Source organism: Commensalibacter intestini A911 (assembly GCF_000231445.1).
Classification (GTDB): domain Bacteria; phylum Pseudomonadota; class Alphaproteobacteria; order Acetobacterales; family Acetobacteraceae; genus Commensalibacter; species Commensalibacter intestini.
The window spans coordinates 115,343-173,013 of sequence record NZ_AGFR01000009.1 but is presented as its reverse complement, the minus strand read 5'-3'; the positions used below and the strand labels follow the sequence as shown (position 1 = coordinate 173,013).

At 37.1% G+C, this 57,671-nt stretch carries 55 protein-coding genes (2 of these 55 running past the window's edge); 35 read left to right on the top strand and 20 right to left on the bottom strand.

Features of this window, described 5'->3' with window-relative positions; genetic code table 11:
- Window positions 1-115, bottom strand: partial view of a hypothetical protein gene (locus CIN_RS07975; protein ID WP_008854569.1) — the beginning only. Its footprint begins 674 nt before the window's first position; 115 of the gene's 789 nt are visible here — the first part of the coding sequence; its start codon is at window positions 113-115; the stop codon falls past the left edge of the window.
- 171 nt (window positions 116-286) lie between these two features.
- Between CIN_RS07975 and CIN_RS07970 the strand changes: the two genes are divergently transcribed.
- A complete protein-coding gene (locus CIN_RS07970; protein ID WP_139016987.1) occupies window positions 287-1,555 on the top strand; it encodes a hypothetical protein in 1,269 nt (422 codons plus the stop codon).
- A gap of 96 nt (window positions 1,556-1,651) precedes the next feature.
- On the opposite strand, the gene CIN_RS07965 is transcribed toward CIN_RS07970, so the two are convergent.
- The 3 genes from CIN_RS07965 to hdeA all read right to left on the bottom strand — a co-directional run bounded on the left by CIN_RS07965 (window position 1,652) and on the right by hdeA (window position 5,090).
- Complete coding sequence (locus tag CIN_RS07965; RefSeq protein WP_008854567.1) at window positions 1,652-2,929, bottom strand: MFS transporter; 1,278 nt, start codon at window positions 2,927-2,929, stop codon at window positions 1,652-1,654.
- A 297-nt stretch (window positions 2,930-3,226) separates the two neighbouring features.
- Window positions 3,227-4,603, bottom strand: coding sequence for a D-arabinitol 4-dehydrogenase (gene dalD, locus CIN_RS07960; protein WP_040364207.1), 1,377 nt, complete (start codon window positions 4,601-4,603; stop codon window positions 3,227-3,229).
- Window positions 4,604-4,769: 166 nt separating this feature from the next.
- Window positions 4,770-5,090 (bottom strand): acid-activated periplasmic chaperone HdeA, encoded by a 321-nt coding sequence (gene hdeA / locus CIN_RS07955; RefSeq protein WP_040364206.1) that lies wholly within the window; start codon window positions 5,088-5,090, stop codon window positions 4,770-4,772.
- 199 nt (window positions 5,091-5,289) lie between these two features.
- Here hdeA and CIN_RS07950 point away from each other — a divergent pair, with 199 nt between their 5' ends.
- Together CIN_RS07950 and CIN_RS12155 are read left to right on the top strand one after the other, a co-directional pair.
- Entirely contained in the window at window positions 5,290-6,192 is a 903-nt protein-coding gene (locus tag CIN_RS07950; protein ID WP_008854564.1) for a glycosyltransferase family 2 protein, read from the top strand.
- Between the two features lie 12 nt (window positions 6,193-6,204).
- The gene (locus CIN_RS12155) at window positions 6,205-6,453 is read left to right on the top strand and encodes a putative hemolysin (protein ID WP_008854563.1); all 249 of its coding nucleotides are present in this window, start codon (window positions 6,205-6,207) and stop codon (window positions 6,451-6,453) included.
- A 21-nt stretch (window positions 6,454-6,474) separates the two neighbouring features.
- Here the strand turns inward: CIN_RS12155 and cueO are convergent, their stop codons facing one another.
- Window positions 6,475-8,052 carry a multicopper oxidase CueO gene (gene cueO / locus CIN_RS07940; RefSeq protein WP_008854562.1) on the bottom strand — a complete coding sequence of 526 codons (1,578 nt, stop codon included), beginning with the start codon at window positions 8,050-8,052 and terminating at the stop codon, window positions 6,475-6,477.
- Between the two features lie 26 nt (window positions 8,053-8,078).
- Complete coding sequence (locus CIN_RS07935) at window positions 8,079-10,004, bottom strand: alpha/beta hydrolase family protein (RefSeq protein WP_008854561.1); 1,926 nt, start codon at window positions 10,002-10,004, stop codon at window positions 8,079-8,081.
- Between the two features lie 133 nt (window positions 10,005-10,137).
- On the opposite strand from CIN_RS07935, the gene CIN_RS07930 reads away from it, so the two are divergent.
- Window positions 10,138-10,788, top strand: coding sequence for a DedA family protein (locus tag CIN_RS07930; RefSeq protein ID WP_008854560.1), 651 nt, complete (start codon window positions 10,138-10,140; stop codon window positions 10,786-10,788).
- Here CIN_RS07930 and trmB read toward each other — a convergent pair.
- From trmB to CIN_RS07900, 6 genes are all read right to left on the bottom strand, one after another.
- Complete coding sequence (gene trmB / locus CIN_RS07925) at window positions 10,785-11,531, bottom strand: tRNA (guanine(46)-N(7))-methyltransferase TrmB (protein WP_008854559.1); 747 nt, start codon at window positions 11,529-11,531, stop codon at window positions 10,785-10,787. The genes CIN_RS07930 and trmB overlap by 4 nt on opposite strands.
- Window positions 11,532-11,550: 19 nt before the next feature.
- The gene (gene metK / locus CIN_RS07920; RefSeq protein WP_008854558.1) at window positions 11,551-12,738 is read right to left on the bottom strand and encodes a methionine adenosyltransferase; all 1,188 of its coding nucleotides are present in this window, start codon (window positions 12,736-12,738) and stop codon (window positions 11,551-11,553) included.
- Window positions 12,739-12,840: 102 nt separating this feature from the next.
- The gene (gene dapB / locus CIN_RS07915; RefSeq protein WP_008854557.1) at window positions 12,841-13,638 is read right to left on the bottom strand and encodes a 4-hydroxy-tetrahydrodipicolinate reductase; all 798 of its coding nucleotides are present in this window, start codon (window positions 13,636-13,638) and stop codon (window positions 12,841-12,843) included.
- A gap of 28 nt (window positions 13,639-13,666) precedes the next feature.
- A complete protein-coding gene (gene dnaJ, locus CIN_RS07910) occupies window positions 13,667-14,779 on the bottom strand; it encodes a molecular chaperone DnaJ (RefSeq protein WP_008854556.1) in 1,113 nt (370 codons plus the stop codon).
- Window positions 14,780-14,909: 130 nt separating this feature from the next.
- Window positions 14,910-16,826, bottom strand: a complete 1,917-nt coding sequence (gene dnaK / locus CIN_RS07905; RefSeq protein ID WP_008854555.1) for a molecular chaperone DnaK — start codon at window positions 16,824-16,826, stop codon at window positions 14,910-14,912.
- 221 nt (window positions 16,827-17,047) lie between these two features.
- On the bottom strand, window positions 17,048-17,650 hold the full coding sequence (locus CIN_RS07900) for a nucleotide exchange factor GrpE (protein ID WP_008854554.1): 603 nt from the start codon (window positions 17,648-17,650) through the stop codon (window positions 17,048-17,050).
- A gap of 278 nt (window positions 17,651-17,928) precedes the next feature.
- On the opposite strand from CIN_RS07900, the gene CIN_RS07895 reads away from it, so the two are divergent.
- From CIN_RS07895 to CIN_RS07810, 18 genes are all read left to right on the top strand, one after another.
- Window positions 17,929-18,642 carry a response regulator transcription factor gene (locus tag CIN_RS07895; RefSeq protein ID WP_008854553.1) on the top strand — a complete coding sequence of 238 codons (714 nt, stop codon included), beginning with the start codon at window positions 17,929-17,931 and terminating at the stop codon, window positions 18,640-18,642.
- A gap of 114 nt (window positions 18,643-18,756) precedes the next feature.
- Window positions 18,757-20,484 carry a stimulus-sensing domain-containing protein gene (locus tag CIN_RS07890; protein ID WP_008854552.1) on the top strand — a complete coding sequence of 576 codons (1,728 nt, stop codon included), beginning with the start codon at window positions 18,757-18,759 and terminating at the stop codon, window positions 20,482-20,484.
- A 313-nt stretch (window positions 20,485-20,797) separates the two neighbouring features.
- The gene (locus tag CIN_RS07880; RefSeq protein ID WP_008854551.1) at window positions 20,798-21,637 is read left to right on the top strand and encodes an OmpW/AlkL family protein; all 840 of its coding nucleotides are present in this window, start codon (window positions 20,798-20,800) and stop codon (window positions 21,635-21,637) included.
- Window positions 21,638-21,655: 18 nt separating this feature from the next.
- Window positions 21,656-23,020, top strand: coding sequence for an oxygen-independent coproporphyrinogen III oxidase (hemN, locus tag CIN_RS07875; RefSeq protein ID WP_008854550.1), 1,365 nt, complete (start codon window positions 21,656-21,658; stop codon window positions 23,018-23,020).
- 16 nt (window positions 23,021-23,036) lie between these two features.
- Entirely contained in the window at window positions 23,037-23,690 is a 654-nt protein-coding gene (locus CIN_RS07870; protein WP_008854549.1) for a hypothetical protein, read from the top strand.
- Between the two features lie 105 nt (window positions 23,691-23,795).
- A complete protein-coding gene (locus CIN_RS07865; protein ID WP_008854548.1) occupies window positions 23,796-25,439 on the top strand; it encodes an electron transfer flavoprotein-ubiquinone oxidoreductase in 1,644 nt (547 codons plus the stop codon).
- A 36-nt stretch (window positions 25,440-25,475) separates the two neighbouring features.
- Window positions 25,476-26,225: an electron transfer flavoprotein subunit beta/FixA family protein gene (locus CIN_RS07860; protein WP_040364204.1), complete on the top strand. Its 750-nt coding sequence runs from the start codon at window positions 25,476-25,478 to the stop codon at window positions 26,223-26,225.
- A gap of 2 nt (window positions 26,226-26,227) precedes the next feature.
- Entirely contained in the window at window positions 26,228-27,175 is a 948-nt protein-coding gene (locus tag CIN_RS07855) for an electron transfer flavoprotein subunit alpha/FixB family protein (protein WP_008854546.1), read from the top strand.
- A 78-nt stretch (window positions 27,176-27,253) separates the two neighbouring features.
- Window positions 27,254-27,391 carry a hypothetical protein gene (locus tag CIN_RS11930; protein WP_008854545.1) on the top strand — a complete coding sequence of 46 codons (138 nt, stop codon included), beginning with the start codon at window positions 27,254-27,256 and terminating at the stop codon, window positions 27,389-27,391.
- Between the two features lie 74 nt (window positions 27,392-27,465).
- On the top strand, window positions 27,466-28,317 hold the full coding sequence (locus tag CIN_RS07850) for a metal ABC transporter solute-binding protein, Zn/Mn family (protein WP_040364289.1): 852 nt from the start codon (window positions 27,466-27,468) through the stop codon (window positions 28,315-28,317).
- Window positions 28,314-29,069 (top strand): metal ABC transporter ATP-binding protein, encoded by a 756-nt coding sequence (locus CIN_RS07845; protein ID WP_008854543.1) that lies wholly within the window; start codon window positions 28,314-28,316, stop codon window positions 29,067-29,069. Before CIN_RS07850 ends, CIN_RS07845 begins: the two co-directional genes overlap by 4 nt.
- A 28-nt stretch (window positions 29,070-29,097) precedes the next feature.
- On the top strand, window positions 29,098-29,901 hold the full coding sequence (locus CIN_RS07840; RefSeq protein ID WP_040364203.1) for a metal ABC transporter permease: 804 nt from the start codon (window positions 29,098-29,100) through the stop codon (window positions 29,899-29,901).
- Between the two features lie 201 nt (window positions 29,902-30,102).
- Entirely contained in the window at window positions 30,103-30,957 is an 855-nt protein-coding gene (locus tag CIN_RS11525) for a type VI secretion system amidase effector protein Tae4 (RefSeq protein WP_139016986.1), read from the top strand.
- Between the two features lie 10 nt (window positions 30,958-30,967).
- Window positions 30,968-31,432, top strand: coding sequence for a T6SS amidase immunity protein Tai4 family protein (locus CIN_RS07830; protein WP_050798395.1), 465 nt, complete (start codon window positions 30,968-30,970; stop codon window positions 31,430-31,432).
- A 160-nt stretch (window positions 31,433-31,592) separates the two neighbouring features.
- Window positions 31,593-32,540, top strand: a complete 948-nt coding sequence (gene rapZ / locus CIN_RS07825) for an RNase adapter RapZ (protein WP_008854539.1) — start codon at window positions 31,593-31,595, stop codon at window positions 32,538-32,540.
- Between the two features lie 42 nt (window positions 32,541-32,582).
- Entirely contained in the window at window positions 32,583-34,157 is a 1,575-nt protein-coding gene (gene purH, locus CIN_RS07820; RefSeq protein WP_008854538.1) for a bifunctional phosphoribosylaminoimidazolecarboxamide formyltransferase/IMP cyclohydrolase, read from the top strand.
- 19 nt (window positions 34,158-34,176) lie between these two features.
- Window positions 34,177-34,722, top strand: coding sequence for a hypothetical protein (locus CIN_RS07815; RefSeq protein WP_008854537.1), 546 nt, complete (start codon window positions 34,177-34,179; stop codon window positions 34,720-34,722).
- Between the two features lie 44 nt (window positions 34,723-34,766).
- The gene (locus tag CIN_RS07810) at window positions 34,767-35,456 is read left to right on the top strand and encodes a hypothetical protein (RefSeq protein ID WP_008854536.1); all 690 of its coding nucleotides are present in this window, start codon (window positions 34,767-34,769) and stop codon (window positions 35,454-35,456) included.
- Between the two features lie 121 nt (window positions 35,457-35,577).
- On the opposite strand, the gene CIN_RS07805 is transcribed toward CIN_RS07810, so the two are convergent.
- From CIN_RS07805 to CIN_RS07780, 6 genes are all read right to left on the bottom strand, one after another.
- Window positions 35,578-37,083 (bottom strand): replicative DNA helicase, encoded by a 1,506-nt coding sequence (locus CIN_RS07805; protein ID WP_008854535.1) that lies wholly within the window; start codon window positions 37,081-37,083, stop codon window positions 35,578-35,580.
- A 24-nt stretch (window positions 37,084-37,107) separates the two neighbouring features.
- The gene (locus tag CIN_RS07800; protein ID WP_008854534.1) at window positions 37,108-38,295 is read right to left on the bottom strand and encodes an AGE family epimerase/isomerase; all 1,188 of its coding nucleotides are present in this window, start codon (window positions 38,293-38,295) and stop codon (window positions 37,108-37,110) included.
- A gap of 32 nt (window positions 38,296-38,327) precedes the next feature.
- Entirely contained in the window at window positions 38,328-39,773 is a 1,446-nt protein-coding gene (gene hldE / locus CIN_RS07795; protein ID WP_008854533.1) for a bifunctional D-glycero-beta-D-manno-heptose-7-phosphate kinase/D-glycero-beta-D-manno-heptose 1-phosphate adenylyltransferase HldE, read from the bottom strand.
- 27 nt (window positions 39,774-39,800) lie between these two features.
- Entirely contained in the window at window positions 39,801-40,451 is a 651-nt protein-coding gene (gene gmk / locus CIN_RS07790; protein ID WP_040364202.1) for a guanylate kinase, read from the bottom strand.
- A 147-nt stretch (window positions 40,452-40,598) separates the two neighbouring features.
- The gene (locus tag CIN_RS07785; RefSeq protein ID WP_211475716.1) at window positions 40,599-41,708 is read right to left on the bottom strand and encodes an S-(hydroxymethyl)glutathione dehydrogenase/class III alcohol dehydrogenase; all 1,110 of its coding nucleotides are present in this window, start codon (window positions 41,706-41,708) and stop codon (window positions 40,599-40,601) included.
- Between the two features lie 29 nt (window positions 41,709-41,737).
- The gene (locus tag CIN_RS07780) at window positions 41,738-42,934 is read right to left on the bottom strand and encodes an MFS transporter (RefSeq protein ID WP_008854530.1); all 1,197 of its coding nucleotides are present in this window, start codon (window positions 42,932-42,934) and stop codon (window positions 41,738-41,740) included.
- 157 nt (window positions 42,935-43,091) lie between these two features.
- Here CIN_RS07780 and CIN_RS07775 point away from each other — a divergent pair, with 157 nt between their 5' ends.
- From CIN_RS07775 to CIN_RS07765, 3 genes are read left to right on the top strand one after another with little or no spacing between them, the layout of a single operon-like run.
- The gene (locus tag CIN_RS07775; RefSeq protein WP_139016985.1) at window positions 43,092-44,084 is read left to right on the top strand and encodes a linear amide C-N hydrolase; all 993 of its coding nucleotides are present in this window, start codon (window positions 43,092-43,094) and stop codon (window positions 44,082-44,084) included.
- 22 nt (window positions 44,085-44,106) lie between these two features.
- Window positions 44,107-44,916, top strand: a complete 810-nt coding sequence (locus CIN_RS07770; protein WP_008854528.1) for an SDR family NAD(P)-dependent oxidoreductase — start codon at window positions 44,107-44,109, stop codon at window positions 44,914-44,916.
- A 60-nt stretch (window positions 44,917-44,976) separates the two neighbouring features.
- Window positions 44,977-46,332, top strand: coding sequence for an MATE family efflux transporter (locus CIN_RS07765; RefSeq protein ID WP_245527831.1), 1,356 nt, complete (start codon window positions 44,977-44,979; stop codon window positions 46,330-46,332).
- Window positions 46,333-46,354: 22 nt separating this feature from the next.
- Here the strand turns inward: CIN_RS07765 and CIN_RS07760 are convergent, their stop codons facing one another.
- Entirely contained in the window at window positions 46,355-47,845 is a 1,491-nt protein-coding gene (locus CIN_RS07760; protein ID WP_040364201.1) for a peptide MFS transporter, read from the bottom strand.
- 157 nt (window positions 47,846-48,002) lie between these two features.
- Here CIN_RS07760 and CIN_RS07755 point away from each other — a divergent pair, with 157 nt between their 5' ends.
- The 8 genes from CIN_RS07755 to CIN_RS07720 all read left to right on the top strand — a co-directional run bounded on the left by CIN_RS07755 (window position 48,003) and on the right by CIN_RS07720 (window position 54,030).
- Window positions 48,003-48,773 carry a hypothetical protein gene (locus CIN_RS07755; protein WP_008854525.1) on the top strand — a complete coding sequence of 257 codons (771 nt, stop codon included), beginning with the start codon at window positions 48,003-48,005 and terminating at the stop codon, window positions 48,771-48,773.
- 290 nt (window positions 48,774-49,063) lie between these two features.
- Window positions 49,064-49,381 (top strand): AtpZ/AtpI family protein, encoded by a 318-nt coding sequence (locus CIN_RS11825; RefSeq protein ID WP_008854524.1) that lies wholly within the window; start codon window positions 49,064-49,066, stop codon window positions 49,379-49,381.
- A 43-nt stretch (window positions 49,382-49,424) separates the two neighbouring features.
- A complete protein-coding gene (locus CIN_RS07745; RefSeq protein ID WP_040364200.1) occupies window positions 49,425-50,174 on the top strand; it encodes a F0F1 ATP synthase subunit A in 750 nt (249 codons plus the stop codon).
- A gap of 49 nt (window positions 50,175-50,223) precedes the next feature.
- On the top strand, window positions 50,224-50,448 hold the full coding sequence (locus tag CIN_RS07740) for an ATP synthase subunit C family protein (RefSeq protein ID WP_008854522.1): 225 nt from the start codon (window positions 50,224-50,226) through the stop codon (window positions 50,446-50,448).
- 13 nt (window positions 50,449-50,461) lie between these two features.
- Entirely contained in the window at window positions 50,462-51,058 is a 597-nt protein-coding gene (locus CIN_RS07735) for a F0F1 ATP synthase subunit B family protein (RefSeq protein ID WP_050798394.1), read from the top strand.
- A 14-nt stretch (window positions 51,059-51,072) separates the two neighbouring features.
- On the top strand, window positions 51,073-51,579 hold the full coding sequence (atpF, locus tag CIN_RS07730) for a F0F1 ATP synthase subunit B (RefSeq protein WP_008854520.1): 507 nt from the start codon (window positions 51,073-51,075) through the stop codon (window positions 51,577-51,579).
- 24 nt (window positions 51,580-51,603) lie between these two features.
- Window positions 51,604-52,329 (top strand): glycosyltransferase family 2 protein, encoded by a 726-nt coding sequence (locus CIN_RS07725; protein WP_008854519.1) that lies wholly within the window; start codon window positions 51,604-51,606, stop codon window positions 52,327-52,329.
- An 18-nt stretch (window positions 52,330-52,347) separates the two neighbouring features.
- On the top strand, window positions 52,348-54,030 hold the full coding sequence (locus CIN_RS07720) for an ArnT family glycosyltransferase (RefSeq protein WP_008854518.1): 1,683 nt from the start codon (window positions 52,348-52,350) through the stop codon (window positions 54,028-54,030).
- Window positions 54,031-54,119: 89 nt separating this feature from the next.
- Here CIN_RS07720 and CIN_RS12215 read toward each other — a convergent pair whose 3' ends face one another.
- The gene (locus CIN_RS12215) at window positions 54,120-54,407 is read right to left on the bottom strand and encodes a YggT family protein (RefSeq protein ID WP_050798393.1); all 288 of its coding nucleotides are present in this window, start codon (window positions 54,405-54,407) and stop codon (window positions 54,120-54,122) included.
- Window positions 54,408-54,854: 447 nt separating this feature from the next.
- Between CIN_RS12215 and CIN_RS07710 the strand changes: the two genes are divergently transcribed.
- Entirely contained in the window at window positions 54,855-56,024 is a 1,170-nt protein-coding gene (locus tag CIN_RS07710) for an efflux RND transporter periplasmic adaptor subunit (RefSeq protein WP_050798392.1), read from the top strand.
- A 23-nt stretch (window positions 56,025-56,047) separates the two neighbouring features.
- Window positions 56,048-57,671, top strand: partial view of an efflux RND transporter permease subunit gene (locus CIN_RS07705; RefSeq protein WP_040364199.1) — the 5' portion only. 1,556 nt of this gene lie beyond the right edge of the window; the window shows 1,624 of its 3,180 coding nt (coding positions 1-1,624); it begins with the start codon at window positions 56,048-56,050; the stop codon falls past the right edge of the window.

The following is a 57,671-nucleotide window of genomic DNA, read 5'->3' as shown; positions in this document are numbered from 1 at the left end:
AAGAGTCATACTTATCTTGTTTAATAAAAAGAGGATCATTATCCTTTGCATGAGCAGTCAATGAAATAGTAGTCATTGTTATTATCGAAGCTAAACATAACGCATATTTATTCATGAATATTCTCCTTGAAATCACTTTATTATCTGTTTACAGGGGAAAAAAATAAAAAGACAAGATATTTTATAGTAAATTAATAGAAAAAATTATTTTCAGTATAATTTTACTCATACCATGATAAACAAAACACTATTTTTAAATGTTTTTTTATATTTTGAAATAAGGTTAATGATGTTTTTTATAAAAAATAAATATTTTCAAAATTTGGGACTAATTATTTTCTTTATAGGAATGGAATGTTTCCGTGCGCCTGATATTTTGAAATATGGACGTTTTTGGGAAGATGAGTCAGCATTATTTCAATATGCTTGGACGCATTCTTTTATAGAAACAGTTTGTTATGTTTATGGTGGTTATCTTAATTTAGCAGCGAACATTTCTATATGGGCAGCAAAAACATTAGTTCCTTTAGAATATGCTCCTTATGTAACAACGGGTACAGGGTTATTATTTTTTATTTTACCACTATTTTTATTATTAACAGCACAAGATAAATGGTTACAGCAATTTAGAACACGGTTATTTGCAACATTGTTAATTTTATTAGTTCCAGAACATATGGAGCTTTCTTTAGAAAGCTTACATATTCAATTTTGGTTAATATTTTCAACTTTGATTATTATCTTGTTAGAGTCTACGCCATATCAACGTTATCTAAAAGATGGAATTCTTTTACTTTGTGCTTTATCCAGTATGATTGCGATTTTGCTTATTCCTATCTTAGGAATAAGATATTTAATGGATCGTAATCGTTTTCGTTTAGAACAGCTTTGTCTATTGATGATTGGTGGGTTCATACAATTTTTTATATGTTATAATCCATATCAGGCGCGTAGTTTCCATTTTTCATTTGTTGATTATTTAACTGTTTTTTTTACACGTAACTTTATTTCTCCTTTTATCGGTGTAAATATTTATTCATTTGCGTATTTAGAGAGTATTTATAATTTACGAGAAAATAGTTTAATACCTATCATTCCATGTATAGGAGCTATTTTATTTTTTATATTTATGATTTATTGTATTTATAAATATCCTAAAATACGTATTGATATAGGGATATTGTTGCTTGCACTAATAGAAATGCAGTTTATTAGTATATATGGTGCAATTGGTCCAGTAAATTGGTTCTATCATTTATCATGGAACCAACGATATGTTTTCTTAACACAAATTATTATTGTTTTAATACTACTTTATTTATCGGCGAATTTGCCTATAAAGGGTCAGTATTTTTGTTATGTAGTGATTTTATGGATTAGTTGTGTTGGTGTATTTAATTTTTATGAAATTAAGCAAACGGCCCCATTTGCTTTAACATGGAAGCAACAAGTTACATTATGGAGATCTAATCCTAACGTTTCTTTTGTTGCGTGGCCGGGTCACAATGTTTGGATGTTTAAACTTGTTAAAAAATTACAATATAATTCTAAATAATAATACTTTTTTATATGAATATTAAAAACCCCCAGTAAAGGGGGTTTTTAAATAAGGCATTTAACTTTTTGAAGAGGCTAGTTTGTAACTAACCTTTTATGCAGTTTTCAGTTTTCTTTGCATTTTTGGTTGATTAACTTTGATGAAGTAAGTTAAAATACCTGCAAAAACGTACAAGCCAGAATAAACCCATACAATGCCTTCAATCCCTAAAGGACGAATAACGATAGAAATAACAGCAGCAGCAACACATTGACTGAGTGAAGCAGCTAAGTTGTAGATAGAGATAGCAGCACCTTGATGGTTTGGTTCAAGCGTTGTACAAACAGCAGTTAATGGAACAAAGGCAGCAACGGTAATACCTAATAATAAGGCAGGAACCATAGCCATCCAATAATTATGTCCAAAATATAGCGGGATATAGTAAAAGGATAAGCAAGAAATAATACCACAGAAACAGCCAACCCAACGAACTTGTCTTAACCATCCAATATAGTCACCCATAATTCCCCAGAAAACGTTGGTGAAAATGGTAATGGTTAAAAATACAGCCCAAATTTGTTGCCACTCAGCGTTTGAAAAACCAAAACCTGGAAGGTTATGGTTAGGATCGCCTTCAAGATATAATGGCATGAAAATAGCAACACCGAATAAAGGAACTGTATTAATAACGCGAATTAAACCTGTCATAAAAATATATTTATTTTTATATAACATAGTTACGGTTAAGGAGAGTTCTGCTAGTTTTTCTTTGAAAGGTAATCTTGCTTTTGCTTCATCAATTTTAACATGGCGTAGAGCAAATAACCCTAAGAAACCACCAAATGCAACCCAGGCTAAAGATAACCATAAGGTTCCATCCATGCCGATTAAGACGTTTGTTTCACTTGGCAACCAACCACCGATTGTTCCAAGACCTACAGAGTAAGCAGCCCAGAACCATCCCATTGTTGTGGAGATTTTGTTTTCAGGAACATTGTGAATAATTAAAACGATAAAAGAATAGATAAATAAAGGATATCCAAATCCACGTATACCGTAGAATAAAAGCATGAACCAATAATTTCCTAGCCCCAAGCCTAAAGTCATAAATAAAATATGCATCACGATCCAAATCATTAGACCGAGTAACATAGATCTTTGTGGCTTCATAATTTCTGCAATGACACCAGACCCCCATGCGGCTAGGGCTGCGGTTAAACCATATACAGTAAAGACGTTTGAGGCTTGCTCAGGAGAGAATCCAAGATTGGTAATATATTTTGATAGGAAAGCAACTTCAAAGCCGTCACCGGCCATAAAAATAGCAATCGCAATATATCCCCAAATTAATGGAACAGGCATAAAACCAAATAACAGTTTTTTTGAACTCATGGGTAATATCCTTAGATAGTTTATATAAAAATTAGCCTGAGGGAGGCTAACCTATTAAAAAATCTAAAAGGTGTAATTCTTCACTATTATTCATAACATCTTTTATATTTTTTAATATTCCACTATTCACAATTAGTTGATATGTGCGCATTATAAAAGGATTTTCTGCAACCTCACAATATTGTTACTAGGTTTTTTCGTACCATTTTTGTATTATTTATTGCTTTTAAATAAAAAGGCAGTGTCTATAACATAGACACTGCCTTTTTTAATTATAATATTTATGAAGTTATAATATTATTTTTTTGCTGTTGCGCGCCATTTTTTAACGTCGTCAACGGCTTTGCGAATTAAAGCAACAAAGTTAGCTTTTCCAGCCAGTTTACCGAATAAAGCTTTGTCACCAGCAAAGGTTGCAACAGGATCTGCACTGTTAAAGACCGCATGCATTGCATCAGCGTTTAAGATACCGTCTTGATATTCATAAGGAAGTTTACCTTGATGCCATTCTTCCATGAATACAAAGAATAATGCAGGTAATACAGCGGTTGCTTTTGGTTCAACACCACGATCATAACATTCAATTAATGTTGGTGTAATAAATCCTGGGATTTTTGATAAACCATCAGCAGCAACACGTTGATTTGTATCTTGGATGCTTGGGTTACTGAAACGTTCTAAAACAACGTCTCTGTAATCGTTAAGGTCTAAAGGACATGGGGTTAAACATGGAATAACATCTTCGGTTACATAGTTCCATGCCATTTGTTTAATGTCTGGTGTTAATGTGCCTTCATGGATGTAAGATAACCCGATTAATGTGCCTGCCCAAGCAATACAGCTGTGACTTGCATTTAAAATACGGATTTTTGCTTCTTCATATGGTTGAACATCTTTAACCATCTCAGCACCAACTTTTTCAAGCGCTGGACGTCCATCAATAAAGTTATCTTCAATAACCCATTGAATAAAAGCTTCACCCATAACAGGAGCTTTATCGTCTGTACCTGTTTCTTTTTTAACACGAGGTGCTAAATCAGCAGCAGGACGAGGAACAATACGATCCACCATGTCGTTTGGAGAAGTAGTATTTTTCTTAACCCATTCGCTCAACTCTGTGTCTTTGCAAAGTTCAAGGAATTGAAGGAATCCGTGACGGAAACGATCACCATTGTGACGTAAGTTATCACAGCTTAATAGGGTAACAGGTTTACCGTTTTGTTTAATACGTTCTTTTAAAATAGCTCTAACTGCACCATAAATTGTGCAAATAGTACCTTTAAGTTCTGTTTGAATATCAGCACTATTTGGATCCAAATTATGGCTTGTATCTAAATAATATCCACCTTCAGTAACGGTAAAAGCAATAATTTTTGTTTCTTCTTTTGAGCCTTGTTCAATAAGGGAAGTCATATTTGCATCCCAAGGAAGAACTTTTGCAATAGAAGTGATTTTTTCGTAGGTACGAACACCCTTAGGGGTAACAGTTTCTAATGTATATTCGTTATTTTGTTCTGAAAGAGCAGTAAGAAGGGGCACTACATCGTTACGAATACCGCCAATAGCGATTTTCCACTTTTCAGCAGAAGCTTCTTGTAACAAACGATGTAAATACCAAGCTTGGTGAGCACGATGAAAAGATCCAGCGCCAATATGCATCCATATATTTGTCATATTCTTTACTCTTCAATAAAATTAAATTGTAGAGTCACTATATGACATTTTCGTGATATCAAATAACATTATTTTTACTTATCACAATTTTGTGATAAGTAAAAAAGATACAGAAATAATATGTCGGGTGAGCTAGATAAGTATATAATTTTACGTTTTACGTATATTATTTTTTATCTGTTAAGTTTGTTTTTACTTTATTTACAAAGTTGTCTTTCGGGCTTTTTTTGCATTCTTGTACTAAAACAGGAACCACTTGAGCGATTCCTTGAACATCTAATGTTGGATCAACGACTTTATCTTTCTTTGTAATGCCTTCTGCAAAACCAACAGCTGTTGGTTGGAAGTTTTCATCTAACATTAAGAAATCTTGGCATGTCCATTGGTTAATAGGCTTTTGTGCTTGCGTTTTTTCAGCAGCATTTGCAGCAGCCATTGTTGAAATGGAGAACAGACATGCGCTAAAAAGTAACATAGCTTTTTTCATTATAGAGATATCCTTTGAGTAAATTAATATTTCGAATATTTGTGAAGAATTACATCAATATCTAGTAGTTTATTTATACTTAGGAAATCATTTTGAGATTAAAAGAGTTTTGAGTAATTTTTTTAGAATTTTTATTAAATAGTAATTCTATGATATGATTGACTAATTTTAATAAAAATTAATTTACAAAGTATAAATAATGAAACTTGGTATTGCCATTACAACTTTTAATAGAGCAGAGCATTTATTAAAACAGATCAACTTTATTCGTCAGTTCTCTTTGGGAGAGTATGAGCTTGTAGTGTGTGATGATGGATCAACAGATAATACAGTTGAAATGTTAGAGCAAGCGGATGTTTCGTATATTTCCAGTGGAAACAAAGGAATTGCCTGGAATAAAAATAGAGGCTTATATTACTTAGCAAATTATACATCTTGTGATGTATTTTTATTGCTTGATGATGATATTTTACCTTGTATGTATGGTTGGGACGTGGAGTGGTGTAAAGGGGCACAACTTCATGGTCATATTAATTATGTTTCTGATTTTGTAAAATCAAAAGTAGTGTTTGGGCGATGTACAGCGCATAATCCAGGATTGTGTCCTGTTGTGCAAGGAACTGCTCTTGCCATTAGTAGAGAAGCTTTTCAATTTATTGGGTATATGGATAGTCGTTTTGGTCGTTATGGTCATGAGCATACTGAATATACTAATCGTTATGTAAAAGCAGGATTTGGAGGAATTATTCGTAATGATAGTACAAATCTTTATGCAATCATGGATAGTGGGTTAGAGTTAAATCATCTTCCTTCGAGTGGAAGTTTAAAAGAAGCTAAAAAGAATGAGCATTTATTATCCAAATTAAGTAAAGAGCCTTTATATCGGAATCCTTGGTTTAATGATCAAGAAAAACAAGACTTTTTAAAAGAATTTGAAGGAATAAGTGATATTATCACTATTCCAGAGTGGGAGATTTTAAAAGATTTTGATATTGATTTTTATTTAAAAACTTATCCTGATGTAAAGGTATCAGGAATTGATCCTGTGACTCATTATTATTTATATGGACGTCATGAAAATAGAAAATGTAAACGAGATTAGGCAAGGTATAAAATGAAATATCAAACCTCTATTTCTTTATTGATTGGCTTATTTATTATGACAGCCTGTCAAGATTCATCGCATAAAGTTGTTAAAGAGTCTAAAATGATTGGCATGCCTAATCCAGCCTCTGTTTATTGTGTGCAGTTACATGGGAAATCCACTCCAGTTTCAACACCACAAGGGGAATATGCAATATGCACATTACCTAGTGGTGAGAAAATAGAAGAATGGGCGTTATTTCGTAGAGATCATCCTTAGCCGAGTAAATAATAACGATGCTTAAGCACTGACGGTAAATCCACACATCATCCCAGTATCTTCATGTTCTAATAAATGACAATGCGCCATGTAAGCTCTTTTAGGACTTGCTAGGTGGTCAAAACGTACCAGGACTTTGCTGACTTTTCCGTTAACATGCACGATATCTTTCCATCCTGTTCGGTGAGGAGCAGGAGGAGCTCCATTCTCAGATAAAATACGGAATTGCGTGCCATGAATATGGAAGGGATGAACCATCATATCGCCCTTACCAGAAATAACCCATTCCTCATATTTTCCTTGTTTAACATTAAATAGAGGATGGTTCATATCATAGGCTTTGCCATTAATCATATTACCATTATGAAAATCAAAAGAATGTTCGGAATGATGAGTCATATGATCCATGTGCATTTCATGCCCGTGAGACATAGCCATATGCATGTCGTCCATGTCCATGTTAGCCATAGAATGTTGAGGATATTTATCTTGAAAAGCCTGCATTCCCATTTTGTCTAATTGAGGATTCATTGTGAGGTCTAAGTGACGTTGGTATAAATTAGGGATGGTTGGAATGGCAGGCATATCTACTAAATGATCAGGTAACGTTGCTTGATTTTTTTCTGATGAAGGTTGAATGGTTAAGACAGGTACGTTGTTGTTAAATGGAGGAAGACTCATTCCCATTTGTTGAACAGGTTTGGTGATAATATCAAAAGCTTTTCCATTAGAAGTATCGACTAAGACTTCAAACCGTTCTCCCATCCAGATAGGAAGCTCTGTTACTTTGACAGGTTCTTGTAAAAACCCACCGTCACTGGCAATAACATAAAAAGGTCTATTATCACTGGTGGCAAGAGTTAATGTGCGTGCATTACAGCCATTTAAAAAACGTAATCTTACCCATCCTCGTGGAGCAATATGGCGGGGATAAGTTGCCCCATTGGTTAACATATGATTACCAAACCATCCTAATGCAGCGCTCATGACATCTAATTGATAAGCAAACTGCCCTTGAGGATTAAATTGTCGATCTTGTAAGATCACAGGAATATCATCTTTGCCCCAATTGTTAGGAATGGGTAGCTTTTTACTTTGTTCATCTTGAATTAACACAAGTCCAGCCAATCCCATTGTGACTTGTTTTCCTGTTTGACCATGCATATGAGGATGTACCCAACAAGTAGAGCTGGGTTGTTGTAGGGTAAACTGAACAGTTTGACTTTGTTTAGACGGAATTAAATCTTGAGGTCCACCGTCTGAGGCTCCAGGAATAATTAATCCATGCCAATGCAATGTCGTTGAAGTAGGGAGTTGATTATCAATTTTAATAGAAGCTTTTTTACCAACATCTAAGACTAATGCAGGGCCTAAGAACGCCTGATTAATCCCCCATGTTTTAGTTGACTTACCATTGATGAAATGGGTGGTGCCTTCTTGTAAGGTAAGCTTTATATTTCCTTGAGTATCTGGGTATAATAAAGAAGGAATAGGCAAAGTGGTTCTATTTTGTGCTGCCCATGAGGATTGATAAGGTACAATACCTGTTCCAGCGATTCCTAGAAGAGAGGTTAGTTTTAAAAAATCACGACGTTGCATAGCAGAGAACCTGTAGAGTAAGAGGGTTAAGAGTAAATGGTAACTTCTTCATCTAGATTGGCAGGCGTAAATCCAAGGATTTTACCAAAGAAGGATAACTCCATTTCTAATACTTTGGTTAACGTGGCTTCTTGTCTAAATCCATGCCCCTCTTCTGGAAATGTATAATAAGCATAAGGAATGTGATTGCTTTTTAATGCTTGAATAATGGCCTCAGCTTGAGAAGGAGGAACAACTTTATCTTGTAATCCTTGAAAAACAATTAAAGGAGATTGGATGTTATGGATATGATTTAAAGGAGAACGCTCTTGGTAAATGTGTTTTTCTTCAGGATATTTTCCGATCAAGCCATCTAAATAACGCGCTTCGAATTTATGTGTTTCTTCAGCTAAAGCGGTTAAATCTCCTACACCATATAAACAAGATCCAGCAGCAAAGAGTTTTGATTGGATCAGTGCTGTTAACACAGTATATCCTCCAGCACTACTGCCTCGTATGACAATTCGTTTTGGATCAACTTTTTTCTGATCGATAAGATATTGGCAGGCATCAATACAATCTTGTACATCAAGAATGCCCCATTGTTTTTGTAAGGCTTCTCTGTAATTTTTACCAAATCCTGTTGAGCCACGATAATTAACATCAACAACAGCAAACCCTCTGCTTGTCCAAAATTGAATACGTGGAGAAAACCCATTTGTTGTTTGTCCAGTTGGCCCACCGTGAGCTAAGACAAGTAAAGGGGGGAGTTCTCCTTCTATAGGAGAATAGTGTTGGTTGGTAGGCATATAAAAGAAAGCATGCGCTTCTTGATGATCTTGTGTAGGGAAAGTGATGGGGTGACCATAAGAAATATCATCTGGACTCATTTGAATAGCGTTAGAAGAACGCAAAACATGCTGTTTCCCTGTATGATCTTGCATCATAATTTGGGCAGGATGATAAGGTGAGTTATTTATCCATGCATAGTTATTTTCTTTATTGAAAGGCACAGGACATGTTTCTGGGTAATTGAGATCCAGTTTTGTTATTTGTCCTTTATTAATTAAAATAGTCTCTGCATTGCCATTCGTTATGGCTTGAGCAATAAACTGGTTAGGAGATATTGAGTACCAACTTTGTTGACCAAAAACCCATTGAGGTAATCCAATTTCGGCTTTTATTGGTGCAATAGCGTCTAAATGATTATGGTTATGGATATTAATTTTATAGAGATTCCAATATCCGCTACGATCACTACAAATGATTAAATCCGTATCAGAAACCCATTCTGGTTGAATAAGAGATTCCTGATGATTAGTGTCAGCAATGATTTGTTTATTTTGTAAAGTCAGAGATGAGTCGATCTCTGCAATACATAAACGCGTTGCTTCCCAAGGCATGTTTGGATGATCCCACTCGATCCATGTTAAATGCTGATGATTAGGCGATAGACGAGGGGAGCTGTAAAAGTCTGCACTTTCGGTTAAAACTATTAATTGCTGAGGTGTGGATAGCGATAAAGCCACAATAGTATTATGCACTTGATTTTGATGATGATGTTCAGCAACACAGATGACAAAATTATCCATAATACGAAAGTTGGTAAATCGATATGCATCGTCTTGAAAAATTAATATTGGGTCGTGATCTTGATTGATGAACCATACGGCACTTGTTTTTTGATCACTAAAAATAATTTGTTGGTTATGGACATGATAAGCCCCTCCACCATATTCATGCACATGAGTGCCGACTGAAAAAGGTTGGGGTGTAATATCTTTTATTCCTGAAACTGGGTTCCATTTTACTAAAACAGTCCTGCCTTGCTCTTCTGGACGGCGTTCTAGCCAATAAATATCATCATGATCCTTGGTGAGTTCTGAAAAAACAATCGTCTTTCCATTAACGAACTGTGGAGAAAAAGGAGAAGGCCAACTGCCACAAGGAAGCGAGGTAGCATGATGTATCATTATGGAAACCTTTATATTCACGTTTTTGTTTTAAAGTAGGTCTTTTTTTATTTTATAAAAATCAATAATAAGGTAAAGCTATTTAAGTTAATTCTTTAATATTAATGGGTCTAGAACACTGGTAGAACAATTTATGGATTTTATCCGTGATTATAGTTATTACGGATATTTACTTGTTGGTTTGGTGATTATGTTGGAAAGTATGGGGCTTTTGCTTCCTGCTGAGACAATGTTGATTGCCGCCTCTATATATGCAGCTTCACCAAATAGTGGCTTAAGCGTCCACTTAATTGCATTATCTGCAATTATTGGTGCTATTATGGGGGATAATTTTGGCTATTTAATAGGACAGAAAATTGGTTATCATGTTCTTAAAAAATATGGCCCTAAAATAAAATTAACACCCGAGCGATTATTATTAGGACAATATCTCTTTAAGCATCACGGTGGTAAAGTTGTCTTTATTGGACGCTTTATGGTGCTATTGCGTCTTTTCACAGCGTTATTAGCTGGGGCGAATAAAATGCCTTGGAAAGGGTTTATGTTTTATAATGCCTTAGGTGGGATCGCTTGGGCTGGCGGATATAGTTATGTAACGTATTTTCTAGGGAAACAAATCCTTCAACTTGAAGGCACGATTGGTTTAGTTTTAGGCGTCGTGGGAGGGGTTATTCTACTCTCTTTTATCTGGTTCATTCATAAAAATGAAAAGAGATTAATTGAACACGCCCAGAAAGAAGCTGAGCGTGAAGCAGCAGAGTTAGATCATGGTCTTAATACTTAGACTCGTTTGAAGATCCAAAAAATAGGCTGTCTGCCTGCTTGATATGCTTTTTGTTCATATCGGGTAGATGGCCAATCAGATGGACGTTCTGTGGTTTCTAGAACTTTTTCAAAATAAGATTGATTTCCCATGACCTCTAATACCCATTCTTGATAGGTAGGGTCATCACTGGCAACGTGCCAATGAGCACCAGAGCGCAAAATTCGATGTAACAAAGGAATACGATCAGGATGGACAAAACGACGTTTTGAATGACGTGCTTTTGGCCAAGGATCAGGAAACATTAGAAATAGTTTATCAATTGACTGGTCTGGAAATTCACGAATTAAAATACGTGCATCTTCATTCCATAATCTTAGCATATCTGGAACAGATGCTGTTTTTTCTTCGAGTGTTTCATCTAATAGGTTTGATAAAAGCGAACAAACCCCATTTTCAAAAACTTCACAGGCAATATAACCCACATCAGGATTGGTTTGATGTCGGGCAAGACTGTGTTCTCCACCACCGAAACCAACTTCCATCCATACTTCTTTTGGAGTTTGACCAAAAGCATCACTTGGATTTTTTAAAGCTGATTGTGGGAATTTAATGCGAGGAAGATAATCATTATATAAACGTTGTTGACGATCACGAAGGGGATGACCACGACGGCGACCATATAAACGTTCAGTTGCGGGCTTTTCATTTTCTAATGAAAAGAGAAGCTCCTTCTCAGAGGAGCTTTTCTTCGTTGTATTCATAACAAACAGTCTTTACAAATTAACGATTGAACGCATTACGTAAAGTATCAACTAGATCAGTTTGTTCCCAAGTAAAGTTATCTTTCTTGAGATCTGGCGTACGACCAAAATGACCATAAGCTGCAGTTTCTCTGTAAATTGGACGGTTTAGACGTAAATGTTTACGGATACCTCTTGGAGATAAATCCATAACTTCACGGAGAACTTTTTCCAATTTTTCTTCGTTAATATCTTTACCACTATTATGTAAATCAACATAAACAGATAAAGGATGAGAAACACCAATAGCATAAGAAATTTGTAAGGTACAGCTATCTGCAAGACCAGCTGCAACGATATTCTTTGCTAAATAACGACAAGCATACGCAGCAGAACGATCAACTTTGGTTGGATCTTTACCAGAGAACGCCCCACCACCATGCGGTGCAGCCCCACCATACGTATCAACGATGATTTTACGTCCTGTTAATCCACAGTCACCATCTGGGCCACCAATAATAAAGAGGCCTGTTGGGTTAACATAGAATTCATTTTCAGGACACATCCAACCTTCTGGAAGCGTATTTGTGATAAGGTCATGTAATGTATTACGAATATCACTTTGTTTCATGGCTTCTTCATGTTGAGTTGACAACACAATAGAAGTTGCACCAACAGGTTTACCATTGACATATTTTAAAGTGACTTGGCTTTTTGCATCAGGAAGGAAGCCTTTGCCTTTTGGATCACTAGATTTACGAAGGTCATTTAGATTTTGTAAAATCTTATGAGCATAGTAAATCGGTGCAGGCATTAAGCTGTCTGTTTCTGTGGTTGCATACCCAAACATAATTCCTTGGTCACCAGCACCCTCATCTTTGCCTTCGCCGCTATCCACACCCATAGCAATATGAGCAGATTGAGCATGAAGGAGGTTCAAAGCACTGGCATTTCTCCATGAAAAGCCCTCTTGATCGTAACCGATTTCTTTTACGGTTTCACGAGCCTTTTCAATAAGCAATTCTTTAGTAATGCTTTCTGGGCCACGAACTTCACCAGCCAAAATAATTTGGTTTGTGGTGACAAGAGTTTCACAAGCTACGCGAGCTTCTGGATCTGCTGCAAGATATGTGTCCAATACGGCGTCGCTGATACGATCAGCAACTTTGTCTGGATGTCCTTCAGATACTGATTCAGAAGCGAACAGAAAATCGCTATTGTTTCGCATAATTTTTCTGCTATCCCATCTAATTTAAATGTAAAAAAACGAATTTGTTAAAAGACCCTTTTGTGACTGCTACGTCAAGAGTAAAAGTAAAAAAAAGTTTTTCTATTGTACAGGATCAAGACCTAAAACATGGGTCATTCCATATAAACCAGCAGGTTTACCGACACTCCAAAAAGCAGAGCGAACAGCCCCTTTTGCGAAGATACGACGATCAAAAGCTTTGTGAGTAATGCTGATTTCCTCTACATCTGCAAGAAAAATAGCACTATGTTCGCCAACAATTTGTCCACCACGAAGCGCTGCAAATCCAATGGAACCTTCTTTACGAGCCCCAGTAACGCCATCTCTTCCAGATTCTTTTACATCTTTAAGTTGAACATTTCTTGCTTCAGCAATAGCTTCGCCAATAGCAAGTGCGGTTCCAGAAGGAGCATCTACTTTTTGACGGTGATGGGTTTCTACAATCTCAGCATCATATTGAGAGGAAGGTAATGCTTTTCCTAATTCACTTGCAAGACGGATCATTAACGTTACACCAGGTGAAAAATTAGCAGCTTGAATAACAGCTGTTGTTTTAGCTGTTTCTTGAACGAGTTTTTGTGCTTCTTCAGAAACACCTGTTGTGCCTAGAACCCAAGCAACATTACTGTGCTTTAATGCTTTGGCATGAGTGGCTGTGGTTGCAGCATTGGTAAAATCAATAATTACATCGCTTGCTTTGACGAGCTCTTCAAAATTTTCATAAATTTTAATTCCATCAGATAAATTTTGAATGTCTTTTGAAAGAGAAGTGCCCCCTGATAAAACAGCATTATCTTGAAGGCGAACTTCTTCTACTAACAAGCGCCCAACACGCCCAGTAATACCAGCAATACCAATTCGTAAAGGAGAAGATGTCATTTTTATGCTTTCACGTTAAGAGATAAAATCAAGCTTTTCCTTCAAAGAAATCTTTGACTTTGGAAAAGAAGCCGGATGTTTCTGGGCTGCCTTGATCTTGTCCATCTTGGGACTCGTTTTCAAATTCTTCAAGCAATTCTTTTTGGCGTTTGCTAAGACTTTGAGGTGTTTCTACTTTAACTTCAATATACATATCGCCACGAGAAGTTGATCTTAATACAGAAAAACCTTTGCTGCGAAGGCGGAATTGCTTACCAGATTGTGTTCCTGCTGGAATTTTAACTTTAGTTCTACCACCATCAATAATAGGCACCTCAATTTCTGAACCTAATGCAGCTTGGGTCATTCTAACGGGGATACGACAAAAAATTGTAGCGCCATCACGTTGAAAAATTTCATGAGGCAGAACGCTGACGTGAACATATAAATCACCAGGAGGTGTGCCGTTATTGCCAGCCTCTCCTTCACCAGTAATACGAATTCTAGTGCCATCTTCAATTCCAGCTGGGATATCGATTTCAAGTTCTTTTTCTTGGCCTTCTAGCCCACTACCATTACATTTTTTACAAGGGTTGCTGATGACTTGACCAGATCCATGACAGGTATGACAAGGACGTTCCACAAGGAAAAAGCCCTGTTGTGAACGAACTTTACCAGCACCATGACAAGTTGGACAAGTTTTGCTTCCTTGTGCACTATCTGAAGAACCAGAGCCATGACAGCTGGAACAAGATTTTTTGCTTTGGAATTTAACTGTTTTTTTTACGCCAGAAAAAGCTTCAGTTAATTGAATTTCTGTTTGGATTTGGATATCTGCACCGGTGCGTCTTTGACCTTGACCACCACGGCGCATGCCCATCATATCGCCAAACATGTCAAAGATATCACCAAATCCGCCAGCACCAGGGCCACCATTTTGGAAAGCATCATGCCCATATTGATCATAGGCTGCTTTTTTTTGTTCATCTTTTAGAACATCATAAGCTTCGTTGACTTCTTTGAATTTTGCTTCTGCTTCTGGATCGCCTTGGTTACGATCAGGATGGTATTTCATCGCCTTTTTACGATAGGCTTGTTTTATTTCAACTTGGGTTGCGCTGCGTGTAATTTTCAGCACTTCATAATAATCACGTTTAGACATGGATATTCTCAAAAATTGTTTGGTGTATAATAAATCGGCCCGCCTTCATGTAGAAGCGCGGGCCTCAAATTAATTTAAGGCATATTAAAAACTACAATATACCTTATTTATTTAGATACCTGCGAAATGATCAGGTAGATTTCTTATCATTGTTGCTGACATCTTCGAAATCTGCATCAACAACATCTTCAGCAGGTTTTTCAGAGCCTTCGTGAGCGCCTTCTGCACCAGCTTCAGCACCACCCGTTGCTTTATAGATGGTTTCACCAATTTTCATCAATAATTGAGAAAGTTTTTCGGTTGCTTCTTTTAATTCAGCAACATCACTGCTTTCTTTTTTACCTTTTACATCGGCAACAGCTGCTTCAATATCAGATTTTGTAGCATCATCAAGTTTATCACCATGCTCTTGTAGATTTTTTTCAACTTGAGCAACCAATGAATCAGCTTGGTTTCTGGTTTCAACCATTTCTTTTTTAGCTTTATCTGCATCAGCATTTGCTTCTGCATCTTTAACCATATTTTCAATATCTGCATCAGATAAACCACCAGATGCTTGGATTTTGATTTGTTGTTCTTTACCTGTTGCTTTGTCTTTTGCAGATACAGAAACAATACCGTTTGCATCAATATCAAAAGTCACTTCAATTTGAGGAACGCCACGAGGTGCAGGTGCAATTCCTGTTAAGTCAAAGTTACCTAATAATTTATTGTCTGCAGCCATTTCGCGTTCGCCTTGACAAACGCGGATTGTCACAGCGTTTTGATTGTCTTCAGCGGTAGAGAAGGTTTGGCTTTTCTTTGTTGGAATGGTTGTGTTTCTGTCGATTAAACGCGTAAACACACCACCAAGAGTTTCAATACCCAAAGATAATGGGGTAACGTCTAATAATAGAACGTCTTTAACATCCCCTTTTAACACAGCACCTTGAATAGCAGCACCAATAGCAACAACTTCATCAGGGTTTACGTTACGAGCAGGCTCTTTACCAAAGAATTCTTTAACGGTTTCGATGACCTTAGGCATACGGGTCATACCACCAACCAAGATCACTTCATCAATACCACCAGCAGATAATGCAGCGTCTTTTAATGCAGCTTTACAAGGTTCAAGGGTTCTTTTGATAAGATCTTCAACAAGGCTTTCTAATTTTGCACGGCTTAGTTTTAGAACCAAGTGTTTTGGTCCAGAAGCATCAGCTGTGATAAATGGAAGGTTGATTTCGGTTTCTTTAGAAGAAGAAAGTTCAATTTTTGCTTTTTCAGCGGCTTCTTTTAAACGTTGCAACGCAAGTTTGTCACCGCGAAGATCAATTCCTTGTTCTTTTTTGAATTCATCAGCAAGGAATTCAATAATACGAGAGTCGAAATCTTCACCACCAAGGAATGTATCACCATTGGTTGATTTTACTTCGATCACACCGTCAGAGATTTCCAAAACTGAAATATCGAAAGTACCACCACCCAAGTCATATACAGCGATGGTGCCACTGTTTTTCTTTTCTAAACCATAAGCCAACGCAGCAGCTGTTGGTTCGTTGATAATACGAAGAACTTCTAGTCCTGCGATTTTACCAGCGTCTTTGGTTGCTTGACGTTGTGCATCGTTAAAGTAAGCAGGAACAGTAATAACTGCTTGTGTTACTTTTTCACCAAGATAAGACTCTGCTGTTTCTTTCATTTTTCCTAAAATGAATGCAGAGATTTGTGATGGTGCATATTTTTTACCACGAGCTTCAACCCATGCATCACCATTGTCACCTTGGACAATTTCATATGCAACAAGGCTTTTATCGCGTGCTACCATTTTATCGTCATAACGACGACCAATTAATCTTTTTACAGCGTATAATGTATTGGTGGGGTTGGTCACAGCTTGTCTTTTTGCAGCTTGACCGACTAACATTTCATCACCTTCGGTAAACGCAACCATAGATGGGGTTGTACGTGCACCTTCGCTGTTTTCAATAACTTTTGTTTCGTTACCTTCTCTTATAGAAATACAAGAGTTGGTTGTACCAAGATCGATACCAATAACTTTACTCATTAATAAGCTCCTTTTAGCAACCTTTATAAGACCCGAAGCGCCTCGTAAAAGTCCTTTGAATAATTTATCATTCTATGATCTCCCAATTTTGGCTAAGTCATAAGAATGATACAAAATATAAATATGCATCCTTGAGAATAGTTTCAAGGAATTTTATCTAACATAATATTATACACAAAAATTTCATCAAGTCAGCAACTTAATAAAATTTAATTATCATTTTATTCTTTTTTATCGCCAGCTTTTGTAACGATAACCATTGCAGGTTTTAGTAAGCGATTATTTAACGTCCATGTCGGTGTCCAGCTTTGTAAAACTGTTCCTGGAGGATGTTCATCAGAAGGTTGTTCAGCCATTGCTTGATGTTTGTTTGCATCAAATGGAGCGCCTGTTGGATCTTCACATTTAATACCATTTTTTTCGAGAACTTGTAAGAAAGAACGTTCTGTACTTTCAAAACCTTCACGCATTTTGGTTAAGATGGGATCTTCGCTTTCTGTTTGTTTAGGTAAGCTATCTACACCACGACGTAGATTTTCAGCAGCCTCTACAACATCACGTGCAAATTTTTGAACTGCGTATAGGCGTGTATCGTCGAGTTCTTTTTTATGGCGATTACGTAGGTTTTGATTTTCAGCTTCGGAACGTAACCATTGATCTTTGGCTTCTTGTAGTTCATTTTTTAGTTTTTCTATAGTGTTTTCTTCTGTTTCAGTTCCTTCTTCTGCACTAAAAAGTGTCTCATGCCCAGGGGTAGTAGGCGCTTCTTGTTCAGAGGTTGCATTGATTTCAGCCTCATTTTGGTCATGTTCTTGTTGTGTCATAATTTTTACGTACTTTTGTTGTTAATACTTATGGCGATAAAACAAGTTTAATAAAACCTGTCGATAATTTTATAAAGAGCAAAAACTATCTTCTTATTATTTTAATAAAAATAAAAAAAGTTACAAGGAATTCAAATGAGAATTAAAATAGATTTAAGGTATATCAATGGTTTTTATTTTTAATATGTATGAAATTTAGAACGTTAAGTGTATGTTTATGCGCAAATATGATTTTAAAATATGTTGTTTGATATTTTTATGAATGGAGTAATTTAGGGATGGAAGCAGGAAAATATGTCATCGCATTGGTTGATGATGATCGCAATATTTTGACATCTGTTTTTATGATGTTAGAGGCTGATGGCTTTGCTGTGCAAACCTATACAGATGGTGAAAGTGCATTGCAAGGGTTGTTGTCCCGTCCTGTAGATTTGGCTGTTTTAGATATCAAAATGCCTCGTATGGATGGTATTGAACTATTGCAACGATTGCGTAACCGCTCCCAGATGCCTGTAATTATGTTATCTTCTAAAGACGAAGAAATTGATCAGTTAATGGGCTTACGATTAGGTGCAGATGATTATATTACTAAGCCATTTTCGCAACGATTATTGTTGGAGCGTATCCGAGCACTGTTAAGGCGTAATGATGCAACAAAAACAGAAGTGGAAGGTAGTGGAGCAGCGAGTGGTGTTGTTGTTCGTGGAGCTTTGACTTTGGATGATTTGCGTCATCAATGTCGTTGGAATAATCAAGATATTCAATTAACAGTAACAGAATTTTTGTTAACCAAAGCGTTGGCAATGCGTCCTGGATTGGTCAAGTCCAGAGATCAGTTAATTGATGCCGCTTATGGTGAGAATATTTATGTTGATGATCGTACGATTGATAGTCATATCAAACGTATTCGTAAGAAATTTCGTCAAGTTGATACAGAATTTGATAAAATAGAAACATTATACGGAATTGGGTATCGATATAAGGAAGACTAATCGCTTGATTGGTTAATATGAGTAAATATGAAGCATTTTTTTTCTTACTTTCGACGCCATAAAGCTGTATCGATAGTTAAATTAAATTATCACGCTCGATTTTCATCTCCCTTGATGAGACGTATTTTATTGGTAAATGCGTTGCCTTTAGTGGTCTTAGTTGCGACGTTATTATATTTAAATCAGTTTCAAAATAGTTTGTTGGAAACTGAAGTGACTGCATTGAGGGAGCAAGCAAAGATTTATGCTGGTGCATTAGGGCAAAGTGCAACACATAAAATGAAAGATTATTTCATTCCAGATGGTGGTTTTGATATGATGTTCGCGAGAAAACCAAGGGATGTTTATTTTTTGTCTGTTGATTTGGCTCGTCCATTATTACTAAGTTTGACAGCACCAAGTCCTAATGTGCGTGCGCGTGTTTATGGTCCAGATGGGCAATTGATTGTTGATAGTCGTGTCACATCAGAAAAAGAAAAACAGTTACAATCTCAGCCTCAGCGAATAATAAAGAATTTAGCTCCTACTTACAGGCAGAAGCCATCAAGTAGTTTTTCGAAAGTGATTATTGAAAAAGATAGAGTGATTAATACGCGGTATGACACTGTTTTAGAAAAGGTTTATACACATCTTTTAAGTTGGATGCCTAACTCAGGTGAGCGTAAGATTCAAAATTTAGCAATAAATACGGATCCAGAAGCCATTCCAAATGCTGTTAAGAAATATTTACAGTTTGCTAATGATCCTAACAGTCAAGAAACACCAGCTTATATTCGAAGGGCTGCAGATCATCGTTTGTTAATTACGGTTTCTGAGCCAGTTATTTATATAGGAAGAACGGTTGGGATTATTCAGTTAACAAGAGAAGCAAATAATGTTGATCAAGCATTATTTGCTGTACGTTCTTCTATTTTAATTTTGTTTTTATTAGCATTAATTATTACAGTTTTGTTATCTTGGTATTTGTCTTTAACAATTGCTAGGCCTTTGTTGGCGTTAGCGATTGCTGCACATAATATGCGAGATGCCGTTGGTAAAGCAGAAATGGTGCCTGAAAAGCTGTTGGTTCGTAAAGACGAGATTGGAGATTTAGCAAGGACATTACAAGAAAGTGGAAAAACTTTATGGGCTCGAATGGGAGCAATAGAACGTTTTGCTGCGGATGTAAGTCATGAGTTGAAAAATCCACTTTCTTCTATTCGATCAGCAATAGAGCTTTTACCTAGAATTGCAGATGAAGAACATCGTAAACGGTTGCTTTTTATTGTACAGGATGATGTTAATCGACTTGATCGACTGATTACGGATATTGCTAGTTCTAGTCGTATTGAAACAGAAATGTCTCGTGTCACTCCTGAAGCGGTAGAGGTGATGCCTATCTTTAAATTGCTATCAGAGTTATATGAAGCGACTCATAAATTAAACGCGCCTCATGTTGTTGTAGAGGTTAATGATGATCAACAGCAAGAAAATCTTAAGGTTTTAGTTGTAGAAGATCGTTTAGTGCAAGTTCTTCGGAATTTAATTGGAAATGCAATTTCTTTTTCTCCTCCTAGTGGTTTGATTACTTTATCAGTGAAAGCAACAAAAGATAAGGTGGAGCTGATGGTTTGTGATCAGGGACCAGGAATTCCTGAGAATAAATTAAATAGTATTTTTGAACGTTTTTATACAGAACGTCCTGAAGGAGAGAATTTTGGTTTGCACTCCGGTTTAGGCTTATCGATTTGTCGACAAATTATTGTTGCGTTAAAAGGAACAATAATGGCGCAGAATATCTATGATAAGCATGGGATGATTATTGGGGCTTGTTTTGTAATTTCATTACCTAGAGTGTTGTGATAAATATATCCGCAACCTTCATAGAAAATGATGCATAAAAGATACATAATATTCGATTCGTTTTAAATATAGGGTGGTTGTTTTAAAACCGTATTAAAAGTCATAAAAAGTTATTAAGAAAGCTTTTTTGAGGGTTTATATGGAAAAAATAAATATTTCATGCATAAACTGAAGATTGAATAGTTGTTTTTTTATCACATGATTTTTTGTTGATGCTTTAAGGGTGATTTTTTGATTGATTACATAGCAACTAGATTTTATTAGTTTGGTTAATAGTTCCTTTGCTAATGCTAAGTCAGTAAGGTTTTCACACATGAAAAAGTCATTAAGTCGTATTGCTATTGTTGCTGCTATGCTTATGCCAGCTGCAGGTTATGCACAACAAAATTATTCAAACACAAATTTAGGTCCTGCTGTTGCTCAAGCGCAAGATACAGCTGCAGTTCCTATGGTTAGAGAGGAAATCTGGGCTTCTGGTTGGAGCGGAAAAATTCAATATCGTGATGTTCCGATGTACAAACAACCAAAAGCACCAAAACCACATTGTGGTGTTTTCCAAACATGTCCTGGTGTAACCAAAATTGGTCTTGGAAAAGGTGACTTTATCTTACGTGCTGGTGCATTAGGTGTTATTCCTAATAATACAAGCAGTCGTACATCTGTTGGTGGTCATGTTACCGCTTCTAATGCTGCTATGGGTGAATTAAGTGCAAACTATTTTGTAACTGACAACTTAGCTTTTGAATTAATTGCATCTAGCACTCAACATAAAATCTGGGCACGTGGTACTGCTGCTGGTGATGTGTATGTTGGTAAAGCATGGGTTATCCCACCAACACTTACAGCTCAATGGCATTTTCTTCCTCATAAAAGATTTAATCCATATGTTGGTGTTGGCTTAACGGTTGCTTTCTGGCATAATCTAACACCTGGTGGTGGTATTGTAAAAAAACTTGATTTAGAAACAACAGTTGGACCATCTTTCAATGTTGGCTTTGATTATCAACTTGTTGGAAATTGGTTCTTTAACATTGATGCTAAACAAATGTTGCTAAATCAACGTGCTCACCTTAATGATAGTCCAAACAGAATTGATGCTCGTACCTCTTTGAATCCAACAGCGATCAGTGGTGGTATCGGATATCGCTTCTAAATCTTAGCGGAGTTCGGAATGAAACAGGTTGTTTCCTTTGACCGTCTTGCGCGGTATGAAGGAAACTTACCGCGCTATACAAGCTACCCGACAGCAGTACAGTTTACTGATGATGTCGGGTTTAGTCTTTATAAAGAATGGTTGCAGGCTCTTCCAGAAGGGGAGCCTGTTTCGCTGTATTTACATGTTCCTTTTTGTGACGAATTATGTAAATTTTGTGCCTGTAATACACAGGTTGTTAATCAAGAAGCCATACGAACAGCTTATGGTGATTTATTGTGTGACGAATTAATGAGATTGGCGGGTTTTCTTAAAACGCGTCGTTCAGTTAGTTTTATTCATTTTGGTGGTGGAACGCCAACAACATTACCGATGATTGCAATGAAAAAGGTAATGCAAACAATATATTCATTGTTTGATATTCAAAAAGACGCTGATATTTCTATAGAGCTTGATCCTCGACATGTGTCTGTTGAGTATTTTTCAAATTTGCATCCTTTAGGGTTCACCAGAGTAAGTTTTGGTGTGCAGGATTTGGATCCTAAAGTACAAAAAGCTTGTGGTCGTATTCAAAGTAAAGAATTAACAGCGCATTGTATTGATGTTGTGCGTCAGAATCATATTCATTCGGTGAATATTGATTTAATTTATGGGCTTCCCAATCAAACGACTGAAAGTTTACGAGAAACGATTCGATCTGTTGTTGAATTGAAGCCCGATCGTTTAGCCGTTTTTGGGTATGCGCATGTTCCATGGAAATTTAAACGTCAAACTTTATTAGAAGGTGATGTATTACCTGATAGTGTTGAACGTTTTCAACAACGCCAAGTCATTGACGAAATTCTACAAGAGGCTGGATATCAAGTTATTGGATTAGATCATTATGCGTTGCCTCATGATACGATGAGTAAAGCAGCACAACAAGGGACATTACATCGTAATTTTCAAGGATATACCGTGGATGATGCCCCAGCATTACTTGGTGTTGGTGCTTCGTCTGTATCAATTGTTCCTCAAGGAATTGTGCAGAATCATCCTTCCGTTGCTGCTTATCAAAAAGCGATGGCTGGTGGCGGTGAGTTACCTATTGTGCGTGGAGTCGAGCGTAATGAGGAAGATTTATTACGTTGGACAGTGATTGAGCGATTAATGTGTGATTTGCATATTGATTTAAAACAAGTAACAAGTCAGTATAATAAACCAGATAATTTTTTTGATGATGCTTTGGCTAAATTAAAATCATTTGAGGATGATGGGTTGGTTCAGATTACGGATTATAAAATTACAGTCACTGAAGAAGGACGTTGTTTTTTGCGAAATATAGTGGTTGTATTTGATACTTATTATCGCGTTGCGCCTCAACGTCATGCTCAAGCAATATAATTAAAGGTGTATCAATATGAATGTTCAAAATAGTGATGCGGGTCAAGTCGTGCGTCATGCTGTAAGTCAAGCATCAGGACATACGCAGCCTTATCGGCATTGGTTATTAAAAGACGTTTTGCCTGACTATGTTTGTGATTCATTGATTGAATGGATGCCTGATGCAAAGGCAGTGTCTGGAGATATTCAAGGGCGTCGTGAAAATAACAATCAAAACCGTGTTTTTGTGAATCCTCAAAAACAAGAAGAGGATCAAAGATGTGTGGCTTTGGCTCAAGCTTTTGAGGCTCAAGAAACAAGGGATCTTTTTTCTAAGATAACGGGTGCAGATCTTTCTGATACATGGTTAAGGCTTGAGTTATGTTTGGATAAAGAGGGATTTTGGTTAGAGCATCATACGGATATTGGTGCTAAAAAACTCACCTTTTTGATTTCTTTATCATTGGGAGAGGATGCTGAAAGTTGGGGAACAGATATTATGAATGCTCAAGGAGAGTCTTTGGCTCGCAGCCCTGGTGTATTTAACTCTGCTTTTTTATTCATTCCTGGTAAAGATACTTGGCATGGCTATCAAAAACGTCCGATGAGTGGTATTCGTCGTACTTTAATTATGAATTATGTTGACAAAAGTTGGCGAGCAAAGCATGAACTTGCTTTTTCTTATGATTAAAAATTAAATTGTGTTTCGAGGAATATTTTTAGTATTTTGTATTAAAAATTGTCATTTGATTAAAATTAAATTGATAGTTGTAGCAGATAAATAGGATAAAAGAGCATGAGTAATATCACACGTGAGCAAATGGAATTCGATGTTCTAATTATTGGAGGTGGTCCAGCTGGGCTATCTGCTGCTATTCGATTAAAGCAATTGGCTCCTTCTGTGGAAATTTGCTTGATTGAAAAAGCTTCTGAAATTGGGGCGCATATTGTTTCTGGGGCTGTATTAGAATTAACAGCGTTAAATGAGTTGATCCCAGATTGGAAGCAAAAGGGGGCACCATTAGATACTCCTGTGAATAATGAACGTGTTTTCTATTTATCCAGTGAAGAAAAATCTACAACCATTCCAATTATAAAATCTTTGATGCCTGCTATGAATAATCATGGCAATGTTATTGTCAGTTTAGGTGATTTTTGTCGTTGGTTAGCAGCTCAAGCAGAAGAGTTAGGAATTGAAATTTTCCCTGGCTTTTCTGGGAACGAGCTTATTATTGAAGATGACAAAGTTGTTGGTATTATCACTGGGGATATGGGGCTGGAAAAAGATGGAGCTCAAGGAGCTAACCATGAACCTGGTATGGAATTAAGAGCCAAATATACTATGTTTGCTGAAGGGTGTAGGGGCTCTTTGTCTAAAAAATTAATGGATAAATTTAATTTAAGGCAAGGTGTTGATCCTCAGACTTATGGTCTTGGTATTAAAGAGCTTTGGGAAATTCCTGCGCATAAACATAAACCTGGATATATACAGCACAGCTTTGGATGGCCATTAGATAATAGTACCTATGGTGGTTCTTGGTTATATCATTTTGGTGATAATTTAGTGTCTTTTGGGTTTGTTATCGGATTGGATTATAAAAATCCTTGGTTGTCTCCATTTGAAGAAATGCAACGCTCTAAAAACCATCCAGTAGTGAAGTATCATTTAGAAGGTGGCAGACGGATTAGCTATTCTGCTCGCGCATTGTCAGAGGGTGGATTGCAATCTATTCCTAAACTTTCTTTTCCTGGTGGGGTATTAATTGGGGATGCTGCTGGCTTTTTAAATATGCCTAAAATTAAAGGCACGCATACAGCGATGAAATCAGGAATGCTCGCTGCAGAAGCAATTGCAGAAGCATTAACAACGCAAGAAGTCGAGCCTATTTCTTATCAGTTCCGCTTACGTAAATCTTGGTTATGGAAAGAGTTATATCAAGCACGTAATATTCGTCCTGCTTTTGCAAAATTTGGTGCAAGAATTGGAACGTTATATACAGGATTTGATTCAATGGTGCGAGGAAAAGTGCCTTGGACATTCCATCATCGTCTGGCAGATAATGAAAAACTAGAAGCTGCGTCTGCATGTAAGAAAATTGAGTATGCGAAGCCCGACGATCAATTAACGTTTAGTCGTGAATCTTCTGTATTTTTGGCAAATATTGATCATAGAGATGATCAGCCTATACATTTGAAATTAAAAAATCCTGCGATTTGGAAAACAGTGAATTGGGAAGTTTTTCACTCTCCAGAATCTCGTTATTGTCCAGCAGGTGTTTATGAAGCTGTGGATACAGAGGAAGGAAAAGAGCCTAAATTACAGATTAATTCTCAGAATTGTATTCATTGTAAGACTTGTGATATTAAAGATCCAACACAAAATATCGATTGGGAAACGCCCGAAGGTGGCAGTGGCCCGAATTATCCTGGTGGAATGTAAAGTTTTTATTTATTAATGTCGTAACGAAAGGGTGTTATGAAACTATTAGTTCCGGTGAAACGGGTTGTTGATTCTAATATTAAACCGTTGGTAAAATCCGATAATTCTGGTGTAGAGATTGGTGGCGTGAAAATGTCCATGAATCCTTTTGATGAAACCGCAGTAGAAGAAGCTGTTCGATTAAAAGAACAAAAAATTGTTTCTGAAGTTGTTGTGATTTCTATTGGAGAAGCAAAATGCCAGGATACATTGCGTACAGCAATGGCAATGGGTGCGGATAGAGCAATTTTAGTAACCACAGAAGAGCCTTTGGAATCTTTGGGTGTTGCTAAAATTTTACAGCATTTTGTGACCAAAGAACAACCTGATGTTGTTTTAATGGGTAAGCAAGCCTCTGATGATGATATGAATGCGACAGGTCAGATTTTAGCTGCAAAATTGGGATGGGCTCAAGGTACTTTTGTAAGTAAGCTTACTCTTTCAGCAGGAAAAGCTGAAATCATTCGTGAAATTGATGATGGACAAGAAGTTTTAGAACTTACCCTACCAGCTGTGATTACGACTGATTTACGTTTGAATGAACCTCGTTATGCATCTTTGCCAAATATCATGAAAGCACGTAAAAAACCAATTGAAACGGTTGCACTTGCTGATCTTGGATTGGATACTGCCGTTCGTTTAGTGTCTCAATCAGTACAAGAATCTTCTTCTGTGCGTGAAGGTGTTATTGTTGGTTCTGTTGAAGAGCTTATGGATAAACTTCAAAATGAAGCAAAGGTAATTTAAGAATGGCTGTTTTAGTATTATTAAGTTATGAAAAAGGCGATAAAATCCGCCCGATTAGTCGTTCTGCGATTACTGCTGCTGGTTTGTTAGGCACAGAAGTGCATGCTTTGTTGGTTGGGGAAGGGCTAGATATACTTTCTCAAAAAGCAGCTCAATTACATGGTGTTTCAAAGTTGCTTGTAGCAGATCATGCTGCTTACGCACATATGCAAGCAGAGCCTGTTGCTGACTTAGTTGCTTCTTTGGCTGGCGCTTATGATTCTATTGTTGCACCTGCAAATGCAGAGGGAAAAGATATTCTTCCTCGTTTAGCGGGGTTGTTAGATGTGCAACCTATTTCTGATGTCGTTGAAATTATTGATTCAGAAACTTTTGTGCGTCCAATTTATGCAGGTAGTATTCTTTCAACTGTAAAATCTAAAGATGCAAAAAAGTTATTGTCTGTTCGTGGAACGACTTTTGAAGCGACAGCAGAAACTGGTGGAAATGCAGCTGTTGAAAAAGTTGAAAATCTACCTATTTCAGATAAACAACTGTCTGTATTTAAAGAGTTAAAGCTTTCTCAATCGGATAGACCAGAGCTTGAAGGCGCACGTGTTGTGGTTTCTGGTGGTCGTGGAATGCAAAGTAGTGAGAATTTTGTATTGCTTGAAAAGATTGCTGATCAATTAGATGCTGCAATTGGAGCTTCACGAGCTGCAGTTGATGCTGGTTTTGTCAGTAATGATTATCAAGTTGGGCAAACAGGTAAGATTGTTGCTCCTGAACTTTATATTGCAGTTGCAATTTCTGGTGCTATTCAGCATTTAGCAGGAATGAAAGATAGTAAAATTATTGTGGCTATTAATAAAGATCCAGAAGCGCCCATTTTTAAAGTTTCAGACTATGGAATTGTTGGGGATTTATTCGAAATTCTTCCACAATTAGAGGCCGCGTTAAAAGCAAGGTAATTGATAATTAATGCTTCTTATTTATTGGGAAGCATTAAAAAAGAAATAGATATAAAATATTCAATAAGGATTTTTACCATGAAATGGGAAGTTGAAATTCCTAAAGATAAATATTATGTAAAAGTTATTAATATTAAATGGTTATTAATTTTACATGCAGGATTAATTGTTTTACTTTCTATCATGATGTATGGTGCTTGGAGTTTAGGTAATTAATTTGATCGTAATTTAAATAAATGCTTTTTGTTCAGTTCAAACAAAATACGTTCTTTTCTTTTTTAGGGTTATTGATGTTGTGTAGCACTTGCGTGAGTGCTTATGCAGTAGATGAAACTAAAGTAATTCATGTGATTGCTGCAGAGAATATGTATGGAGATATTGCTCAGCAACTGGGTGGAAAATATGTTCAAGTTGATTCTATTTTAAATAATCCAGACCAAGATCCGCATTTATTTGAATTAACGCCGAGCACTGGCAAAAAAATTGCGGATGCGAATTTAATGATTGTGAATGGGTTAGGGTATGATTCTTGGATGGATCGTTTATTAACCAAATATCATTTTAATCATCAAGATATAATTTCTGTACAAGCTTTATTAAATCGTAAAGAGGGAGACAATCCTCATTTATGGTATGATACTGATGCAGTTATGGTTTTATTACAGAAATTACAAACTGTTTATAGTCAGTTAGAACCACAAGAAAAATCATTTTTCACAAATCAATTTAATGTATTTAATGCCGATTTAGCTAAAATTAATCAGCGTATTCAGGCGGTTCGTCAGCAATATCCTCATGTTAAAGTGGCAGCAACAGAGCCTGTGTTTGGTTTGATGGCTCAAAAGCTAGGGTTCGAAATGTTAGAAGAACCGTATCAATGGGTTGTGATGAATGGTGGAGAACCAACACCAAAGCAAGTTGCTCAATTTATTCAAGATTTAAAAACGCATCCGATTCAAATCTTATTTTATAATGAACAAGTTTCAACGCCAGCAACGCAGCAATTAAAGAAAATTGCGATTGCATCTGGTGTGGCTGTGGTTGGGGTATCTGAAACGATGCCTGCTCATGTCACTTATCAGCAATGGATGAATCAGGTTTTGGATAAAGTAGAGGCTGCTTTAAAAAGTAATTCGCGATGAAGGTCATTGAATGTCAACATCTTGATATTCGATTGGGCTCTCGGTTAGTTTTATCTCAGCTTGATTTTAATATAAAAGACAATCAATTTATTGGTGTGTTTGGCCCCAATGGTTCGGGTAAAACGACTTTTATGAAAGCATTATTAGGAATTATTCCTTGTGCCATTGATGAAATCAAGATTTTTGGACAACCTCCTAGAAAAGCCAGAAAACATATTGGGTATATTCCGCAATATCGGGATATGGAGACTTTTCGTTTAAAGGGGCGAGATTTTATAGCCACTAGTATTCGTGGTCATAAGTTGGGTCTGCCATTTTTAACAAAACAAGATTTACATCATATTGATGAAGTGTTAGATCAAGTTCATGCTAAAGATTTAGCGGATATTCCTTTATCTGAGATGTCTGGTGGACAAAGACAGCGTTTATTGTTGGCTCAGGCTTTATTAGGGCATCCTAAGTTAATTATTATGGACGAACCTTTTGGTAATTTAGATCCTAAATGGGTTAAAATCATTTTGTCTTTGATTAAAGAACTACAAGAACAAAAAAAATTAACAATTTTACTCTCAACTCATGATTTAAACCCTTTAATGAAAGTGATGGATCAAGTAATTTGTATCGGTAATCAAAAAGCGATTTTAGGAGATGTGGATCGCGTGATGACATCGGATGTGTTGACGGGGCTTTATGGCTTTCCGATTGAAGTGGTTAAGACGGATCAACATCTTTTTGTAACGACAGCTTGTTAATTTATTAATTTTGAAAGTTTATTCGAGGATGTTTTCCCTTGAATTTATGCAAACTGCATTTATTGCATCGGGTATTGTTGCGATTATTTGCGGATTAGTTGGATATTTTTTATTGATCCGCAGAGAGGCTTTTGCAGGGCATGCATTGTCACATGTTGGTTTTGCAGGTGCAACAGGGGCCAGCCTTGTTGGCGTATCTCCGTTTTTGGGGTTGTTGGTGTTCAGTCTTGGGGCTGGGGGATTAATTGGTGCAATTGGCCCTAAGCTAAAAGATAGAGATATTGCGATAGGGTTGGTTTTATCGACCTCGATGGGATTAGGGTTATTATTCTTACATTTTTATACCCGCTATGCGTCGCAAGTGACTGGGTTACTTTTTGGTAATATTTTTGCAGTTGATACACAAACTTTATATGGATTGATTATTCTCAGCCTTGTTTGTTGTGCTGTGATGTTGTTTTTTATGCGTCCTTTGTTATTTGCGTCGTTACAACCTGATTTAGCAGAAGCAAAAGGTGTTTCTTTGCGACGTGTTTCGATCCTTTTCCTTGGATTGGTGGCATGTGTTACGGCGGCTTGTGTACAGGTTACAGGGATATTATTAACCTTTTCTTTGATGGTAGGGCCAGCAGCCGTTGCTCGTCAGCTTAGCACCACCGTTTGGAAAGGTGTTTTTTTATCTATTTTCCTAGCAATCGCAGAGGCATGGGGGGGGATTATCATTGCTTGGATTACGGATTATCCTGTTTCGTTTTGGATTAGTTTATTGAGCTTTGTTGTTTATTTATTTTCGTTATTAATAAGTAGAAAAGTATCATTGATAAGAAAATAATTTATTTATCATTAATAAAAAACCATTTTAAACCTGTGTTGTAATGATTCTTTTATTAAAGAAATAATTGTTATGATATAATTACTATTAAATTATTTATAATTATACATTTTAAGAAATATTTAATGAGATTATATTATTCCCAATCGTAACAATAGAAACACACACTCTAATAATAGACCGCATGCTGCACATTCTCATGTGCAAACACATCATTCGACATCACATCCAACAGTTCATCATCATGACGAGCATTCTACGCATCACAGGCATTCGAATGTTCATTATTCATCACCAGTAATTCGTGAGTTACATAGACCGCCTAGAGATTATCGTACACATCCAATGGAATTTGGAAATAGACATCATGATGAACATTCTGCCAGTGCTAATAGACACTCGACTGCACATCATTCCTCGCCTGTAATTCGTGAGCTCCATAGACCCGTTCGAAACTATAGTACACATCCGATGGAAATACCTCATCCACAAACAAAACAATCTTTCTCATCAACAAATCAATCGGGTAAGCTTCCTTATTATGATGACTTATCTAGCAAAACATCTGATGTATATCCTAGAATTAAAGGAGTGAGTGATGCTATTATTCTTCAAAAAGCAGGTAATAGAATTGGAGGGGAAATTAAGCTTAATATTGATAATGGCACTTTCGAAAATGCTTGTGCTCTTCGTATGAGTTATATTTTACAACAAAATGGTTATCGTATTTCACCTACAGATGGATATGCCCCTAAAGGTGCAGATGGATTACGATACCTTGTGCGTGTCTTGCAAATAGCAGAATTTATTATCAAAAAATTTGGTCCACCGACTCAAACTTTAACTTATTTAAAAGATGGTAGAGAAATTAGAGGAAAAACTGGGTTATTGATTTTTTATGTTGAGCGTTGGAGGAATGCAAAAGGACATGTTACTTTGTGGGATGGTAAAGATTGTTATGATCATTGTTACTTTCAAAATAATCTCGATGACGATGACAGTGGTGCAAAAGTTGTCAAAATTTTATTTTGGGAACTCAAAAGAAGAAAAAGGTGAGACGTAATTGATGAAAAAAATAGGTGTCATTGTATTACTCAATTGTTTTTATTTTATCAATTGTCAGGCAATGGATAAAATAACTCAAATTCATTATGACAAAGCAGATATTGGATATCGTAACTATGGTTCTAATTTTAAAGATTCCGTTTTTGCAGCTTGCTTACAAAAAGCATTTGGAAGTCAAAATCCTACTTTTAATGAAGACGCAAAAGCGACACGAGGTGCTTTATTTGAAATGTGGATAAATTTTGATTTCAAAAAAACTGGTAAAGTTACTCAAAAGCTGAATAAGTTAATCCAACAATATTTAAATCAACCTTATGGATCTTCTATATATCCAAAATCTAAAATGTATATTTTAAAATGTATGGATTTATATCACAGTGATGATTTGGATAAATTAACCAAAGAATTTGTCATTCATCCTAATCGAACTTATAAACAAGATAACCCTAAATATCCATATGAATAGTAAAATAGATACTTCTGTTTAAACTTTTAAACAAGATCGCTAGAATTGGTAATTTTATAATGATAATATCATTAAATTCATAATTATTTGATTGTATCAGGACGTGTTGTTGCTTAATATTATATTTTGTTGATATATTACAAAGATCGATTTTTTTCCGATGCAAGATGATTTATTAGATAAAGATATTATAAAACAGCCTGTTGTTTTTGTAACGGGGCTGTCTGGGGCTGGGAAATCAACTATTCTCCGTGCTTTGGAAGATCTAGGGTATGAGCTGGTTGATAATGCACCCGTACAAGTCATCAGCGATATTGTCAGTAAGGTCGAAGGGCCGATTGTGATTGGATTAGATTCCAGAACTAACGGGTTTGAAGCATCGACGGTTATAGAGTTACTGGCTAGATTAAGATTAAATCCGTCTTTACATATTCAGTTAATTTATGCGACATCTGAAACGGATGTTTTATTGCGTCGTTACACAGCAACACGAAGACGCCACCCAATGGCAGCAGGTGGAACAGTTAAAGAAGGCATTGAAGCAGAGATCGCTTTGATGGAGCCGTTAAGGCAAGTTGCAGATTTAGTCATTGATACTTCTGATTTGCCGCCTTTTGAATTACGTTTATTGGTGGAAACTCGTTATAGTTTAGGCCATGATAAAGGTCAGGGGCTTTTAACGCTTACGCTGATGTCTTTTGCCTTTCCAAGTGGTGTCCCTCGCGAAGCAGATATGGTATTTGATGCAAGGTTCTTGCATAACCCGTATTATATTCCAGAGCTCTCTAAAAAGACTGGGTTGGATAGAGAAGTTCAAGAATATGTAGAGAAAGATCCAGACTATCAAAAATATGTTCATTTGATAGATGAAATGTTGAGTTTAATTTTCCCTCGTTTTGTTTTAGAAGGGAAGAAATATGCCACGATTGCGGTTGGATGTTCAGGTGGACGCCATCGCTCTGTGACTATTGTTGAAGATTTGGCGCAACGTCTTGCGCATCCGAAACATAATCAAGAAGGGCTACCAGTTTTGATTATGCATCGTGAGTTGGCACGCCAAGGAATTCAAACCTGGCGTTGGGTTGCTCGCCCTCAAGAGCAAGAGTAATAAGTTTTTTAATGATTAAGAGAATATTTTAGGAATTGAGTAATGGATCAAAGAGTTATTCCTGTTCGTCGTGCGTTAATTTCTGTTTCAGATAAAACAGGTTTACTTGATTTGGCAAAATCCTTAGCCGAACAAAATGTAGAAATCTTATCTACAGGTGGAACTGCAAAAACAATTCGTGATGCAGGGATTAAAGTGATTGAGGTTTCTGATTTTACGGGTTTTCCTGAAATTTTAGATGGTCGAGTTAAAACACTTGTTCCTCAAATTCATGGTGGGCTTCTTGGGCGTCGTGATTTGACAGCACATCAAGAGCAAATGAAAGAACATGGTATTTTGCCAATTGATCTTTTATGTGTGAATTTATACCCATTTGAAGCAACTGTTGCTTCTGGTGCGGGTGAAGAAGACGTTATTGAGAATATTGATATTGGTGGTCCAGCGCTAATTCGTGCAGCTTCTAAAAATCATAGCCATGTGGTGGTTTTAACAGATCCTGCACAATATAGTAATTTTATTGAAACATTTGTTCAAACGGGTGGATCAACTCTACAACAACGTAAACAATGGGCTCATGCAGCTTATGCTAGAACTGGCGCTTATGACGCCGCGATTGCTGCTTGGTTTGCAAAAGAAGAAAAAGATCTTTTCCCACAACGCTTTTTATTGAGTGGTCAACGTAAACAAGTATTACGTTATGGTGAAAACCCACATCAACAAGCTGCTTTTTATACGAATGATGAAAATCGTCCTGGGGTTTCAACAGCAAAACAACTTCAAGGCAAAGAGCTTTCTTATAATAACTTGAATGATACAGATGCAGCTTTTGAAGCTGTGGCTGAATTTGATGAACCTTCAGTAGTGATTGTAAAGCATGCGAACCCTTGTGGGGTTGCTAGTGCTAAAACCTTATCTGAAGCATGGGATTTGGCTTTACGTTGTGACCCTGTTTCTGCTTTTGGTGGCATTATTGCAATGAACCGTCCATTAGATGCAGAGTTGGCAAGTAAAATCGTCACGATCTTTAGTGAAGTGGTGATCGCGCCTAAAGTTAATGTAGATGCATTAGAGATTTTATCTAAAAAGAAAAATGTTCGCGTTCTTGAAACAGGGTCAATGCCGGATCCATTGGCTCAAGGCGTGATGGTAAAAACGCTTGCTGGTGGTTTCTTATTGCAAAACCGTGATAATGGACGTCCTTCAGAATTTAAAGTCGTGACCAAAAGACAACCTACCCAACAAGAAATGGAAGATATGATTTTTGCTTTCCGTGTTGGTAAGCATGTGAAATCAAATGCGATTGTTTATGTTAAAGATAAAGCAACTGTTGGGGTTGGCGCTGGACAAATGAGTCGTGTTGATTCTTCACGTATTGCTGCGCATAAAAGTGCCGAAGCAGCTGAAGTTGCAGGGTTGTCTGAACCATTAAGCAAAGGAAGCGTTGTTGCTTCAGATGCATTTTTCCCATTTGCAGATGGTTTACAAGCTGCGATTGCTGCGGGTGCTACAGCGGTTATTCAACCAGGTGGTTCTATGCGTGATGATGAAGTGATTGCTGCGGCTGATGAAGCAGGAATTGCAATGGTCTTTACGTCTATGCGTCATTTCCGTCATTAAGAGTTTAGGATCAATTGTTATGAAACGCACAGTTCTTTTTGCTTTGTTAGCTTCTGCATGTATTAGCCATTCTGTGATGGCGAAAGATTATAAATTTAAAAGTCAATTTAACCCATCTACGGTTCAATGGTCTAAGAATACTGGGGTCGCAATGGTTGCTGGTATGGGGATTTATCGTGAAGCTGATGGAACAATGAAAACTTGTGCGGGTCAGACGATTACTTATTATCCTTACGATGCTTATATCTTAGAAGACCTACAAGTTAAAATGCGTGGCATTAAAAAAGTAAAAGATTTTGATTCTCGTATGAATGCATATGCTTTTACCGTGCCATGTGATGCAAATGGAGATTTCAAATTGACAGGAATACCAGAAGGAAAATGGATTTTTGTTATGAATATTCCTACAAAAAAAAATAAAGATGATTACTCTGCCTATGATCAATCGGCTGATTTAACAAATGTTGCAGGTCAAGGAAATGGGATTTTATATCGTATTGTGAATGTAACCACAGGAAAAGTGAACTCAGTTCCCTTGGTTCAAGGGGATGTAGACGAGCATTAGATTAATATAAAATATTTGATGTTTATTATTTTAATGAGGTTTGTATGTATAGAAGAAAGGATATCTTTGAAGATTTAGAAAAATACCAGCCTTATATAATAGTTTACAAGAAGAAAAAGATAATTGATATTTTTCTTGCCCTAGGTTTTTTTTCCTATTTTCTTATGTGTGTAGCAGGTAGATTATTTCTCTATAGGGTCGACTTAGTATTTTATATCCTAGGTACAATATGTATATTTTTGTGGTCATTATCTCCTGTAAGACACATATTTATTTTTTGTTGGAAAAGCAAATCTTCATTCCTTATTTTACTGACTGAAAAAGCTTTTCAATCTGATGAAGATCAAGCGCGTATATTTGCAAAAAAGTATCAAATTTATGAGCTGGAATATGCAAGAGACGTTTTAAAAATCGATATTAACAGGTATGAAGGTCGATATGTGCTTGATATTGGTATTCCAGTTGTAATTTCTTTGGTGGTTATTTTTGTCAATAATTATAGTGAGCAATTATTTGGAAAAGATCATTTAACACTTATTTCAACCGTTGTATTGTATGCAATCGTTTTTTTTATTTCAATCGCATTTTCTGCTTATTTACTCAAAATAAGCCTTTTGTCATATAAGTATAAAATAGCTCTTCTTGAAAAGGCTATTTTACAAAAAACAATAGATGAAAAAGTTAATAAAAAATCGTTTTTTAAACTGCACGATTTATTAAAGTATTTTAGATAAGAGACTTATTATTTTGTTAAAATATCGGATTGGCTCGCATTTTATATTGGGATTATCAGTTATATTTTTTATTTAAGTATAATAACAGATAGCTTAAGAGTATGACTGGTTGCTTATAGCTTTAAAAATCATGAATATCATCAAGATCGCTAAAGCGTGTGAATTCACCTTCGAAGAAGAGGTCAACTTTCCCTGTGGGGCCATGACGTTGTTTTTCTAGGATGAGTTCGGCTTTATTGTGAACCTTATTCATATCGGCTTGCCACTTTTCAAGGGCGATTTGATATTTATCTTCACTTTCAAAAGCAATCGGTTTGGGCATACGTTGTTGAAGGTAATATTCATCACGATAAACAAACATCACGGCATCGGCATCTTGCTCAATAGATCCAGATTCACGTAGATCAGAAAGTTGAGGGCGTTTATCCTCTCTATTTTCAACTTGTCGAGAAAGCTGAGATAACGCAATGACAGGAATCTCAAATTCTTTCGCTAAGGCTTTTAATCCTTGAGTAATTTGTGAAATCTCTAAGACGCGACTTTCTGGGCGGCTACCGACAGATGGACGCATAAGCTGAAGATAATCAACAACAATAAGGTTTAATCCTCTGGTTCTGGACAATCTACGACACCTTGTCCGCATGACAGAAAGGCTGATTGCTGGTGTATCATCAATATATAAGGGAAGTTGAGAAAGCTCACGACTAACTTGCACAAATTTATCGAATTCTTTTTGACCAATTTCACCACGACGAATACGTTCGCTGGAAACTCTGGATTCTTCGGATAAAAGACGAGTGGCCAATTGTTCAGAGGACATTTCCAAAGAAAAAATAGCTACGGTTCCAATGGGTTTATTGGCATTTCTCTGTGTTTCTGCATTGCGTAATAGGCTTTTAGCAGCATTAAACGCGATTTTAGTGGCAAGAGCAGTTTTACCCATTGCAGGACGTCCTGCAAGAATAATGAGATCCGCAGGATGTAATCCCCCAGTTCTTTTATCCAGATCTTTTAATCCTGTTGAAAGACCAGCAACACCACTAGAGTTTGAAAACGCATGATTGGCAATATTAATTGCCTCGGTTAGAGCGTTTTCAAAGGAAATTAATCCACCTTCTTGCCCTTTGTGGGTGGCAAGTTGGAAAAGCTTTTCCTCTCCTATGGAAATCTGATCAGACCCAGTAATTTTCATATTGGATTCAAAGGCACCATTGACGATGTCTTCACCAATATCAATTAGCTGCCTTCTAATCCACGCATCATGGATAGTTTTTCCATAATCTCTGGCATTAATAATCCCGACCATGGATTGTAATAGTTGTGCAAGGTAAGCAATACCTCCAACTTCATCTAAAACACCAGTATGCTCGAATTCTGCCTTGAGGGTAACAGCATCGGCAATTTGTCCAGCCTCTATTCGACGGACAATAGCATCATAAATTTTACCATTAATAGGATCGGCAAAATGTTCACTAATTAAAAATTCAGCGATTTTTTCATAGGCTTTATTGTTGGTCAGCAAAGCTCCGAGTAAAGATTGCTCGGCTTGAATATTTGCTGGCGGAAGACGCTGAGAGAGGCCTAGTAGAGAGGAGGTTTCGTCTTGTTTCGATTCTATAGATTTCACGTTTTACTATATCACTTTTTAAGATTATTGTCTGTTGTGAATTGTGGGGAAAGTTGTGGATAATGTGGATAATTGTATTGTGTGGTGAAGTTGCATATACCCGCTGACAATATGATAGAAAGAGCTCGTTGGAATTTTAGAGCTATTGTAATCATAACAATGGGTTAATTGGTCTTGCCATGTGCCTTTTGGGCAGTTTGCAAAGTAACGGCGGAGTAAATTATCAACAATTTTACCGAGATGTTGATAACTTTTTTCATCATTCATCAAGCTAGTCGCACGAATAGCTTCTGTTTGCACCCATAAACGTGCAGATTTATTCACTAGAGTTCCATCTGTTTGAACTTTATCTGCTACGAGCCCTGTAACTTGATCAATAGCATAGCGTTCATTAAAACGATACATTCGTTGCATTTCATCTTTATGGCTAATGCCAGTTAGTCGCTCATATTCAGATAAAAGCCATATCCATTCATATTGATGACCAGGTTCCACTTCTGTTGGCATTGGATGAGGAACAGAAGACCAATTTTCAACGAAATACTCTTCTAGAACGCCAGCTTGATGGTTAAAAAAATGCGTTTTAAAAAGATGAATTAGTTTATGCGCAATGAGAAGGTCTTGTTCTGCACCCGTCGTTTCATATAAAGCGAGAATTGCTTCTAATAAATGCATATGCGGATTTTGTTGTCTATAACCAGTTACTAAAGGAACGATATTTTTATATCCTCCTTGAGGGTAAGACATAAAATTTTCAATCCATTGTAGCGTTTGTCTAGCTTGCTGAATAGGCCTTGGATCGTTGCTGAGGCGAGCATACCAAGATAATGAAAAAATAATAAAGGCAATGTCATATAAATCAGAAGATGAATCGAGGATTTGCCCTTCTCGAGTTAAACTTTTTGCCCAATGCCCTTCGCTTAACTGTGCATTCTGCATGAATTGATAAATTTGTTCTGTAATATAATTTCCTGATGTCCACCCTAACAAAGCGCCTTGAGTAAAGCTATATAATTGGCGAGCTTGGACACGTAGGCGTTTATAACCTGGAAAATCAGGAGAACCATCCATTTTTAATTGTTCGTGAGCTCCCCATTGGAATGGTTTATCTAAGCCATCCCCACCCACAGTTCCCCAATAAGGTAATGCTTGATGTAATAACCATTGTGTAAAAAGATCATATTGACAGCGAACATGATGAGGGATGTTCATTTTTTTTCCATGATGTATAAATGCCAAAAACCTTAAGAATTCGAGATCTTATCAATAATATTGGTTGTAGAAAAGCCTTCTTGTAAGTTCGCTAAGATAACTTTTCCGCCATTGATCTCAACAATATCTCGCCCTATGACTTCTTTATTTTGATAATCAGCACCTTTGACGAGAATATCAGGTTTAAAAAGATTAATGAGATTAAAAGGAGTATCCTCATCAAACGCAACGACAGCATCAACATATCGCAAAGCCGCCATGACTTGAGATCTGCTTTGTAGATTATTAATGGGTCTTTGTTCACCTTTTAAGGCTTTGATGCTGCGATCTGTATTGAGAGCAACAATTAGGCGATCACATTTTTCACGTGCCTGTTTCAGTAACATGACATGTCCTGGATGGATAATATCGAAACATCCATTTGTAAAACCAACGGTGAGTTTTTGTCGTTTCCACTGTTTGACTTGCTCTAATAATTGTTCTGGATGCAGCAATGTTGGTGAAATCGTTTCGGAAAAACTACGTGGGTCTTGCGCTTTTAATTCGTTTAAGACTTCTGCAATGCTTGTTGTAGAAGTCCCCGCTTTGGCAACAACAACGCCAGCTGCTGCATTGGCAATATGCATTGCTTCAGATAAAGAGTATCCCGCAGCATATGCTAATGCTAAGGTTGCAATAACCGTATCTCCAGCACCAGAAACATCGAATACTTCTCTGGCACGAGAAGGAATGGTTGTTACAGGCTTTCCTCTTTCAACAAGGGTCATTCCTTTTTCAGAGCGTGTGATTAAAATCGCTTGACCTTGGGTAGCATTTAATAAGGTTTCACCTGCTTGTTCAAAATCGTGATCATTTTCCAAAGTATGTTGAACAGCAGCACTGGCTTCTTTGGTGTTTGGTGTGACGCAAGTTGCATATTGATACAAAGAGAAATCAGAGGATTTTGGGTCAACAAAAACAGGAATATTATGGAGTTTTGCCTGTTGCATTGTATGCTTGATTACGATGGGATGACACACCCCTTTTCCATAATCAGAAATGACGATGGCATTGACTTTATCGATTGCTAAATCAATCGATTGTAGTAGTTGCGAAATTTCGTCATGATGAAGTGGGGCTAAACTTTCTTCATCAGCACGAATAACCTGTTGATTGGCAGCAATAAAACGAGATTTACAAATTGTTGGACGGTGTGAAGATCGAACTAAATAACGATCTGTAATATTTTTTTGTTGAGCTAAGTTTTTAAGGCCATCTGCATATCCATCTTGACCAATTAACCCAATTAAGATTGCTTTCCCCCCAAGAGATAAGATATTATTCGTGACGTTTCCTGCTCCACCGAGCATTTCTTTTTTATCATTTAATTGCAAAACAGGAACGGGGGCTTCGGGGGATATGCGCTGGACATTGCCATAAATAAAACGATCCAGCATGACATCACCAATGCATAAAATGGTAATTTTAGAAAAATCCATTTCTATCAGTCTCTTTTTGGGTTGGAATTAACGGGAAAAGCTATCTGTAAAGGATTTAAGGAAAATTTGGCGCTTGGTTTTTAGGCGTTCACAAGAAAGAATGCTTTCGGCTTCATGAATAGCAAGGTCTAGTTTATTGTTAATAATAACGTAGTCAAATTCTTTCCAATGTGAAATTTCGTTTAAAGCAGCATCCATACGTTTATTAATTTCATTTGGATGATCAGAAGCTCTATTAATGAGACGTTGTTGTAGCTCTTCTAACGAAGGAGGGAGAATGAAAATACTCACAACATCATTTGGCAAAGCTGCTTTGATTTGTTGTTGCCCTTGCCAATCAATATCAAAAATAAGGTCTTTACCTTCGGCTAATTGTTGTTCAACAGGGGCTTTAGGAGTTCCATAGCTTTTTCCAAAGACTGTTGCCCATTCCAATAGGTCTCCATTCTTAGCCTGTTCCTCGAATTGTTCTTGAGTGATAAAGTGATAATGAACACCATCGGATTCACCAGGGCGAGGAGGGCGTGTCGTTACTGATATGGAGTGAGATAAATTTTTTTGAGAGGCTCTAAGCGCATTGGCGATGGTTGATTTACCAGCCCCCGACGGGGCAGAAAGCACAAAGCAAATCCCTCTTCTTTTAGCGGGTTCTGTAGGTTTAGATTGTAGCTCAGACATAAATTTCCTCCACGAAGCATCCTTTGATGGTTGTTTATATCAGAAATTGTTTATTTCATAAATAAGGAAGGTTAAGGATAAATAACATAGATAGTATATTATAAGAATTGCTCCTCTAGTCGGTTAAACTAGAGGATACAACATATATTAATATCGAATAACCGTGCGAATAGATTTACCGTCATGCATTAAATCAAAAGCTTTATTAATTTGATCTAAAGGCATTTCATGAGTAATAAAATCATCCAGTTGGAATTTACCTTGTAGGTAATCATTAACGATATTTGGCAGTTGAGAGCGCCCTTTGACACCACCAAATGCAGAGCCGCGCCATACACGTCCTGTTACCAGTTGAAATGGACGGGTTGAGATTTCTTCACCAGCCCCGGCGACGCCAATAATAACGGATTCTCCCCAGCCTTTGTGGCAGCATTCCAGAGCAGAGCGCATGACTTTAACGTTGCCAATACATTCAAAAGAAAAATCAACACCACCGTTGGTTAATTCAACAATAACGTCTTGAATAGATTTTTGATAATCTTTGGGATTAATGCAGTCTGTTGCTCCTAGTTTTTTGGCGAGATCAAATTTGTCTGTATTAATATCAATGGCAATGATTCGTTCTGCTTTTGCAGCTTTCGCGCCCATAATGACAGAAAGACCAATACCACCCAAACCAAATACAGCAACACTATCACCAGGTTGCACTTTGGCGGTGTTGGTAACAGCACCCATGCCTGTTGTGATTCCGCATCCCAATAAACAGACTTTTTCTAAAGGTGCTTCTTTACTGATTTTTGCAACAGAGATTTCTGGAACAACGGTATATTCAGAAAAGGTAGACGTTCCCATATAATGAAAAATAGGCTTGCCATCTTTAAAAAAACGGGTGGTGCCATCAGGCATTAACCCTTTGCCTTGTGTAACGCGAATAGCTTGGCATAGGTTTGTTTTGCCAGATAAGCAATATTCACATTTTCCACATTCTGGCGTGTAAAGAGGAATGACGTAATCTCCAACAGAAATACTGGTCACACCTTCACCAACAGCCTCTACGATACCAGCCCCTTCATGACCTAAAATAGCAGGAAAAATTCCTTCTGGATCAGCCCCTGATAATGTGTAGGCATCAGTATGACAAACACCTGTGGCAACAATACGAATGAGGACTTCGCCTTTTTGAGGAGGCATAAGATCGACTTCCTCAATGATTAATGGTTGTTTAGGCCCCCAAGCAACGGCTGCGCGTGTTTTAATAAAGTCCATCTTTTAAAAACCTTTTATTTTTATATGGTTGATGAAGTCTTTTTTATATTAAAAACCATTAAAAGCATAATACAAATTGCAGTTATAGAGGCAACTGAAGCAAGAGAAATGCTGTAATCTCCATGATAAGATTCTGCGATATAGATTTGTAAGGGGAGGTTAATAGAGGCTAATAAATTCCCAAGTTGATAAGCAACCCCAGGTAAGACAGCTCTTGTATGTTTTGGCATTAATTCGGTGAGATAAATTGGAATAATTCCCCATGCGCCTTGCACCATTAGTTGCATAATAAATGCGCCAAGCCCTATGAGGACAACGCTGCTTGAAAACGCCCATAAAGGGACAGCACATAAAGCAAAGAAGGCTGCTAAGGTCATGGCTTGAGGACGTCCAATTTTTTGAGATAATGTTCCAAAGGAAACTCCTCCAATGATAGAGGCAATATTATAAAGGATAGCAATAATGCTGACTGTATGCGTTGTGAAGTGATGTTGATCTTTTAAGAACAATGGATAGACATCTTGAGTGCCGTGACTGAAAAAGTTAAAGCATGTCATTAAAATAATGGCATAGATACAGACAGGCCAATTTTTAATGATGACAGGGATGATAGGAAGATTTTCTTTTTTTTCATTTTTAGCTTCTTGCCATACAGAGGATTCTTCAACAAAGAAATAAATAAAAGCAACTAAGAAAATAGGAAGTGTCCCGATGAGGAATAAATCTTGCCATCTGATATAATCAAAAAATAATCCATAGATGACGGATGCGCTGAGATATCCTAGAGGGTATCCTGCTTGGAATAATCCAGAAATAAATCCTTTTGTTTTAGGAGGGATGGTCTCAAAGGCAAGCGCAGAGGCAACCCCCCATATTCCACCCATTGCTACGCCGTAAGCGCATCGGATCGCAAGGAATATGAATAATGTTGGTGCAAAAGCAGATAAACCGCTTAAGATAGAAAAAGTAGCAACGTTGGCCATTAACACAGGTTTTCGACCATATTTTTCGGCCATTTTTCCAATAAAGATAGCACCAATAGGACGGCAAGCTAAGGTTAAAAAGATTGCGAGTGCGACCTCTTTATTGGAAACTGAAAAGCTACGGGCGATATCATCAATAACAAAGATGAGCAGAAAGAAATCAAAGGCATCAAGCCCCCAACTGCTAACAGCTGCGAAAACGGTACAAATTTGATTTCTAGACCATTTATTCATATGAAGGGCTCTTTAATTTGAAAAATATTTTTAAAAGGTTACCTTTAAGGTATGGAGTTTTAAATTTTGCAGCAAATCACAAGGATGCTATTTGGTTACATTATCTTTGTAATAAAGCATTTGTGATCATTGTACAGAGTTGAGAAGGAAAAAGAGGATGATGTTTGCTTGCACATCGTTAAGGATTCAAGATGCATATCAGCGTGTTTATCATGGCAGGACTTTGGAGTTTTTAACGGATTATCCGTCTTATCTTACTTATTATCCAACAGGATTTATATTTGAAAATCTAACCCTAGATGGTCAGCCTGGACTGAAATATACAGCAAAATATAATATTTTATGTATTACGATGCCCGCATTCTCATTGGATGATCGATCTGTAATTGAGGGGATGAATAACGCAGGTCTTTCTTTTTCTGCTAATATGTATGACATTTCAGAAACTGTGGCGTTAAAGCAAGAAGAATATGCACAAGCTTTGCCATTGATTAAAATCGGAAATTGGGCATTGGCACGCTTTCAATCTGTGGATGAAGTCAAACAAGCATTATTAACACAACCGATGTGGTCTCCTACTTTACCTTTGCTAGAAAATAGTCGTTCCCCACTCCATTTTATTTTTTATGATAAAAAGGGGCAGTGCATTGTGGTGGAATATACCAAAGGAAAATTGTGTATTTATGATAATCCCACGGGTGTTTTAACAAATGGGCCAGAATTTTCGTGGCATTTAACAAATATGCATAATTATACAATGCTTACCAATCAAGATAAATCCGTATCAACGGAGTTGGGAGGTTTATCTTTGCAAGCTCCAGACCTTGGAAATGCAATGGCGACGTTACCGTCAGATGATACTTCAGTAGGGCGTTTTGTGCGGGCAGTTTTTTATACTTCTTTTGCTTTAAAGGCAGAAACGGCCGATGTGGCTCTTATAGAGCTTTCTCATATTATGAATAAATTTGATCGCCCTAAGAATATGACGGTGGGGGAGCAAAGAAAGTCTGAATATACAGAGTGGACAAGTCTTTCAGATTTGGACAGAGGATATTTATTTGTTCGAACTTATCGAGATTTAAATTATACGCAATATAAATTGAGTGATTTCGAGAAAGACAATCAGTTTTATATTCAACAATTGGTTTAGTATTTTTACAGAAGAAGTTTCTATGCGCGATAAACGATTAAATTCAATTTTGATTACAGGGGCTTCGTCTGGGGTTGGGCGTGCTGTTGCTTTATATTTGGCATATTCTGGAGTGCGCTTATTTCTAGGAGGGCGTAATCAACAAGCCCTACAAGAGGTTGCAGAAGAATGTCAACGTCGAGGTGCTATTGTAGAAATTAAGTGTTTAGATGTTTGTGATCAGCATGGAATGGAGGAGTGGATTCATTCTGTAGGACAGTTAGACTTTGTTCTTGCTTGTGCTGGGGTTTCTATTGGTACAGCAGATACAAAATCTCGACATACGCTTCCTGAATCTTCTGAAAAGGTTCGTCAAATTATGAGCACGAATATTGATGGCGTTTTAAATACGGTTTTGCCAGCCATTGAAGTCATGCGTCAGCAAGAGGTTAATGAAGAACATCTGCGAGGAAGAATTGCTGCGATTGCTTCTGTGGCAGGTTTTGTGAATTCTGCATGGGCGCCTTCTTATTGTGCATCGAAAGCTGCGGTTGATCGGTTTGTGGTATCAAGCGGTGGTTCTTTGCAAAAACTGGGAATTTCTTTATCCAGCGTTTGTTGTGGTTTTATTCGAACGCCAATGACAGCTAAACATCAATTTAAAATGCCAGGATTAATGGATGCTGAGACGGCAGCTAAGCTGATTGTGCAAGGGGTGTTGGATAAGAAACGAAGAATTATATTTCCTGTCTGGATGGTGGTTTTGGCGAGAGTGATTGATTTGCTACCAGCGACTTTGTTAGAGCGGTTTTATTTGCCTTATTTAGAAAAAAAAGATCATAAAAAATTATAAAAGCTGATACAGTCGGATCGATTTATTATTTATTTTATTAAATAAGGTTGTTTGATAACGATGAAGATGTCCGCTGATACAAAGTCCTTGCATAAACCGCGTTTTTGTGAAGGCTCAATCATGCGGCATGTGGTTGTGATGGCTGGAACGGGTACAGTGGGATTAATGGCTGTATTCCTTGTCGATTTTTTAAATCTTTTTTATATTTCTAGATTAGGGGATTCTCGTTTTACAGCAGCGATCGGATTTGCGAATGCGATTGGGTTCTTACAAATTTCTATTTGTATTGGCATGTCCATTGGTGCCACGGTTATTGCCGCGCGTTTAGTGGGGGCACATCAATATGAACGTGCAAAAAGGATCGTGACCTCTTTTATTGTTGTAATGACGGCAATCATGATTGTTTTGGGATTATGTATTGCTGCTTATAATCGTGAAATCTTATATCTTCTAGGTGCTAGAGGTGTTGTTTTACAACAAGCTAGCCATTTTGTTGTTATTGTTTCCCCTCTATTATTTCTTATTGGCCTAGGAATGGTTTTATCTGGCTTGTTAAGAGCTATGGGAGATGCCAAACGTTCTATGAATGTGACCGTTATTGGTGCATTAGTAGCAGGCACGTTGGATCCATTATTTATTTTAGTGTTTCATTTAGGGCTAGAAGGCGCTGCCATCAGCACGGTTTGTTCCCGATTAGCGGTGGCTTTGTTAGGATTTTATAGCTTAAGACGATATGAGTTGCTGCAAAAGCCTGAATGGAAATATATTTGGTCTGATTCTTTGGAAGTGTTTAAGATTTCATTTCCGGCAATTTTAACAAATTTAGCGACTCCTGTCGGGGGATTGTTTGTGATTCATACAATGTCTCGATTTAGTAGTGATGCGATTGCCGGTCAAACGGCTATTGATCGTTTGATCCCTGTTGCTTTTGCTTTTGTATTTGCATTAACGGGGTCTGTCGGGCCTATTATCTCACAAAATTTTGGCGCAGGGTTAAGAGAGCGTATGCAAGAAACTATGGTTGTTTCTTTAAAGCTCGTTTGTTTATGTGTATTTTGTGCGTGGTTTGTATTTTTTATTGGTGAAGATTTATTTATAAAAATGTTCGCACTTAAAGCAGATGGTGCAGCTCTGATGCATTTATTTTGTCATTGGGTGATCATTAATAATTTATTTTTGGGAATGTTGTTTGTTTCTAATACCGCATTTAACAATTTAGGATATCCGCTACTTTCTACGCTTTTTAATTGGGGGCGTGCAACGTTAGGAACGATTCCTTTTGTTTACGTGGGTGCTTCTTATGGACCACAAGGGGTCTTAGTTGGGCAAGCAATGGGGGTTGTCCCGTTTGGGATTATGGCTGTTATTTGTACGTTTGTTGTGATGAAAAATATTCAAATGGAAAAAGTCGCTTAAACTTACTTTTTCCATTTGGCTGTTATTTTACCGTCAGCATATCTTGTTTGTATTTTTTGTCCCATTTATGCAGAAGGGGTAAGAACAAGATTAAAATAACTAAAGCGACTGCAGCTAAACAAAAGAGATTGAAAAATAATCCTTGATAGATAATCAGTGTTTTGTCGGCGCTGAGTGTGTTCATATTTGGAGGCGCAGCAATATTTGCAATTTTCCCGCCTATATATAAAGAAATTCCAGAGGCCATAAAATAAGAGCCTGTCATAAATCCATTCATTGAAGCAGGTACATAGCGAGCAATGACTGCGAGGCCTAAACCGCTGGTTAGTAGTTCCCCTAAAGATAAGAAAAAATAGCCTGCTACCATAATCCATGAAGAAATATAAGGTGTGTGGGTATATAAGCAGGTGATCCACCAAATGAAAAAACCAATGCCGACAAAGAAAAATCCAGAGACAAACTTGGTCGCAATAGAAAAATCTTTTTGTTTATTGCCAAGCGTTGCATATAGTTTTGCGAGTAAAGGGCTGAGGATCATAATCCAGATAGGGTTCAACGCTTGGAATTGTCCGGCTGACCAGTTAAATAGGTGATAAGAACCAATAGGAAATGATAGATCAACATTGCGCAAAGCAAAAAACGTCAAAGATGTGGACATTTGTTGATAAAAAACAAAATATAGCATTCCTTCAAGCGTTAATAGATAGACGATTCTTAAGCCAGCACGATAAGAAGGATCGATTTTAAGATACATTTGTATCCATAGAAATAAAATCAGGATAATTGCTGCTGAAATACACCATTGTGCAATGGTTGGGAACATTAAGATCACAGTGATCAGTGTGCTGCACAAAAGGATTCCGACAAAGATAAGGCTTAAAATAGACGTAGAGATAGCAGAATGATCTTTTGGAGAAACGTAAGGGGTCAGTTTTTTTCGAGTAATAAAGTAATTAATGATCCCCAAAAGTAATCCGACAAAGCAGGCAATAAAAGCGGCATCCCATCCATAATTATCTTTTAAGTAAGGACATAATAGCATTGATATTGTGGAGCCAACATTTACAGCCATGTAATATAGGGTAAATGCAATATCTAACTGACTATCGTTTTCTTCATAAATACGACGTACAAGTGTTGCCGCATTAGGTTTAAATAAACCATTTCCAGTACTAATAATGGCCATTGTGATATAGATGCCACCTGTATAATGCATCGCAGAGGCTAAAAGTAAGTAACCCAAAGCCAAGATAATGCTGCCATATAACATTGCCCTTTGATTTCCAAGGACTTTATCCCCAATCCATCCGCCAAGAGCAGGGGCAGCATAGGTCATCGTTCCAAAGGCTGCAATTAAAAGATTAGCATTATAATCACTAAATTTCATATGCTGGCTTAGGAATAATGCCAGAATGCTTTGCATGCCATAATAGCCAAAGCGTTCCCAAAGCTCGATGAATAAGACAACAGAAAAAGCGCTATTTTTCTTTTTTAATGAAGTTGATGTCGTCACAATTGATGCCTGCATAGAGTGTAAAAAGAGTATAAATTTAGATGAAACTATACGTAATCATATAATTTTGTTTAAATATTCGTAGCTATATCGTATGAATAGATTAATATATGATTGATATAATATTTTGAAGTATTTTAATTTAATGATGATGAAGATGTTTTCTAGTATAAAGAAAAATAAATGGTTACAAGGCACCTCTTGTTTTGTAATGGGAATGGCTTTGGTTGTTTCTGGTGTGCATAATGCTGATGCCAAAACGCAAAAGAAAGAAGCGGTTCGTAGCGTTTCGCATGAAACCAGTAATAACAGCAGTGCAGGCTTTATGGATTTATCTGTTTTGCCTGTGGTTAAAGGGAATGTGAAACAATATTTGCCAACACCTTACGGGAATCTGGGCGGGTTATTGCTAACAGATGGCACTCAAGTTATTTTCTCCACCATGTTCGGTGAAGCAATAAAAACAGTGGTTCATCCAGGTCAAGACATTACTATTCGTGGATTAAAAGCACGCTTTTTACCTTTGCTACAAGCTTTTTTAGTTGAAAATCCACAAGGGAAAATCCTTCAAGAGGATAGTCCAGAGGCAGGTTTCTCGCCAGTTCCAGTAACAGGGCCAGATTTGTTTGTGCAAGGGAAAGTAGGACAACTTTTATATAATTTGCAAGGGCAAGTGATGGGCGTGGTCATGAAGGATGGTACGGTCGTGTATATACGTCCATCTGATGTGAGTAAGTTAGGATTTTCTTTGCAACCAGGAGCGGCATTGTGTGTCAGAGGAATGGGAAGTGTGACTGCCATGGGTAAAGCATTGCAAGCTCGCTCTATTGGTCAATCAGAAGATCATATGATAGAGCTTTTACAAGTAAATACACCACCTTTTGGAGCACCAGCAGGAAGTCCAGCATACGATTATATTCCGCAATAGAGGTGTTTTGATAAATTTGCCTTTTTAGTTTTAATAAAAACTATTTATTTGGACTAAAAAGGTTCTATGTCAATTGGTTAAATTGTTTTGATTAATATATAATTAAACGATAGAATGTTTTGAAATAAAAATAATGATAATTTAAGATAAAGCAAAGTAGTTGCCGATTTGCAAATGTGATGAATTAGCTGCGTTAAAATGTAAAAAAAACATTGCCTTTCTTGTGCAAATAGTCTTTTTTACGATCTGAGTTAACTTGTAAATGATAGGATGAAGAGGAGGGGGGATCTTTGGAAAAAGATGCAAAAAAGAAACAGCTCGATTCTTTTGATAAGAAATTACAAGATTTTGAATCACGATTGAATCCTTCAAAAAAGCAAAATCATGCCCAATTACCTGGGGGTGATGGTGAATTATGGAGGTTTGTCTTAAGGTCAGGAGTAGAGCTTTTCTCAGCTTTTCTGGTTGGGTTTATGATTGGGTATGGATTGGATTATTGGTTATCAACACGTCCATTATTTATCATTATATTCACGATTTTAGGAATGGCTGCGGGTGTGCTTAATGTCTGGCGTATTGTTAAACCTAGTGATATAGTATCAAAATGATTTTGTTTCTTCGTAAAAGATTCGATTTAGTGTTGGGAGAAAAATAGTGGCCGGTCATAAGATAGACGCACTCGGTCAATTTGAATTGCATCCGATCTTGGGCGGAATGGGCGTTTACTTTACCCAATCTGAACTGATGATGGTAATTGCTGCGGTTATTGTTCCTGTCGCAATTTATTTTGGGATGCGTCATAAAGCCGTTGTGCCTGGTCGGTTTCAGAGCGCAACAGAAATATGCTATGAATTCCTTTATGGTATGGCTATGGGAACGATGGGAGCTAAAGGAAAAGGGTTCTTCCCTTTTATATTTGCACTGTTCTTTTTTATATTAACAGGTAACTATTTGGGTCTTTTACCGTTTTCATTTGCTTTTACCAGTCATATTGTTGTGACTGCAACATTAGCTATAATGGTATTTATTCTAGCAATTCTTGTTTCATTGAAAAATCAAGGATTGAAATTTTTTGCTCACTTCTTGCCTGCAGGGGCGCCTGTTGCGATGGCACCTTTGCTTGTTCCTATTGAAATCATGTCTTATTTGTCTAGACCTATCAGTTTATCTGTTCGTTTGTTTGCGAATATGGTTGCTGGACACGTGATGTTGGAAATGTTTGCTGGCTTTACAATTTTGTTGGCAACAGGCTTAGGGGTGGCATTAGGTGGCCCATTAGGGATTCTTCCTATTGTGTTAAATGTGGCTTTAATCGCGCTTGAACTATTGGTTGGCGCATTACAAGCCTATGTTTTTGCAATTTTGACTTGTATGTATTTACAAGAAGCAATAGAGCATTAACAGTAGTTTCGTATTAACTTTTTATTCTTTATTACAAGGAAATAAACAAATGGATCTTATTGCCGCAAAACAAATTGGTGCTGGTCTTGCTGTTATCGCATTATCTGGTGTTGGTATTGGTATTGGTAATATTTTTGCAACATTGGTTAGCAGTATTGCACGTAACCCAGCTTCTCGCCCTCATGTATTTGGTTTGGGTATGTTGGGATTTGCTCTCACGGAAGCTGTTGCGCTTTATGCTCTACTGATCGCTTTCCTTATTCTCTTTATGTAAGGAGGGTCTTTACGTGAGACGCTTTTCCGCCCGTTTTTCCCGTCTGGTGGCGTCTCTCGTGGCAGCAGGGGCACTAGCCCCAGCTTTGTCCACGAATGCCATGGCTTCTGGCATGCCACAGATGGAATTTCATAACCCGTTGGTTGTTGCCCAGTTTGCTTGGGTATTAATCATCTTTTTCTGTTTGTTTCTTGCTGTTAAATATTTTTCGATTCCACAGATCGAACAAGTTATTCATAATCGTCGTTCAAAAATTGACGGAGATATGGATTCTGCCAGACAAGCGAAAGCTCAGGCAGATAAAGCTGTAGAAGCGTTAAATAAAACACGTAATGAAGCAGCAACAGAAGCTCAAGCTAAAATTGATTCGATTATTCAAGAAACTAGAGCTTCATCTGCTAAACAAATGCAAGCGTTGCAAGCTCGTCTTGACAAAGAAATGCATGAGGCAGAAACTCGGATTGTTCAGGCACGTGATAGTGCATTAAAACAAGTTGATCAAATGGCGAAAGATGTTGCTCAAAGTTTGGTGAAACAATTATTAAATGAGGACGTTAACGACCAAATTGTTAATAATAAAGTTCAACAAATTTTAACAGTGAAGTCTTAGTAGGCAGAGAAAAAATGGATTTATTACAAGAACCTCATTTTTGGTCTGCGGTTGCCTTCGTTCTATTTTTTGTTATTTTTGGTAAAAAATTATGGCGTCCTTTGGCTGCTGCTATGGACAATAAAAGTAACCAAATTCGACAAGAGTTGGAAGAAGCAAGCCGTTTGCGTCGCGAGGCCGAAGAAATTTATACAGCAGCTCAAAAAGAACATGAAGCAGCAAAAATTGAAGCTGAAAAAATGTTAGCTGCCTCCAAAGAGGCTGCAGAGAAAATTGCTGAAAATGCTAAAAAAGAAGCGGATGCGGCTGCTCAACGTCATGAAGAGTTAGTTCGTCTTCGTTTAGTTGCTTCAGAGCAAGAAGCGGTGAATGCTGTTCGCCGTGAAGCTGCAGATATCGCTGTGAAAGCTGCTTATGAAGTCATTTCTTCTGTATTAACAGAAGAAAAGGATAGTCCTTTGATTGATAATGCAATTGCTGAATTACCCAAAGCACTTGCTTCTGATCGTCACGTTGCTTAATTTTTTTCGTCTCGTTAGTGTCCAATGACCCCTGTAATTTCTATTGTTGTTACTGTTTTAAACGAGGCGGAAAATATTATTCCCGTTTGTCGTGAGATTGCTTCTGTTTTGTCAGGTTTACCTGACTGTGAAGTGATTTTTGTTGATGACGGCAGTACGGATAAAACCTTAAATCAATTGTCAGACGTTAAAAAAACGTTTTTACCTTCTTTGGTTATTTTATCCCATAATCATCGTTGTGGAAAATCAGCTGCATTATTAACCGCTATTGAGGCGGCGCAAGGTCAGTGGGTTACGACAATGGATGGAGATGGTCAAGATGATCCCAAAGAAATTATTTCTATGTGGGAAAAGTCTCAACAGCATGCTGGGCGTGAACCTTTGGTGGTTGGCGTTCGTTTAAAGAGAAATGATAATTTTTCTCGTCGTTTTGCAACGACTTTTGCCAATGGATTGCGTCGTTATTTGTTAAAAGATGGTTGTGTTGATACAGGCGCTCCTATGAAATTATTTCTTAGAGATGATTTTATGAAACTCCCGCACTTTGAAGGGCTTCATCGTTTCTTACCTGCGTTATTGGGACATTATGGGGTTCCTTTGGTATGTCATGAGGTTCATCATCGTCAACGATTAAATGGGGTTTCTAAATATACCAATTTAAACAGAGCTATTGTTGGTATCCGCGATATGCTTGGTGTGATATGGTTGCTTAATCGGATTCGTTTACCTAAAAAAATCACTAAATATTAATTATTACAAAGGGATAAAATGACCCTTTCTTCTCTTTCTCAAAAGTCTTTTCGTTTGAAGGCAAGTCATTATTTGTGGCTTGCCTTGTTTGTTTTTGTTTTATTTTTACCTGGACGTGCAACATTGCCACCGCTGGATCGTGATGAAGCACGATATATGCAGGCGACTTCTCAGATGGTAGAGAGTCATAATTATATTGATGTGCGTTTTCAGGATAAACCCCGGTATTTACAGCCAGCAGGGATTTATTGGCTGGAAGCATTGGCTGTTAAAGCAACAGGAACGTTAAAAGACAAAGCTGTGTGGGCTTATCGAATTCCTTCTTTGATTGCAGCAGTAGGATCAGTTTTATTAACGGTTCTGATCGGAAGTATTTTATTTGATTCATATATAGGGCTTTTGGCAGGACTCTTTTTGGCTGTGTCTGTTCTTTTGACAGGTGAAGGTCGAATGGCAACGATTGATACAACGTTGTTATTTTTTATTCTGCTTGCACAAAGCAGTTTAGCACGATCTTGGATGGCTAGGTTGACATCAGAGAAACTGCCACTTTCTGTTGGTATCATTTACTGGGTAGCAATTGGCTGTGGGTTGATGTTAAAGGGACCTGTTGTTTTAATTCCAACATTACTGCCACCGATTATTTTGGCATGGGTTAAAAAAGATAGAGCTTGGTGGAAGCATTTGCATCCTAAGTGGGGATGGATTCTCAGTATTTTAATTGTTATTCCTTGGTGTGTGGCTATTTGGATTATCAGTGATGGTAAATTCTTTACCGATGCTGTTGGAACAAACTTCCTTGGAAAAGTTGCTTCTGGACAACAAGCCCATGGTTCGCCTCCTGGATTATATTTGGGTATTTTCTTAATTACGTTTTGGCCAGGGTCTTTGTTCACGGCATGGGCATTACCATTTATTTGGAAAGAACGTAAATCAGAATCTGTTTGTTTCTTATTATGTTGGATTATTCCGCATTGGATCGTTTTTGAGTTGATTGCGACAAAGTTACCGCATTATGTGTTGCCAACCTACCCAGCAATTGCAATTTTAACTTCAGCAGCATTATGGAATATTTCTAAAACATGGAATGGGCCTACTTCTAGGTGGGGTCGTTGGTTATTAAATATTTATATGGTGTTGTGGGTTATTGTTGGTCTTTTATTGGCTGTAGGTGGCATTATTTATGCACATTACATGACAGGAATGTGGTTTTGTGCAGCAATGATTGGGGCTTTTGGTACACTTCTTTTGATTGGATATACAGTCGCTTGTTTTGTAAAAGATAATATGCAACGCGCCTCTATCGTAGCGATTGGGGCTGCAATTATTGTGTATTTAGAGCTATTTGTCGTTTTAATTCCGGGGTTAAGTTCGGAGTGGTTAAGTGGTAAAATTGCTCAGACCGTGCAATTACTTAAACCTTGTGAAAATAGTATTGTTGCTTCAGCTTCTTATTCAGAGCCAAGTTTAGTGTTTTTAGTTGGTAAAGAAACAAAGTTAATTAATTTAGAGCTTACCGCTCAGTTTTTAAAAAATGATCAAGCTTGCGGATTGGCCTTAGTTGATCGGCGTGATGAAAAGCATTTTACGGATTATTTGGATAAAGAGGGAATAGTTGTAAAACAGTTAGGTCGAATACACGGTTTGAATTATTCGAATGGTAAACAATTAGATTTAGGATTGTTTAAAGTTAAAGAGTAAAGTTGTTAAAAAAGGCACTTTTATAGCGCCTTTTGTTTGTTATCAGATTGTAAATTTAAAAGTGTTATTAGATTGTAAATTTAAAAGTGTTATTGTTGAATTAATATATGGAACAATAAAGGTCTAATGATGTAGTCGATGGCTAAAAATACAACAATAGGACTGATATCAACAGTGCCAAGAGAGGGTAAAATTTGTCTAATGACGTTCAATATGGGGTCGCAAGCTTTACTAAGAAATGAATAGATCATTCTGGTGATGTTGCTATAAGGATTAAGAACTCCAAAACTGAATAAAAAACTAAAGATACAATAAGCTAGTAGAATGAGCATGTAGACGTTTAATAGTGTATTCAAAAGTTTATATAGCTCAAACATAATTTTTTTCCTTAGTATCAATCTTTCTTATGAATATTTATATAAGAGAATCGATTTGTTAAGACAATTCTTTATTTGTATCAAATTTTAAATATGTCAATTTAATACATGAATTTTATATTCTTTTTAATTTGGTGATTATGATTTTTTCATGAAAAAAAATCATAACTATGTTGAGGTATAAACATTAAAATGACCTGTTTTTTATAATGATTCTTAATAATCGGCTCGAACTTTGGCAGTAAATCACAACAAAAATATTGAACGTATTTCAAAAAAAAGAAAAATATGTGTTGCTTATCCTTGGCGTATGTATTTATATGATGCGTTAATGAAGAGTAATAAATATCTCTTTTTCAAGATTAAAATAGGTTGTTTATTATAGCATTTTTGTGTTTTTAAAGGCATCAATTTGTCTATATTTTTTAGGGAAAATAGGGAAGAGAAGTGACAATAACAGATTCTTTCTTTACTAAATGGCACCAAAGATGTGCCGTATTTTGTGTTGTATTATTGCCACTTTCTGCATGTAAGGAACAAAAACCTGCGCAAAAAGTAGCACCAAAAGCTAATTTTGTTATGGCTCATCCTCAGGATGTCGAGTTGTTAGTGGAGCTCACGGGGCGTATTACGCCAATGCGTGTTTCAGAAGTTCGCCCTCAGGTCAATGGGTATCTTTATAATCGTTTGTTCGAAGAAGGAACAGACGTTACAAAAGATCAACAACTCTATCAAGTGGATCCTCGTCCCTATCAGGCTGCGTTGGATAATGCTCAAGGTAAGTTAAATAGTGACCTAGCAACATTTAAAGCTCAAACATTAAAGTTAAAACGCTACGGTCCTTTGAAAAATATGGATGCGGTTAGTCGTCAAGATTATGATGATACGTTGGCTGCTCAAGAGGCAACCAAGGCAACAATTGACAGTGATCGTGCGAATGTTAGACAAGCACAGTTAAACTTGGAATATACAGGGATTAATGCCACGATTTCTGGTCGGATTAGTCGTTCTATTCAAACGCAAGGTGCGTTAATGGCGACGAATCAAACTGACCCCGTTGCAATTATTACACAGCTAGATCCAATTTTTGTAGATATTATCGAGCCTACAGCTGAACAATTGCGTCTTCGCAGTCGTATGGCTGGTGGTAAATTACAAACATTGCGTGGTGCAGCACATGTTCCGATTGATTTAATTTTGGAAGATGATACTCGCTATCCATTACAAGCTAATTTGTTATTTACAGAAGTAGTGACTAATCAGGAAACTGGTTCTGTAATTCAACGTGCGATCGTTCGTAATCCTGAAAAAATGTTACTTTCTGGTATGTATGTTCGTGCAGTCATGCATGAAGGTATGGAAACAGCGTTTATGGTTCCTCAGGAAGCAGTGATGCGTGGTTTGGATGAAAAACCATATTTGTATGTGATCGACAAAGATAATGTTGTGAAGCGTCGTGATATTGAAGTGCAACGCATGCAAGAAACTTATTGGGTAACAACCAAAGGTGTTGAAGCGGGAGATAGAATTTTGGTTAGTAATCCAACGTCTTATCGCCCTGGGCAAAAGGTAGCACCAGAAGAAGGTCGTACCCCTGTTGCTACAGTGCCGAATTAAGTTGTTGAAACTGGAAAATTTATATGTCTTTATCACGTTTTTTTATTGATAGGCCTATTTTTGCTTGGGTAATCGCAATTCTTATCTCGTTAATGGGGATGATTGCGCTTATTACCCTGCCGGTTGCACAATGGCCCAATATTGCTCCTCCACCGATTACATTGACATTTACGTACCCTGGCGCAACAGCTGATACTGTTCAGCGTACTATTGTTGATCCTGTTAGTCAGAATTTATACGGGGTGGATCATCTAGAATATTTATCAACGGTTGCCAATAGTGATGGTACCGCGACGATTACATTGACTTTTGCTCAAGGAACAAATCCTGACGTTGCACAGGTTCAGGTGTTGAACCGTGTGGACGTTGCCAGAGCTTTACTTCCTACTACTGTTTCTTCGCAAGGAATTCGTATTTCGAAGTCCAATAAAAGCTTTATGATGATTTTTGCGATTAAAACAAAAGATAATTCTTTAAGCGAAGGTGCTTTGGGTGACTTGTTGGCAAGTGACGTTCAAACGCCAATTACACGTTTAAATGGATTAGGAGATTATACATCATTCTCATCTGAATATGCGATGAGAGTATGGTTGGACCCAGATAAACTTCATAATTATCAATTAAATCCAACAGATGTGATGAATGAGATTTCATATCAGAATGCTGAGGTTCCTTTAGGTGAATTTGGTAAGTTACCTGCAGCACCCGATCAACGATTTGATATGTATACAGGAGGTATTCGTCGTCTTGTTACACCAGAAGAATTTGGAAATATCATTGTTAAAACACAAACCGATGGTGCTCGTATTCGATTAAAAGATGTCGCAACCGTTGGGTTGGGATCAATGAGCTATCAACCTGTTGGTGAGTTAAACAGTCAACCTGTAGCAGCTTTTGGTGTAAAGTTATCTCCTGGATTTAACCAGCTATCTCTTTCAAGTGCTGTTCACAGTAAGATTCAAGAACTCTCAAAATATTTCCCTGCTAATGCAGAATATTTATATCCTCTAGACACCTCTACCTTGGTAATTGAATCTATGGAAGAGGTTATTCATACGTTGCTTGAAGCGATTGTTTTGGTCGTGATCGTGATGTATGTATTCTTGCAGAACATAAGAGCAACTTTTGTACCAACAATTGCGGTTCCAGTAGTGCTATTAGGAACATTTGCTATTTTAGAGATGGCAGGGTTCTCATTAAATACGCTGACTATGTTAGCGATGGTGCTGGCGATTGGGTTGTTGGTGGATGATGCGATTGTTGTTGTTGAAAACGTCGAACGTGTGATGGAAGAGGAACATTGTGATCCAAAGACAGCCACACAAAAATCAATGGATCAAATTAGTGGTGCGCTGGTTGGGATCGCGTTAGTACTATCGGTTGTGTTTATTCCGATGGCGTTCTTTAGTGGTTCTGCTGGGGTTGTTTATCGACAATTCTCGATCACTATCGTTTCGGCGATGACATTATCTGTCATTGTAGCTTTAGTTTTTACACCAGCTCTATGTGCAACTATTTTAAAACATAAAGATAAAAACGCAAAACGTGGACGTTTTTTTACATGGTTTAATCGTAGTTTTGAAAAAATGGTTTCGGGGTATATTTCAGGTGTGCGTGGAATGATTCGTCATACACGGATTACGATGA

Coding starts and splice junctions, on each gene's coding strand:
- CIN_RS07970 (WP_139016987.1), top strand. CDS start 287: ATGATGTTTTTTATAAAAAATAAATATTTTCAAAATTTGGGACTAATT.
- CIN_RS07965 (WP_008854567.1), bottom strand. CDS start 2,929: ATGAGTTCAAAAAAACTGTTATTTGGTTTTATGCCTGTTCCATTAATT.
- dalD (WP_040364207.1), bottom strand. CDS start 4,603: ATGACAAATATATGGATGCATATTGGCGCTGGATCTTTTCATCGTGCT.
- hdeA (WP_040364206.1), bottom strand. CDS start 5,090: ATGAAAAAAGCTATGTTACTTTTTAGCGCATGTCTGTTCTCCATTTCA.
- CIN_RS07950 (WP_008854564.1), top strand. CDS start 5,290: ATGAAACTTGGTATTGCCATTACAACTTTTAATAGAGCAGAGCATTTA.
- CIN_RS12155 (WP_008854563.1), top strand. CDS start 6,205: ATGAAATATCAAACCTCTATTTCTTTATTGATTGGCTTATTTATTATG.
- cueO (WP_008854562.1), bottom strand. CDS start 8,052: ATGCAACGTCGTGATTTTTTAAAACTAACCTCTCTTCTAGGAATCGCT.
- CIN_RS07935 (WP_008854561.1), bottom strand. CDS start 10,004: ATGATACATCATGCTACCTCGCTTCCTTGTGGCAGTTGGCCTTCTCCT.
- CIN_RS07930 (WP_008854560.1), top strand. CDS start 10,138: ATGGATTTTATCCGTGATTATAGTTATTACGGATATTTACTTGTTGGT.
- trmB (WP_008854559.1), bottom strand. CDS start 11,531: ATGAATACAACGAAGAAAAGCTCCTCTGAGAAGGAGCTTCTCTTTTCA.
- metK (WP_008854558.1), bottom strand. CDS start 12,738: ATGCGAAACAATAGCGATTTTCTGTTCGCTTCTGAATCAGTATCTGAA.
- dapB (WP_008854557.1), bottom strand. CDS start 13,638: ATGACATCTTCTCCTTTACGAATTGGTATTGCTGGTATTACTGGGCGT.
- dnaJ (WP_008854556.1), bottom strand. CDS start 14,779: ATGTCTAAACGTGATTATTATGAAGTGCTGAAAATTACACGCAGCGCA.
- dnaK (WP_008854555.1), bottom strand. CDS start 16,826: ATGAGTAAAGTTATTGGTATCGATCTTGGTACAACCAACTCTTGTATT.
- CIN_RS07900 (WP_008854554.1), bottom strand. CDS start 17,650: ATGACACAACAAGAACATGACCAAAATGAGGCTGAAATCAATGCAACC.
- CIN_RS07895 (WP_008854553.1), top strand. CDS start 17,929: ATGGAAGCAGGAAAATATGTCATCGCATTGGTTGATGATGATCGCAAT.
- CIN_RS07890 (WP_008854552.1), top strand. CDS start 18,757: ATGAGACGTATTTTATTGGTAAATGCGTTGCCTTTAGTGGTCTTAGTT.
- CIN_RS07880 (WP_008854551.1), top strand. CDS start 20,798: ATGAAAAAGTCATTAAGTCGTATTGCTATTGTTGCTGCTATGCTTATG.
- hemN (WP_008854550.1), top strand. CDS start 21,656: ATGAAACAGGTTGTTTCCTTTGACCGTCTTGCGCGGTATGAAGGAAAC.
- CIN_RS07870 (WP_008854549.1), top strand. CDS start 23,037: ATGAATGTTCAAAATAGTGATGCGGGTCAAGTCGTGCGTCATGCTGTA.
- CIN_RS07865 (WP_008854548.1), top strand. CDS start 23,796: ATGAGTAATATCACACGTGAGCAAATGGAATTCGATGTTCTAATTATT.
- CIN_RS07860 (WP_040364204.1), top strand. CDS start 25,476: ATGAAACTATTAGTTCCGGTGAAACGGGTTGTTGATTCTAATATTAAA.
- CIN_RS07855 (WP_008854546.1), top strand. CDS start 26,228: ATGGCTGTTTTAGTATTATTAAGTTATGAAAAAGGCGATAAAATCCGC.
- CIN_RS11930 (WP_008854545.1), top strand. CDS start 27,254: ATGAAATGGGAAGTTGAAATTCCTAAAGATAAATATTATGTAAAAGTT.
- CIN_RS07850 (WP_040364289.1), top strand. CDS start 27,466: ATGTTGTGTAGCACTTGCGTGAGTGCTTATGCAGTAGATGAAACTAAA.
- CIN_RS07845 (WP_008854543.1), top strand. CDS start 28,314: ATGAAGGTCATTGAATGTCAACATCTTGATATTCGATTGGGCTCTCGG.
- CIN_RS07840 (WP_040364203.1), top strand. CDS start 29,098: ATGTTTTCCCTTGAATTTATGCAAACTGCATTTATTGCATCGGGTATT.
- CIN_RS07830 (WP_050798395.1), top strand. CDS start 30,968: ATGAAAAAAATAGGTGTCATTGTATTACTCAATTGTTTTTATTTTATC.
- rapZ (WP_008854539.1), top strand. CDS start 31,593: ATGCAAGATGATTTATTAGATAAAGATATTATAAAACAGCCTGTTGTT.
- purH (WP_008854538.1), top strand. CDS start 32,583: ATGGATCAAAGAGTTATTCCTGTTCGTCGTGCGTTAATTTCTGTTTCA.
- CIN_RS07815 (WP_008854537.1), top strand. CDS start 34,177: ATGAAACGCACAGTTCTTTTTGCTTTGTTAGCTTCTGCATGTATTAGC.
- CIN_RS07810 (WP_008854536.1), top strand. CDS start 34,767: ATGTATAGAAGAAAGGATATCTTTGAAGATTTAGAAAAATACCAGCCT.
- CIN_RS07800 (WP_008854534.1), bottom strand. CDS start 38,295: ATGAACATCCCTCATCATGTTCGCTGTCAATATGATCTTTTTACACAA.
- hldE (WP_008854533.1), bottom strand. CDS start 39,773: ATGGATTTTTCTAAAATTACCATTTTATGCATTGGTGATGTCATGCTG.
- gmk (WP_040364202.1), bottom strand. CDS start 40,451: ATGTCTGAGCTACAATCTAAACCTACAGAACCCGCTAAAAGAAGAGGG.
- CIN_RS07780 (WP_008854530.1), bottom strand. CDS start 42,934: ATGAATAAATGGTCTAGAAATCAAATTTGTACCGTTTTCGCAGCTGTT.
- CIN_RS07775 (WP_139016985.1), top strand. CDS start 43,092: ATGATGTTTGCTTGCACATCGTTAAGGATTCAAGATGCATATCAGCGT.
- CIN_RS07770 (WP_008854528.1), top strand. CDS start 44,107: ATGCGCGATAAACGATTAAATTCAATTTTGATTACAGGGGCTTCGTCT.
- CIN_RS07765 (WP_245527831.1), top strand. CDS start 44,977: ATGAAGATGTCCGCTGATACAAAGTCCTTGCATAAACCGCGTTTTTGT.
- CIN_RS07755 (WP_008854525.1), top strand. CDS start 48,003: ATGTTTTCTAGTATAAAGAAAAATAAATGGTTACAAGGCACCTCTTGT.
- CIN_RS07740 (WP_008854522.1), top strand. CDS start 50,224: ATGGATCTTATTGCCGCAAAACAAATTGGTGCTGGTCTTGCTGTTATC.
- atpF (WP_008854520.1), top strand. CDS start 51,073: ATGGATTTATTACAAGAACCTCATTTTTGGTCTGCGGTTGCCTTCGTT.
- CIN_RS07725 (WP_008854519.1), top strand. CDS start 51,604: ATGACCCCTGTAATTTCTATTGTTGTTACTGTTTTAAACGAGGCGGAA.
- CIN_RS07720 (WP_008854518.1), top strand. CDS start 52,348: ATGACCCTTTCTTCTCTTTCTCAAAAGTCTTTTCGTTTGAAGGCAAGT.
- CIN_RS12215 (WP_050798393.1), bottom strand. CDS start 54,407: ATGTTTGAGCTATATAAACTTTTGAATACACTATTAAACGTCTACATG.